We start from the raw sequence: 55,253 nt of genomic DNA on the forward strand, positions 1-55,253 counted from the left end.
ACCTGCTCGACTTGGACGCCGACCCGGTCGGCATCGACGAAGCACTCGGTGTCGGGCCCACGGCGCACGGCGGGCCCCCGAAACGGCCGCCTGAGCAGGCCGCCGAATATCTGCCGGACGCGGGGGCGGGGTCACCGCCGGAGAGCGAAGCGCTGACCGAGATCGACCCGGTCGACGTCGGTCGCCCGTCGTTCACCCCCGGTATCCGTGTGCCCGGGTGCGTCGACGGGGCAGAACTACTGCTGCGCACCATGATCGGGCAGCAGATCTCGGTGGCCGCCGCCGCCACGCACACCGCCCGACTGGTCGAGGCACTCGGAGAACGGGTGGACGGGCCGATCCCGCTGCTGTTCCCGACGCCGGAGGTGATCGCCGAACGCGGCGCCGAGATCTTGACCGGACCCGCGCGGCGCATCCGATCCATCATCGCGGCCGCCGAGGCGCTCGCCTCCGGGGAGCTGGCGCTGCACCAAGGGCGCACCGCCGCCGACCTGCGCCGCGACCTGCTCGCGCTGGACGGTGTCGGGCCGTGGACGGCCGACTACGTGACCATGCGCCTGCTCGCCGATCCGGACGTCCTGCTCGGCACCGACTTGGTCGTCCGCCGCGGCGCGAGCCTGCTCGGCATCGACCTGACGGACACAGCGCGCTGGGTGCCGTGGCGGTCGTACTTGTCCATGCACCTGTGGAAAACGGCACTGACCAGCCGCGCCACACCTTCCGTTGTCCCCGCGCTCGCCACTACGAAAGGCAGTGTCGAATCATGAACGCCAGCTTCGCCGTCCGCACCGACGTCGGCAGCACCCACGCCGTCACAGCGGAGTTCGCCGTCACGGAGACACCGCTCGGCCCGTTCACCACGCTCGTCGACCCCGACGGCGCGGTGCTGGCGTCCGGTTGGACCTCCGATGCGGAAAACCTGCGCGGCCTGATCCATCCCGCCCTGCGGCCCGGCCTGCTGCGGCAGCGGGATTCGCTCGGCGAGGTGACCGGTGCCGTCACCGCCTATCACGAAGGCGATCTCACCGCGATCGACCCGATTCCCGTTCGCCAGCAGTCCGGGGAATTCCTCGTGCACGCCTGGGAAGTGCTCCGCGCCGTCCCGGCCGGCAGCCCACTCACCTACACCGAATTCGCTGCCCGCGCCGGCCGCCCCGACGCCACGCGCGCCGCGGCCAACGCCTGCGCCCGCAACGCCGCCGCCCTCTTCGTGCCCTGTCATCGGATCCTCCGCATCGGCGGCGCACTCGGCGGCTTCCGCTGGGGATTGCCCGTGAAACGGTGGCTGCTCGACCACGAGGGGTGAGGTCTCGCGGCTCGCCGACTCGCCCGCGCAGGGCATCCGCCAGGAACAGGAGGAGACCTACAGCAACGGCGTACGTCACGTCGGCGTGCAGGCCCATGGCGGCAACAGCCTGTCGTTCGGCGAGGCCGGAACGTACTGATCGCCGACCGTCAGTCCTCGACTTACACCCACCTGAAGGGCTCAATCGCCGAGCAGCCGGAGTCCGCGCTCAGGCGATCGTCGCCTGGAGGTGGGAGCCGTCGCGGCCGCGTACGACGTGCAGGCGGCTGGGGATGCGCTGGCGCATCTCGTCCACGTGGCTGACCACGCCTACCACGCGTCCGCCCGCGCGGAGTTCGTCCAGCACGCCCATCACGGCGTCCAGGGTGTCGGCGTCCAGGCCGCCGAATCCCTCATCGATGAACAAAGTGTCCAGCACGAGGCCACCGGATTCGGCGGCGACGGTGTCGGCCAGGCCGAGCGCCAGCGAGAGGGAGGCCATGAAGGTTTCGCCACCGGACAGCGTCTTGGCCGGGCGGATGGCTCCGGTGTAGTCGTCACTGATGTCCAGGCCGAGGCCGCCTCGGCGACCACGCGGCCCGGCCTTGTCCGAGTGAACGAATTCGTAACGGCCGCCGGACATTCTGCGTAGCCGCAGCGATCCCGCCTGGGCGACCTCCTCCAAGCGTGCGGCCAGAACGTAGGAATGCAGGGACATGCGGCGGTTGTTCGCACCGCGCCCGGCGACCAGGTCGGCCAGACCGTCGAGTTCCTCGAACGCCCGTTGTGCCGGGGCGATCCGGTCCACGGCGGCCCAGAGCTGGCCGCCGAGCTCCTCGAGTTGACTCGCTCGCCTGCTCGCCTCGGCATGGGCGGCCACAGCGGCGTTGAGCGCGGTCTGCGCGGCCGTCACCAGTGCGTCGAGCTCGGCGGGGTCGCCGGGCTCCTGCTCCGACGCCGCTCGGATCTCCGGTTCCGCCAGCACCGCTTCCGCCGCGGCACGGGCACGGTCGGCGGCCACAAGTTCCGCTTCGATCTCGGTCAGCCGCCGAGAGTCACGCGACGCGGCGTTGACGACTTTCGCGTAGGCGGTCAAGCGCGCGACATCGTCTCCCATCGTGTCGCGAGCTCGAGTGCCGACCGGCGCCGGTTCCTCGGCGCCGACGGAATCCGAAGCGGCCATCTCGGCGGATTCCGGGAGCTGAGCCGGAACGCCGGACAGAGCCGAGCCTTCAGTAGTGACCGACGCGGAGCCCGGAGCCGACGGCGAACCGCCATACTCGCCTTCCGGCACGAAACCCGCGACGCCGGCGAGGTTTTCGACCCGATCGGCGATCAGGGACACCTGCTCACGCGCCGCCACCGCTTCGGCGCGGGCGTCGCGCAGGGCGGTCGCCTCGGCGACGAGAGCGGCGAGCCGGGCACGGCGGCGGTCGATGGTCAGGTCGGCGCCCGCCGCGCTCCGCAGCCGGTCGGTGAGCTCGCCGAGGCGCTTTTCGGCGGAGGCGACGGTGGCGGCGACCGCGCTGCGGCGCGCCTCGGATGCGCGCAGCTCGTCGTGCAGGCGTGCCTCGTCGCCGCGCAGGCGCGTGAGTTCGGCTTCCAGCCCGTCGGCGTTGGCGGCCAGTTCCGAAGTGTCCTCGTAGCGGTCGGTCGCGGCGCGCAGGGCCGCGGCGAGTTCGACGCGGTCGGTATCGCCGCCGCGAGCGACCAGCGCTTCGATCTCCCGCTCCAGGCCGGTGATGTGAGCCAGCGCGCGATCGCGGACGTCCTCCGCGGCACGCTCGGCCGCCACCGCGGCTTCCTCCTCGTCCTTGGACACCGCGGTGTCGGTCGGCTGGGCGGGTGCGGGATGCTGCGCGGAACCGCAGACCGCGCAGGGGCTTCCGTCGACCAGCTCGCCCGCCAGTTCGGCGGCCATTCCGCTCAGCCTGCGCTCACGCAGATCCAGCACGAGTTCTTTGGCGTCGAGGTGCGTGGCGCGGGCGGCGTCGAACTCGATGCGGGCGTGATCGAGCGCGGTGCGCCGGGCGGCCAGCTCGACCGCGGCCGTGGCGGCCGCCTGCAACCGTTCGGTCTCCGCGGTGATGCCGGGCAGGGCGGCGACCGCTTCGGCGGCCTCGCGCAGCCTGGCCTCGGCCGCGGTGAGCACGGCGGGCAGCTCCTCGCGCCGCGCGGCGAGTTCGGTGACGCGCCGGGCCAGCGTCGCGTCCTCGGTGCGCAGGGCGTCGAGTTCACCGCCGAGCCGGGTGGCCGTGGCGGCGTCGGTTCGCACTTCGTCCAGCGCGCCGATCTGCGCGCTCCAGCGCTGGACCGCCGCGTCGATGTCGGCGTCATCGCGTACCCGATCGCCGTCGACCAGTTCGGCGCCGCCGAGTTCGGCGCTCGCCGGTTCCAGCAGGCGGGCTGCGAGCCGCTCTGCCGCCGTCTGCTTTTCGTCCTCGCGCCTGCGCTGGGATTGCACCGCCGTACGCGCTTCGTCGATGGCGGCGACGACCGGCGCGGCACGGCGAGCGAGGTCGAGCTCGGCTTGCAGTGCGGCGCGCCGATCCGCGCCCGCCACATAGTCGTCCAGTTGCGCGCGTGCCGCGCTCATGCGGCGACGCAGTTCGCGCAGCCGACGCTGCTGTTCGGCCTGCTCCCGGACGCGCGCCGATTCCGCCTGGCAGCGTTCGACTTCTGCCACGGCCGTGGCCAGATCAACGCGCGCGGTGGACAAAAGATCCTGCGACCACCCGACGCATTCGCCCGTACCCACCGAATCCGCTACCCCCGCAGCCATGCCCACCTGCGTGATCAGCCGCTTGATGCCGTCGGTACGAGCATCCAGATCCGCTTCGGCGGCGCGGCGCTTGTCGGCGAGCCACTGCTCGGCGGTGCCGAAACGCTTCGTGTCGAAGAGTTTTTCGAGCAGCTTCTCGCGATCTTCGTTGTCCGCGCGCAGGAAGCGGGCGAAGTCGCCCTGGGGCAGCAGCACCACCTGGAAGAACTGGTCGGCGCTCATGCCGAGCAGGCGCAGCACCTCCTCGCCGATATCCGGTATCCGGGAGAGGTTCTCGCCCCGGCCGTCCAGCCAGGCCAGCGTCGCCTTCGGATTGATCGTGCGCATGCCCGTGCCGTCCCGCTTGGGACGCTGGAACTCGGGGCTTCTGGTCAGACGCAGTCGCCGCCCGCCCAACGTCGCCTCCAGCACCACCTCCGGTGGTGTCTGCTCCGGTGCGTGATCGGAATGCAGACGCTTGCTCTCCCCGCGCGCACCGGGCACCCGGCCGTAGAGCGCGAACGCGATGGCGTCCAGCACCGTGGTCTTGCCCGCGCCGGTCTGGCCGTGCAGCAGGAACAGCCCGTCGGCGCCGAGCGCGTCGAAGTCGACGACCGTGGTGGCGGCGAACGGGCCGAAGGCGGTCATCTCCAGCTTGTGCAGCCTCATGCCGCCGCGCCTACGCCCGGCCTCGGCAGGGCGCTCATGCGGTCAGTTCCTCGGCGGCGGCCACGGTGGCCACCTGCTCCGGTTCGGCGACGGCGGCGGACAGCGCCCGCTCCAGCCACGTCATCTCGCTCGAGCTGGGTGCGCCGCGGACGTCGGTGAGGAAGCTGTGGGCTACTTCGATGTCGCGGCGGCCGTGCACCCGCTCACGGTAGCGCAGGTCCGGGCTGCCCTCGGGCCGTACCCATTCGACGTGCACCGCGTAAGGGAACCGTTCGCGCAGCTTGCGCATGGCGTCGACCGGGCGGGCGACGTCGGTGAGCACCGCGGACACGTAGTGCTGCTCGGCCGTACCGTACTCGGCGCCGCTCAGCAGTTCGTCCAAGGTGCCGGTCAGTTTGCTCAGGCCCCGCACCGTCGGCAGGTCCCTGCGGCGCACCGCTCGCAGGCCGGACGCATCCAAGTCGACGATCCAGACCGCTTTGCGATGCGCGTTCTCACCGAACGAGTAAGGCAGCGGCGAGCCGGAGTAGCGCACCGCCTCCGCGAGCGTCTGCGGTGAATGCAAATGGCCGAGAGCCACGTAGTCGATGCCGTCGAAAGCGGCCAGCGGAACCGTCTCGACGCCGCCGACCGAGATGGAGCGTTCCGATCCGGTGGCTTCCCCGCCGACCACGAAGGCGTGCGCCAGCACGACCGTCCGCGCCCCGGGCCGCCGCGCGATGTCGGCACGTACGCGAGCCATGGCCGCGTCCAGGATCTCCGCGTGCGAGCGCGCCTGCGGCACTGCGAGTTCCGCGCGGGTGATCTCCGGTTCCAAGTACGGGATGCCGTAGAACGCCACCGGCCCGTGCTCGTCTTCCAGCAGCACGGGCCGATCGGCGTCGGCCACGGTTGTGCGCAGATGCAGCCCACCCGCGGCGGCGAAGCTCGCGCCGGCGCCCAGCCGAGCGGGCGAATCGTGGTTCCCCGAAGTGGCTACGATCCGGGCCCCCGCACTGCGGATCGCCTCGAATCCCCGGTTGCACACCGCGATCGCGTCGGCGCTGGGAATCGACCGGTCGTACACGTCACCCGGCAGCACCACCACATCGACCGATTCCTCGGCTACCAGCTCCGCGATGGCGGTCAGTGAACGAGCCTGGTCGGCAAGCAGATCGACCCCGTGGAACGTGCGCCCGATGTGCCAGTCCGAGGTGTGCAGCATCCGCATGCCGCGAAACCGTAGGGCAAGGCACCGACAGACTTCAATCGCCCCGCCCGCCGTGTCGGGTTCGCCCAGCCGGAACCCGGCGTGTCCAGCGGACGTGTCGAGTCGGCGGATCCCGTTCGGCGACGAGCCGAAACCTCACGCACCTCTTGGCCTCCCGAATCCCACGGCGTGGGCGATTCCGGATGCCCGAATCCGAACAGCTATGTGAAATTTTCGGCAACGCGCTGGCCGAGCCGGTTTCCGACGCGATGCCGAGCAGTTGCCAGATGCTCGTTCTTGTCGGTGACGTACGGCACCATCTCCGCTATGACCGCACCGATGCTCGTCGCCCTCGTGCTGGTGTTCGCCGCCGGTCTCGGCCTCGGCTGGCTGGGCCGCGCCGCGCGGGACGGGCATCGCGCGGCGGCGGCCGAGGCGCGGCTCACCGCGGCGGCGGACAACGAACGACTGCTGCGGCAGTCGCTCACCGCGGCCAACGAGGATGCCGCGCGGAGGCATTCGCACGCCGTCGGCGCTCTGGTGGAACCGCTGCGGGCGGCGGTCGGAACGCTGAACGAGCACATCCAGCAGGTCGAGCGACAGCGGCTCACCGCGTATTCGAGCCTGCGCGAACAGGTCGCGAGCATGCAGCGCACGTCGCATCAGCTCACCGGGCAGACCGGCCGGCTGGTCGCGGCGCTGCGCGCGCCGCAAGTACGGGGACGATGGGGCGAGATCCAGCTGGAGCGGGTGGTCGAGCTGGCCGGGATGACCAGGCATTGCGATTTCCGGACCCAGGTGAGCCGCACCGGTCACGGCGAGGACGACCGCACGGTGCGACCCGATCTGGTGGTGCGCCTGGCGGGCGGCAGGCACATCGTGGTGGACGCCAAGGTGCCGTTCGCCGCCTACCTGGACGCATGCGGCACCGACGACCCCGACGTGCGCGCCGAGCTGCTCACCAGGCACGCCAAACATCTGCGCGCGCATGTCGACCAGCTGTCGGACAAGGCGTACTGGGCCGCCTTCGACCCCGCACCCGAATTCGTGGTGCTGTTCGTGCCCGGCGATCCGTTCCTGGACGCCGCCCTGACCACCGACTCCGAGCTGCTGGAGTACGCGTTCGGCCGCAATGTGATCCTCGCTACACCGTCCACCCTGATCGCGTTGCTGCGCACCATCGCCTTCGGCTGGCGGCAGGAGGCGCTCTCCAAGGACATGGCCACCGTGCAGCGGCTCGGCCGTGAGCTGTACCAGCGGCTCGGCATGACGGGGAAACATCTGGACCGGCTGGGGGCGCAACTCGGCAGAGCTGTCGAGGCTTTCAATTACACGGTGGCCTCGGTGGAGTCACGAGTGATGGTCACCGCGCGCAAACTGCACGAGCTCGAGATAGCCGAGCAGGAAGTGCCCGAGATCGGGCGTGTGGATTCCCGGCCTCGCGCGGTGAGCTTCGCCGACGCGGGCGAGTAACCGGGACTATGGCCGTGCCGTCACGCCGCCGAGAGCGGCGGCAACTAGTGTGCATATCGTGGCTGCTTCCGAACGTGTGCGATCCCGGGTGCCCGCGCCGCAACGCTCGATCCTGCCGTCGGTGCCGGGGATCCCGGTCGGCGCGGCGATCCTGATCGCGGTTGCCTGCACGTTTCTGGGATTCCTGATCGATGCCAGCGGCGGCAGTGCCGAGCTGACCGGCACGTTCGCCGCGCTGTACATCGTGGGCTGTGTGGCGGCCGTCGCCGCCGTTCGCTACCGGGGCTTGTTCAGCACGATGGTGCTGCCGCCACTGCTGCTCTTCGTCGCCGTCCCGCTGGCCTATCAGCAGCTCACCGGCCGCGGCTCGACCTCGATGAAGGACATCCTGCTGAACCTGGCGATCCCGCTGGTGAACCGGTTCCCGACCATGATGCTGGCCACGGTGGTGGTCCTGCTGATCGGTGGCGCCCGGATCTACCTGCACCGCCGGGAAGAGGGAGGCGACAAAGCACCACGCCGTGGCGGCAGCTGGGGCAAGTCACCTGCAAAGAAGACCAAGCCCGGCCGTTCCTCTCGTGGCCTGCCGGACTCCGCGCGCCGCAGAACCCGCCGCCCGAAGGACGAGCCCGCCGTGCCGGAGTCGGCCGACGCCGAACAACCCGCTGCTCCCCGGCCGGCCCGCCGACCGGCAGCGCAGGTCGCCGATACCCCGCCGCGCGTCGCCCCTTCCCGTCCGCGCGAAGGGCGGACTCCCGCCCGGGGCCCTGCCCGCCCGACCGGTGCCATGCCGCGGGCCGAAGGCGAACCACCGCGCGGCGCGGGCCGCCGCCGGGAGATGCCGCCGCACCCCCAGCCCAATGTGCGCTATCGCGAACGCGATTCGAACCGCCCGGAACGGCGCAGGCCAGAGAACCTGTAGGCGAGGTCGCTCGGTGCGGGCCCGGCGTCAGCGCCGGGCGTCGCGCAGTTCGCGGGGAAGGGCGAAAACGAGGGTTTCGTTGGCCGTGGTGACCGGCTGGACGTCGCCGTAGCCGTGCTCGGCCAGGCTGTCCAGCACACCACGGACCAGGATCTCGGGCACCGAGGCGCCCGAGGTGATGCCGATCGTGCGGACGCCGTCGAGCCAGGCCGGGTCGATCTCGCGGGCGAAGTCCACCAGATAAGCGGCCTTGGCGCCCGCACCGAGCGCGACCTCGACCAAGCGCACCGAGTTCGACGAGTTGCGCGAGCCGACCACGATCACCAGATCGCATTCCGGAGCCATCGCCTTCACCGCGACCTGGCGGTTCTGGGTGGCGTAGCAGATGTCGTCGCTCGGCGGGTCCTGCAGGGCGGGGAAGCGCTCGCGCAGCCGCTGCACCGTCTCCATCGTCTCGTCCACGCTCAACGTGGTCTGCGAGAGCCAGATCACCTTCGACTCGTCGCGCACGCTGACCTGGTCCACCGCGCCGGGCCCGTCGACCAGCTGCACGTGCTCGGGCGCCTCGCCCGCGGTGCCCTCGACCTCCTCGTGGCCCTCGTGACCGATCAGCAGGATGTCGTAGTCGTCACGGGCGAACCGCTTCGCCTCCTGGTGCACCTTGGTCACCAGCGGGCAGGTGGCATCGATGGTGTGCAGATTGCGCTCGGCGGCCGACGTGTGCACCGCGGGGGACACGCCGTGCGCGGAGAACACGACGACCGCGCCCTCGGGGACCTGGTCGGTCTCGTCGACGAAGATCACGCCGCGGTCGCGCAGCGTCTCCACGACGTGCCGGTTGTGCACGATCTCCTTGCGTACGTAGATGGGCGCACCGTGCTTCTCCAGCGCCTTCTCGACGGTTTCGACCGCCCGGTCCACGCCGGCGCAGTACCCGCGCGGCTCCGCGAGCAGCACGCGTTTTCCGCCGTCGGCGACGGTGCTTGCGGCACCTGCCGAGCGGGCGATTCCGACGTTCAAGGGAATGGCCGAAGACATGCCCACAGGATACGTGCGGCCCGGGATCGCGCCACGTCCGGGAGTTGCCCGTCACATTCCCGCCGCGACCCGCGGATCGGGATCGTAAGCCGGGTCTACGACCGGGTGCGACGATTGTTTCGGACGGCCCGCCGGGTTCCTGCGCGCATTTCCGCGATATGAGTGCGGTCCCGCCGATCGGCTACGACCCGCGAATACGCGAACCGCGCGCCCCTCCTTTGCATAACACACCATTTCCGGCAGGCTAGGACCATGTTTCGACCACCCTTTCTGGCCCGGGTCGCCGCAGGCGCGGCCGTATACGCCCTCGAGGAATCCCGTCGGCTACCCACGGCGGCAATGAATTTCCCGATCACGGCCATAAGTCAGGTGCTGCAGACGACGATGCACGTCCAGCAGTTCGTCACCAGTCTGGCCCTGAAGGGCGACGCGGTTTTCGACCGTTTGTCCAACCGCCCGGTCGAGCAGCCGGAGTGGGCCACCTTCGACGAGGACCTCGCCGACGACCCGAGCCCCAGCACGCTGCGCGCGAGCCGATTCGACCTCTACACCGCCGATGATCCCGACGCGTTCCCCGCGCCCGAATCCTTCGCCACGGACGACACCCGCGCAGGCGCGACCAACGGCCATGTCGCCTCCGTGACGCCGATCGGCGAGCCACCGGCCGAGGAGCCGGACCCGGACACCGATCCCGAGCCCGTCGCGGAAGCGCCCGTCATCGCCGAACCGGCAGTCGCCGGCCGCTACGACTACGCCAACATGACCCTGGCCCAGTTGCGCGCCCGCCTGCGCCTGCTGACTATCGATGACCTCACCGCGCTGCTCGAGTACGAGCAGCACACCCGCGCCAGGGCGCCGTTCGTGACCATGCTCACGAACCGGATCGCCACTGTGCAGGCCCAGTGACCGAACCCCGGACACCCTCGTCGCCGACGGCTGGCCGGGAGACCTCCGGCCAACCCGCCGCCTCTCCGGCCAACTCCGCCGAGCATCCGTGGCCGGTGCGTTCGGTCTCCATCAAGGTCGCCCAGTGGATCGACCGGCTCGGCAGCATCTGGGTGGAGGGCCAGATCACCCAGATCAATCTCCGGCCCGGCACCCGCACCGCGTTCCTGGTGCTGCGCGACCCGTCCGCCGACATGTCGCTGTCGGTGACCTGCGATCCCGACCTGATCCGCAACTCCCCCGTTCCCCTGCAAGAGGGCAGCCGGGTGGTCGTCTACGGCAAGCTCTCCTTCTTCACCGGGCGCGGCACGATCTCGCTGCGCGTGCTGGAGATCCGCCCCGTCGGCATCGGCGAACTACTGGCCCGCATCGAACGGCTGAAGGCGCTGCTGGACGCCGAGGGCCTGTTCGATCCCCGGCTCAAGCGTCCGATCCCGTTCCTTCCCGGAACCATCGGCCTCGTCACCGGCCGCGCGAGCGCCGCGGAGCGCGATGTGCTGAGCGTCGCTCGCAATCGCTGGCCCGCGGTGCGTTTCGAGATCCGCAACACCGCCGTGCAAGGGCCGACCGCGGTATCGCAGATGCTCACGGCGCTGGCGGAGCTCGATCGGCATCCGGACGTCGAGGTGATCGTGCTCGCGCGCGGCGGCGGCAGCGTCGAAGACCTGCTGCCGTTCTCCGACGAGGCGCTGTGCCGCGCCATCGTGGCCGCGACCACGCCGATCGTCAGCGCGATCGGCCACGAACCGGACAACCCGCTCAGTGACTTCGTCGCCGATTTGCGCGCGGCCACGCCGACCGACGCCGCCAAACGGATCGTCCCGGACGCCGCCGCTGAGCTGGCCTGCATTCGTGAACTGCGCGAACGCACCGCCGCGGCGTTGCGGGGTTGGGTCGACCGAGAGACCAAGGCGCTCGCCCAAACGCGTTCGCGACCCGTGCTGGCCGATCCGCTGCGCGAGATCGATCGCCGCCAGGAAGAGATCGAACGTCTGCGCGCGGCCACGCACCGCTGCGCCGAGCACTTCGTCCGCACCGAAACCACGGCCACAAGGCATCTGCGCGAAAAACTCACCGCCGTCGGCCCCGCCGCCACACTCGCCCGTGGCTACGCTGTCGTGCAGCGGGTCACCGGTCGGGAACGCGAGGTGGTGCGTTCGATCGAGGACGCGCCCGCCGGCAGCCAGCTGCGCATCCGGGTCGCCGACGGGGCCATCACGGCCGCCGCGCTCGGCACCCAGGCCCTCGGCGCCAAGAACACCGACACAGGGAGGAACTGACTTGGCCCAGTCCGGCAAGTCCACCGAAGCCGAGGGGACGGGCGCCGACCCGGCCGACGACGCCGCCGAGATCGCCGGTTTCGGCTACGAACGCGCGCGCGACGAACTCGTCAACGTCGTCAAGATCCTCGAACAGGGCGGCCTCGACCTCGATGAATCCCTCGCTCTGTGGGAGCGCGGCGAGGCGCTGGCCAACCGCTGTGAGGAACACCTGGCGGGCGCGCGCAAGCGCGTCGAGGACGCGCTGCACCGCACCGACCTGGAGCGGCAAGAGTGACCATCCGCCGCGCCACGCCCGACATCCGCACCACCGATCTGGCCGCCAGCCGCGACTTCTACCGGCTGCTCGGCTTCCACGAGGCGATGGACCTCGGCTGGGTCGTGACGATGGCCTCGTCGTCCAACCCGACCGCGCAGGTCCTGCTCGTCGGCCCGGACGCCGAACAACTCCAGCCGGACATGAGCGTGGAGGTGGACGACGTCGACGCCGTGCACGCGGCGGTGACCGCAGCGGGCGCCGAGGTCGTCTACCCCTTGCGTGACGAGCCGTGGGGCGTACGCCGCTTCTTCGTCCGCGATCCGAGCGGGACCATCGTCAACGTGGTGAGCCACCGCTGACGACGGCCTCCGCCTCGTCAGCGCGATGCGGCCACGGCGCGGAACCGTGCGACGCCGTCCGCGCTGCTCACCCGCTCGAATCCGGCCTTCTCCAGCACCCGCGCCGACGGCGGATTCGACAGCTCCACCTCGGCGTGCACCGCACGAACGCCGGGTGCGGTGAGCGCGTGCGCCGTGAGGGCGACGGCGGCCTCGGTGGCGTACCCGCGACCGCGCCGCGAGCCGACGATGCCGTACCCGAGCTCGAGGTCACCATCGGCGGGCGGCCAGAACAGCCCGGTCGATCCGACGACGAGCCCGGTCGAGCGCTCGATGACGAGCCGGTGCCCGAACGGCCCGAGCCAGTCCGGGTGCGCCGCGAGCAAGCCCGCGATGACGCGATCGCCGTCGGCAGGGAAATCCGCCGCCCACTCGGCGTGACGGCGGCCATCGAGCACGGCGGCCGCCGCAGCGGCGGTCCACGCCCGCAGAATCAGCCGTTCGGTGCGCAGGTCGGGGGAAAGGGAAACAGACACGTGACGCTCCTGGTCATCGAAGAAAGACCGGTCCGCGTCCACGGAAAAATCAGTGGCGCGCGAACCGGCGGAAGGCATGCGAAAGACGGCTGAGGGCAGCCATATTCATCGACCTCCGAAAACCGGTTCGGCACGTGTCTCGTACCGCGGCAAAGCTAACGAACGCGCGCAGCCGAAGACAAGCGGATTTCAGGGCTTCAGCGGTTGCGCCGCGGTAATCGCCTGGGCGAGCGTGCTGAACGCCGCCTGGTTGCCCGCGCCGGTGATCAGCACGCGGGACTGGCCGAGGTCGGCGATCCATGCGGTCTCCGAGCCCTGCTCGGCGTATACGATCCATTTCTGCGCGCCGACCTGCTCGGTACCACTGGCGTAGCGCGACCCGAGCACGAACCTGGCCAGCGCCTCCTCGGTCGCGTTGCTCTGCGTGAACCGCATGTAGGTGCCCTGCGGCGTGATGTAGCCGACCGTGCTGACCGGCCCGCCGCCGTTGCCGCCGATCGACTCGCGACTGCCGGAGTTCGGCGTCCAGCCCGCGGGCAGGTCCGGGTTGCGGATGGGGAACGGCAGGGAACGAGCGTCGGCAGTGAGCGCGGCGCGCGCGTCGAAATGCGGGATCTGCCCCTGCGTCGGACCGTTCGCGGCGAAACTGCATTGGCTGGCCAGCCCGGCGAACACCAGCGCGATCAGGACCAACGGGATCAACGACCAGAACAGATCCCGGTAGTCGTTCAAGATGCGCGGCTTTTGGTACGACACGCTCCCAGTATCCACTCGTGCGGCGACGCCGCCCCCTGCACCCCGGCACCATGAGCAGGGGTGTACGGCCGTGCCACATCGAATGAGACAATTGACCGGTACGTACCGACGCACAGGAGGCCCCGCAATGACGGCAACTTCCCCTACACCTAGCCGCCGCGAGGCGCCCGACCGCAACCTCGCACTCGAGTTGGTCCGCGTGACCGAGGCAGGGGCGATGGCCGCGGGCCGGTGGGTCGGACGCGGCGACAAGGAGGGGGGCGACGGCGCGGCCGTCGACGCCATGCGGCAGCTGGTCAGCTCGGTGTCCATGCGCGGCATCGTCGTCATCGGCGAGGGCGAGAAGGACGAGGCGCCCATGCTGTACAACGGCGAGGCCGTCGGCGACGGCACCGGCCCGGAAGTGGACTTCGCGGTCGACCCGATCGACGGCACCACGCTGATGTCCAAGGGCGTGCCCGGCGCGATCTCGGTGCTCGCGGTCGCCGAACGCGGCGCCATGTTCGACCCGTCCGCGGTGTTCTACATGCACAAGATCGCCGTAGGCCCCGACGCCGCCCACGTGATCGATATCTCCGCCCCGATCGCGGAGAACATCAGCCGGGTCGCCAAGGCCAAGAATTCCGCGAAGTCCGACCTGACCGTCTGCATCCTGGACCGCCCCCGGCACGCCGAGCTCATCCAGCAGGTGCGTGACGCGGGCGCCCGCATCCGCCTGATCTCCGACGGCGACGTCGCGGGCGCGATCGCCGCGGCCCGCCCGGACTCCGGCACCGACATCCTGGTCGGCATCGGCGGCACCCCGGAGGGCATCATCGCCGCCGCCGCGATGCGCTGTATGGGCGGCGAGCTGCAAGGCATGCTCGCGCCCAAGGACGACGAGGAACGGCAGAAGGCCATCGACGCGGGCCACGACCTCGACCGCGTACTGACCACCGAGGACCTCGTCTCCGGTGAGAACGTGTTCTTCTGCGCCACCGGCGTGACCGACGGCGACCTGCTGCGCGGCGTGCGCTACTACGGCGGCGGCGCGTCCACCCAGTCGATCGTGATGCGCTCGAAGTCCGGCACGGTCCGCATGATCGACGCCTACCACCGCCTGACCAAGCTGCGCGAATACTCCTCGGTCGATTTCATCGGCGACGAACACGCGGTCCCGCCGCTGCCGTAATTTCTTTCCAGCGCCTGCGGCGCTGGGTGTTCGCGGCCCCTTTGTGGCTCGCGTTTGCGCGACCACCGCTGGCGACTTCGTCGCGGACGCGGTGGTCGCGCAAACGCGAGCCGGGCCGCGAACGGCGCATGCTCGGTCTCGCTTCGCTCGGAATCGGGGGCTGAGGTCAGTGGTCCTGCAGGTTGGAAACCGGCGGCACCCGATGCGCGCAGTTCATGGCCCCGGTCAGCTTCCACCCGTAGCGATCAGATAGCGGAGCGGGTAGCCGGGAGTGTCTCCGCAGGCCAGCGGCCATGCGCGACGCTCGCCGATGGTTGGTCCAGCCAGTCGGTCACCGCGGAGGGCAGAGACCACAAGCTGGGAACCGTTCACCGCCCCGATCCAACGGTCATATGCCGCGCTGTTCTCGATGACAGCCATACCGCCGATGTGACGTCGCACCGCGTAAGGGCCGGACCGCTTCGTGCGCCTCTCGCGGACCGCATGCACCCGCATGGTCGGGACGGGGACACGGCTTTGAGCCGTGTGGGGCGGGCAACCGGACAACGGTCCGTATTCCCGAGCGAAGGCCTGCCGAGGTGTGCGAATGACCTCAGGCGTGGCTGCCCCACGGGCCGCTGCCGCGGCATAGGGTCGGGATCATGAGCGAGGAGACGCAGTACCGCATCGAGCACGACACCATGGGCGAAGTCCGGGTTCCGGTGGACGCTTTGTGGCGGGCGCAGACCCAGCGGGCCGTGGAGAACTTCCCGATCAGCGGACGCGGCTTGGAGCGGGCGCAGATTCGCGCGCTCGGCCTGCTGAAGGCCGCGTGTGCCACGGTCAACCGCGACCTGGGGCTGCTCGATCCCGTGAAGGCCGATGCCATCATCGCCGCGGCGAACGAGATCGCGCGTGGCGAACACGACGATCAGTTCCCGATCGACGTCTTCCAAACCGGTTCCGGCACCAGCTCGAACATGAACGCCAACGAGGTGATCGCCTCGCTCGCCAAGGCGAAGGGCGTCACCGTCCACCCGAACGACGACGTGAACATGTCCCAGTCGTCCAACGACACCTTCCCCACCGCAACGCATCTCGCCGCCACCGAAGCGGTCATCACCGATCTGGTTCCCGCGCTGGAGCATCTGCGGCTGGCGCTGCTGGACAAGTCGACGGAATGGCGGACCGTGGTGAAGTCCGGCCGCACGCACCTGATGGACGCCGTCCCGGTGACCCTCGGCCAGGAGTTCGGCGGCTACACCCGGCAGGTCGCCGCGGGCATCGACCGCATCATGGCCACGCTCCCGCGGCTCGGCGAGCTGCCCATCGGCGGCACGGCGGTCGGTACCGGGCTGAACGCGCCCGAGGGCTTCGGCGCGAAGGTCGTCACGGAACTCGTGCGCGCCACCGGCATCGATGCGCTGCGCGAGGCCGAGGACCACTTCGAGGCGCAGGCCGCGCGCGACGGTCTGGTCGAGGCGTCCGGCGCGCTCCGCACGATCGCGGTGAGCCTGACCAAGATCGCCAACGACATTCGCTGGATGGGCTCGGGGCCGCTCACCGGCTTGGCCGAGATCCAGCTGCCGGATCTGCAACCGGGCAGCTCGATCATGCCCGGCAAAGTGAACCCGGTGCTGCCCGAGGCGGTGACCCAGGTGGGCGCGCAGGTGATCGGCAACGATGCCGCGGTGGCGTTCGCGGGCGCGAACGGCGCATTCGAGCTGAACGTGTACATCCCGGTGATGGCGCGCAACCTGCTGGAGTCGATCCGCCTGCTGGCCAACGTCTCCCGGCTGTTCGCCGACAAGTGCGTGCGCGGCCTGGTCGCCAATGTCGAGCACCTGCGCACGCTCGCCGAGTCGTCGCCTTCGATCGTGACGCCCCTGAACTCGGCGATCGGCTACGAGGAGGCGGCGGCGGTCGCGAAGGAAGCGCTGCGGGAGAAGAAGACCATCCGCCAGACGGTCATCGACCGCGGCCTGCTGGACGAGAAGCTGACCGAGGAGGAACTCGACCGCCGCCTCGACGTGCTGGCCATGGCGAAGATGAAGAAGCAGGACTGACCGGCGACGAAACGAACGCCACCTCGGTAGCCGGGAGGCTGCCGAGGTGGCGTTCGCGCACTGCGCCCGGATGCGGATCAGTCGCGCAAGTGCGCGAGCTCCTCGCGCGCCTGCTCCCCCTCCGGACCGAAATCGGTGCGGGTGAAAATGTTCCACCGCTTCAACAGCGGGGCGAACACCAACTCACCCTCCTTGGCGCGGTCGTAGACACCCGCCTCGGCGAGCACCACGTCGCTGTCGCGGCCGTCCGGCAACGTCACCGTCGGGACCTCGAAGCCCGCGACCCGGTCGGCGATGGCCCGCACGGTCTGGTCCGGCACCAGATCGAGCGCGGCGGAGACCAGATCGGCGAAGAACACCGACTGCAGTTCGTCGTCCAGCGCGATGCGCTCGGCGATGGCGGTGACCAGGGGGTTCTCCTCGAGCGCCGCGATGTTTCGGTGCCGGATCGCGCTGGCGGCCTCTTCGAACGCGCAGGTCGCCAGCACGTCGAGCAAGTGCATCGCCGGACGGCGGAAGCCCTTGGTCATGTGCTCCATGCGCAACCGCTCCAGTTCCACCGGGTCGACGGACCTGGTCACCATGAGGTAGTTGCGGATGGTGATCTCGTGGCGGTTCTCCTCGGCCGTCCAGCGGCCGACCCAGCGCCACCACGCGCCGGTGCGCAGGTACTTGCCGATCTCGCGGTGATACGAGGGCAGGTTGTCGGCGATCAGCACCGAAACGGTCAACGCCAGTTTGGCGGTTTCGCCGAGCTCGGACTGCTCCGCCGCCCAGTCGGTACCGCCGAGGAAGGCGAAGTTGCGCCCGTCGTCCCACGGCACGAAGTCGTGCGGCTGCCACCCATCGGCGGCGTCCACGTGCTTACGCAGCAGCAGTTCTACGTCCACCGCGAGCGATTCGAGCAATTCGCGATCGGTCAGGAGAGTTTGCACCGAGATAACCTAGCGGCTTGGCCCGCGGAGCGGGGCGGATGGATGGGATTCACAGGCAACCGAGACCACACCGCGATCCCGGACGCCGAGTATCTGGTTCCTACTTCGGCGTGACGGTGATAGTACCGTTCACCCAGGTGATGGTGCCGCCGGTGAAGTCGCTCTGCTTGCCGCCGGGGATGTCCTTCTCGTCGCTGATCGGGAAACCGAGCGGTCCCTGCGCGCCGCCGTTGTCTTCCCAGGCCTTGCGGATCTCACCCCAGACGACATGCGCTTCGCCCTCCTTGGGTTCGTAGATCGTGCCGCCCGCGAAGTCCTGGTAGTGCCCCCCGTCCGGTGCGTCCTCTTCCGCCTGCAGCGGTGCGCCGAGCGGGCCGGTCGGGCCGCCGAGCTGCACATACTTGTCGTAGATGGCGCCGGAGACGGCGATCTCCCCCGCCGGGGTCGCGATCTTGGTCGTCGCCTCGGCCGCGCCCGTGGTCGTCGGGCTCGCGCCCGTGTGCGTGGTCATCCCGGCGGTGGTGGTGGGGCTCGCGATCGAGGTGACCATACCGGTCATGCTGGCCATACCGGTCTTGGCGCCGTCGCCTTTGTTGTCGTCGCCGCCGCAGCCGGCCAGGACCAGCCCTGCCGCGGCGAGTACTGCGGTGAATCCAGCCGTTCGTCGAGCGAAGTGGTGCATGTCCATCCTCTCGCTGTGGGCTGCCGGCACACCACGGATTCCGTGACGCCGCCGCGCATAGCCTCGGCCGTTGGTCAGACGATGACCCGGTGACCGACGAGCGGCCACCGGGTCATACCGAACTGCTATCGCGGCCGATGATACCCACCGGACATGCGGTGAAACACGCCGTCGAACGGCGTCGCGGGATCAGGCGTTGGGGCCGTACTCCTCCAGCATCTCGGTGACCAGCGCCGCGATCGGCGAGCGCTCGCTACGGGTCAGCGTGATGTGCGCGAAAAGCGGATGGCCCTTGAGCTTCTCGACCACCGCCGCGACCCCGTCGTGCCTGCCGACGCGCAAGTTGTCGCGCTGGGCCACATCGTGGGTGAGCACCACCCGCGAGCCGGTTCCCAGGCGGCTGAGCACCGTGAGCAGCACATTCCGCTCCAACGACTGGGCTTCGTCCACGATCACGAAGGAGTCGTGCAGCGACCGCCCGCGAATGTGGGTCAGCGGCAACACCTCCAGCATGTCGCGGCTGAGCACCTCCTCCATCACCTCGCGGCTGGCCAGCCCGTCGAGCGTGTCGAAGACCGCTTGCGCCCAGGGGCCCATCTTCTCGCTCTCGGTGCCGGGCAGATAGCCCAGGTCCTGGCCGCCCACCGCGTACAGCGGGCGGAAGACCACCACCTTGCGCTGCGCGCGCCGTTCCAGCACCGCCTCCAGGCCCGCCGTCAACGCCAGCGCCGACTTACCGGTCCCGGCCCGGCCACCGAGCGAGACGATGCCGACGCTCTCGTCCAGCAGCAGGTCGAGCGCGATGCGCTGCTCGGCGGAACGCCCGTGCAGCCCGAACGCCTCGCGCTCGCGGACCAATTGCACCCGCTTGTCCGGCGTGACCCGGCCCAGCGCGCTCGAGCTCGCGCCGAGCAGCCGGACGCCGGTGTGGCAGGGCAGTTCTCGCGCTTCATCGAGATCGATCACCGACTCGGCGTAGAGCTGATCGATGCGCGCCGTGCTGACGTCGAGCTCGACCATGCCGGACCAGCCCGAGGTCACCACGTCCTGCGCGTGGTACTCGTCGGCGTGCAAGCCCACCGCACTGGCCTTGACCCGCAGCGGAATGTCCTTGGACACCAACACCACCTCGCGGCCCTCGGCCGCGAGATTGAGCGCACAGGCCAGGATCCGCGAGTCGTTGGTGTCGGTGCGGAAGCCGACCGGAAGGACCGCGGGATCGGTGTGGTTCAGTTCCACCTGCAACGTTCCGCCCTCGGTGCCGATCGGCACCTGCTGATCCAGCCTGCCGTGTTGCAGGCGCAGATCGTCCAGATTGCGCAAAGCTTCTCGCGCGAACCAGCCCAGCTCGTGGTGGTGCCGTTTGGCTTCGAGTTCACCGATGACCACCAGGGGTAACACCACGTCGTGTTCGCCGAACCGCGTGAAGGAACCGGGATCCGAGAGCAGGACGGAGGTGTCGATGACGAAGGTTTTGCCGGGTAATTGCGAGGGGCGGGCCCCCTTCGCGGCGGCTCCGCCTTTCGCGGAGCTGGAGTTCGCCGAGGGAGCGGAAACGGAGCGTGCAGCAGTCACGGTGGGCTCCTCTGTGTTCATGCGGCAGTCGCACGAACGATCTCGCTGGACCGGTCCGTCCTGATGGACCCGACGTTGCCGTCAGATGCCACGAGGGCCGGGCTCCGGCCCCCTCGTACTGAGTAGCTCAGTCACGGTCAGGACCTCCCGTACGAGCCACACCGCCGCGGCCCGCACACCCGACGCTACCTCCGACTCCGGTGTCCGCGCTCGGGGACTGCGAGGCGTGTCCGTGAACTTGTCGTAAACCCGCACGTCGCGAGGGTTCAGCGCAGCACGTCGAGCAACACCGGAACATGGCTGTGCGCCGGATCCTGTACGGCCGTGAGCAATGTCACCGGAGCTTCGGCTGCCAGGGCGCGTAAATCCCGCAAATCTTGCTGAACCTCCGGCGCGGCGAGTTCGACACGGTAGCGGCGGGCGAATTCCGGGCCGCGCGCGTCCCGGTCGGCGTGGAACCAGCGCCGCAATTCGGTGGTCGGGGTGAGCTCCTTGGGCCAGCGATCGACCCGCGCTTGCGCTTTGGTGATGCCCCTCGGCCAGAGCCGGTCGACCAGCACCCGGGTGCCGTCGTCGGGGTCGGGATCGTCGTAGACGCGCTTGATCCGGAAGCCGGGTCGGGGTTGCGGTGTCATAGCGGTTATCGCAGCACGGCGTCCGGGCAGGGACGGGATTCGCCACGCGGTCGCTGTCGCCCGATTCGGCGGATAGAGTCGCTGGTATGTCCGGTAACGAGGATTTGGAGAAGCTGTCGTCGAAGGAGCTGCACGACCGGGCGATGAAGCTCGCCGTGCGGCGGGGGGATGTGAAGTTCCTGTGGCGGCTGCTCACGTCGATCCCGGCCGCGGAGGCCGCCGCGGGCAATGTCGGCGAAAGCGAGGCGGACATCAAGTACGTGCTGCCCATGCTCGACGACTACGTCCACGCCGGTGACGGCGCGGTCGCCGAGGTGCTGCGACCGGTCTATCTGGACTACCTGGCCCAGCACTCCTGAGAACCGGTCAGCGGCGGGTGAGCGCCGCGCGCCAGAGGCCGGCAGCCGTACCGCGCAGGAAGTTCTCCCAACTGAAGTGGTCGTGCCACAAGATGATTCGGCCGTCGTGTAGCCGGAAGGTGCCGGTCACCCAGAACCCGACCCGCACCGGACCGAAGCGCAGGTAGTCGGTGCGGTCGGTGAGCACGACGTCGCCGTCGGCGGCGATGTGGTGTATGTCCACTCCGAAGCCGAGCCAGTCGCGGCGCAGGCCGCGCAGCACGCCGCCGACCCGGCGGCTGCCCTTCACATCGGGCAGCGAGGTGTTCTTCCAGACGATGTCGGGGTGCAACAGGTCGATCGCCTCCTCCGAGGCGCCCATTTCCAGCGCGGCGAAGAACTCCCGCACCGTGGTGGTCGAGTCCTGTTTCAGGTCGGGTTCGTCGGTCATGGTCCGAGCGTAGGCCGCGGCGGTCACCCGCGGCGTGCGATGAGCACGGCCAGTCCGTCGAGAATGCGCTCGATGCCGAACTTCAGCGCGCCGTCCCCGCCCGCGACCGCCCCACCCTCCGCGAACGCGGCGGTCGCGGCCGGATACCGGTCGGCCGCGGCTGCCACCATTTCGGCGAACTGAGCCGCTATCTGCTTCTCGAATTCGTCGGCGTCCGCCACTCGCACCTGCTGCGCCAGGCTGCGGGCATGCCCGGTCAGCAGGACGATCGTGTCCAGCCGTTCGGCGGCGGTGAGCCCGGTCCCGGCGAGCGCGCCGAGCGCGGACTCCATCCACGCGACCTCATTGGGGCCGACCGGCCGCAAACCCACCGACACCTCCATCGACCAGGGGTGGGCGCTGAAGCGCGCGTAGATCGTCTCGCACCACACGCGCAGCAGGTCGCGCCAGTCGTTCTCCGACGCCTCCTCGCCCGCGCTCAGTTCCGGCGGCGCGCCCAGCGCCGTGTCCAGCATCAGCGCGACGAGTTCGGCCTTGCCCGGCACGTAGCGGTACAGCGACATCTTCGTGAAGCCGAGGCGCTCGGCCAGCCGCTGCATGGACAGGTTCGCCAGCCCTTCGGCGTCGGCCAGCGCGATGGCCTCCGCGACGATCCGCTCCAGCGACAGCGCGGGCTTCGGTCCGCGCTTGGGCCGCTGACCGGTACCCCAGAGCAGTTCCAGTGTGGTCGGTGTCGGCATGCCCGAAATCCTTCCGGAGAACGTCTTGACGTGAAACTGTGTCTACCATACGCTAATCAGCGTCCGCCGGATACAGTTTCCGTCGGACGCAAATTCGAGACGAGGAGAAATCCATGCGCAACACCACCGTGCTCATCTCCGGCGCGAGCGTCGCCGGTCCCGCGCTGGCCTACTGGCTGCACCGCTACGGCTTCGCGGTCACCGTCGTCGAGCGCGCTCCGGAGCTGCGCCCTGGCGGTCAGGCGATCGACTTCAAGGGCAGCACCCAACGCACCGTGCTGGAACGGATGGGCGTGCTGGACGACATCGAGCAGCGCAAGACGGGCACGACCGACACCGTCTTCGTGGACGAGCGGGGCGCCGAGCTGGCGCTGATGTCGGGTGATTTCACCGGCGGCGATGTGGAGATCCTGCGCGGCGACCTGGCCGAGATCTTCTACCGGCGCACCGCCGACCGTTGCGAATACCTGTTCGGCGATTCGATCACCGCGCTCACCGAGACCTCCGCCGGCGTGCACGTCGAGTTCGAGCACGCGGCCGCCCGCACCTTCGACCTGGTCTTCGGCGCCGACGGCATCCACTCCCGGGTTCGCAGGCTGGCGTTCGGTCCCGAGCGGGACTTCGTGAAGCACCTGGGCTACTACTACGCCGTCGCGGGCGCCAGCCCGTGGAGCGGCAAGACCACCGGACCGCGCGAGCGGGTGGTCGCCCGCGGCCACAACGCTCCCGGCCGACTCGCGGTCAGCGGCGGACCGAAGGCGCAGCAGATGTACATGTTCGCCGCGCCCGAGCTCGACTACGCCCGCGACGACAGCGCCGCTCAGCAGCGCATCCTCGCCGAGACCTTCGCCGGAGTCGGGTGGGAGGTGCCGCGAATGCTCGCCGAGCTCACCGAATTCGACGACTTCTACATGGACTCGATCAGCCAGGTCCAGATGCCCGACGGTTACACCAAGGGACGTGTCGCGCTGGTCGGCGACTCCGGGTACGGGAACACCCTCGGCGGCTTCGGCACCGGGCTCGCCGTGGTCGGCGCGTACGTCATCGCGGGGGAACTGGCCTTGGCGGCCGGCGACCATACTGTCGCCTTCGCTCGCTACGACGAGCACATGAAGCGCTACGCGAAGATCGCGGGCAACAGCAACGCAGGCCGCTTCCTGGCCCCGAAGACCGCGCGGGGCATCAAGATGCGCAACTGGTTCCTCGGTTCCCGGATGTTCGCGCTGATGGCGAAATTCGGCGACAACGCCGCCAACGACATCGATCTGCAGGACTACCCCGCGCTGGTCGCCGCGGCGAACGCGCGCTGACCGCTCGTCAGCGGCCTTGACAGCGATCGGCCCTGCCACACCCGCCGGTGCCCGGCACAACATCCCAGTTGGGAACCGTCGCGCGGCCGACGACGAGCGGCGCGAGGGGGCGACCCGAGGATTCGGCTGTGTTTCGATGGAACCGGAGCGAGACGGGTTGCGTCTATAAGGTCAGACGGCACTGACGGAAGGGGCGGCGATGGCGGACAGCCCGTTTCCCGGGTACATCGAAGCTGCGAAAACCGGGGCGTTGCGGGTGCGGATGGACCCGCAAGCGTTCGTGGAGATCGACCGGGCCTGCCAGGAGTTGATCGACACGCTCGTCGGTGCCCGCGCGGACGCTCGCGATCTCGGGGAGCAAACGCAATGGGGATTGGGCGAGGGCAATCCCCGCCTTTCGTCGGCGGTGGAGCTGGTCCGACTGTTCCGGGAGAAAGCGTTCGGCGGCCCGAACAATGCCTATGACACGCTGAACGACTACGTCGCCGTCGCCGAGGACATCCGAGCCATGTTCAAAGCGATCAGCGACACCTATCAGCGCACCGACGCCGAATTCGCGTCCAGAATGCGGGAACTCGGCGTATGACCGGCAGCGAGTACACGAGTCGCCGGTCGAAGGCCGGTTTCACCGCGTTGGCGGCGCTGACAGTATTGCTCACCGGATGTGGTGACGAGACAGCGTCATCGCAAACAGCGCCGACCACGACGCAACGGGATCTCCCCGGCGCTGGAACAACCTCAACCGCCGGTCCGCAGACGTCGTTCGATCCCTGCACCGCGCTGACACCCCAGTTCCTGGCCGAACACGAGTGGGACGCGTTGCCGCCCGCGCCGAAACAAACCAGCACCGGCGGCGTCAGCTGGAAGGGCTGCCGGTACGTCGCTCGAGCCGGGTACGGCCTCACGATCCAAACGACCAACGGGACGCTCGATCAGGTGAAGGCGAAGTTTCCTTCGGCCACGAGTATCCCGGTCGGTAGCCGGAACGCGTTGCGGTACGAAGCCAGACCCGACGTTCCCGGTGGCTGCACGGTCAACGTCGAAATGCACGACGGCTCGCTGTACATCCTCGTCGACGATCCGAGTGGCAGACATCCACGCAAAATTTCGCCGTGCGACAACGTCACCGATATCGCCAGAGCAGTCGCACCGCTGCTGCCCGCGGGCAGCTGAACACCGGGGGAAGCGATCATGAGACAGACCGACGGACGCGCGATCACCGATCCGGAGAACGCGCAGAGTTTCTCGCACGCGGAGATCAAACAGGCTGCCGAAGCGATGAATCCGGCCGCGCTCGACGGTGCGTTCGCCGCGTGGTCGGCCATCGCCGCTGCGGTGACGAACGCGGGCCAGCGCTTCGAGGACGCGATCAAGAACGCGGTGGAACAGCACTGGGAGGGGGCGGCGGCCGACAGCGCGGTCCGCGGCGTGCGAGATTACGCGGCGCGGGTGGGCGAACTCGGTGACGCACTCGGCGCACAGAGTCTGCCGCTGTCGTCGGCGGCGGACGCTGCGGCGAAGTTCAAGCTGGCGGTGCCGGATCTGCTGGACACCTCGGGTGGCACGGCCGATCCGGCACAGCGCAATTCGCGGGAGGAGCAGGCCCGCGACGAGATGAACACCCAGTACATCCAGCCGTACGGGGCCACCGCTCCGGCTATCCCGACGCTCCCGCCCCCGGTCGCTCCGGCCGCCGCGGCGCCGATCGGTATCGAAACCGGCACGGGCGTGGAGACGAGCGCGAACGTCGGCTCGCAGGCCGTGGCGGGCGCCAGCTCGGCGGACAACTCCCCGTCCGGCAGCGCGCCCTCCGCCGCGGACACCGCCTCCCCCGCCGGTTCGGCGGACGACGGCGAGCAGGCGGGCCAAGCGCAGCCGGAAGCCGAGAACACGCCGCAAACCGTCACGTCTCAGGCGGTTTCCCAAAGCCAGGACCCTATGACGACCACTCCGGCAGCCACCGCCGCGAGGACACCGACGTCCACATCGGCCACATCGGTCGCGCCTTCCTCCTCGCCGCCGCCGCAAACGACGCCAACCACCGTCGTCCCGACCTCGTTCAACGGCAGACCGAACGGCACGCCGAGCAAGCCTGCCACCCCGGGCGCGACCGGAACCCCGAACGCTTCGGACAACCAAGCGCGACCGGGCACCTCTCGGCCCGCCCAGCCCACCGTGCCCGCCGCGGCGAACGGGCAGCCCACCGCACCGGGGCGCCCGGGAGCGACGGGCGCTTCGGGGTACCCGGGCATGATGCCGCCGGGAATGCGCGGCAGGCGCACGGACGACGACGAACACAAGTCGCCGAAGTACCTGCGCACCGAGGAGCACGCGAAACAGTTGCTCGGCGAGGTGAAACCGACGGTGCCGCCGGTACTCGGTGAGCAATGATGGCGCAGTGGTCACTGTCGGCCGAGCAGTTCGCCGCGGCGTGGTTCGGAACGGGCTTGGACCGCATGCCCTTTCCGTTCCGATTCACCAGCCGCTTCCCCGGTCTCAACGAGTACCAGGCGTATCAGCGACAGTTCCGCGCCGAACTCGGGCGGGACGAACGACTGCCACTGCGCAGCGCGATCAGCACGCTGGCCGTTCCGGACTGGCGTATCGAGCTGTTCGGCTACGACAACACGCGTGCGGGCGTCGAACTGCGCGCCGTCGCCTGCGGCACCCGTTCCGGCTCCGGTGTGCTCGCCGTGCAGTCGCCCGCGCCGGACGGCGGACGAGTCCGGTTGCGCTGGTGCCGGGTCGATCAGCTCGCCACCGAAGTGGTGCGCTTGCTCCCGGACGCCACGGCAGGAACGGTGGGTGAGAAGAGCTTCCTGCTCGATGATCTCAACGACGAGCGCCCCGATGTGTTCGGCAACGCGCCCGCCAGCCAGGCGAAAGAGCGTTACCGGCGGTTCTGGCGGCAGTCGTGCGCCACCCGCGGCACCGCCGTCGTGCTGCTCGGGCCGCGCAACGCCGAACCGCTGCGCACCGGCCGCCTCCGCTGGATCGACACGCCCGACGGCCGCTACTGCGAAGTGCCCGCGAACCGCGCCCTGATGATCCGGCCGGGTACCAGCGCCGATATCGCGCGGTACCTGGACGAGTCGATCGTGCGGGCGAAGGCGCGCATGGACAGGTAGTACCGGATCACCGCGCCGCGAGGTGGGCGGTGACGAGGGTGTCGAGCAGCACGTCGAGATCCGGCCACGGAAAGCTCGGGCGATCCTGGCGCAGCAGCACCAGACCGTGCAGGGCCGCCCACAGGCACGGCCGCGGTAGCGGTGGGATCGGCGCTGCCGGTGGACGCCACCGCATCCATCGGGTGCCGAAACACCGGCAGGCCGGGCAATTGAGCATCGGTCGGCTCCCAGCCCGGTGGCCGTGCGCTATCCGGAACTCGACCTGGCGCTGCTACTGGTCAACGGTTTGCGCATCCGCCCCGCGTTCAACCGGCAGGTCGTCATGGATGCCGCGCAGGCCGCCGAACTCACCCGAGCCCTGCGCCCGCGCCTTGCCGTTCCCATCCACTACGCGTTCGCCAGCGGCCCGATCGGCGACCGCGTGATGACGAAGGCCCAGCGCGACCCCGGGCTATACGTGGACGTGTCGGCCGCTATCGCGCCGGACACGTCCTCGCCCCTGGACAACCGTTGATCGTGTAGCCCTGAGCGCTCGGCGATTCAGCCCAGCAGGCGCCAGTCCTCCAGGCCGTCGTACAGCGGGACGTCCTTGGCCAGCTTGCTCACCCGGGCGCGCAGCGCGTCCAGGTCGGCGCCACCGGCCAACGCGCTCGCGATGATGTCGGCGACCTCGGCGAACTCGGTGTCGCCGAAGCCGCGGGTGGCCAGCGCGGCGGTGCCGATGCGCAGGCCGGAGGTGACCATCGGGGGACGCGGGTCGAACGGAACGGCGTTGCGGTTCACCGTGATACCGATCTCGTGCAGCAGGTCCTCGCCCTGCTGGCCGTCGAGTTCGGAATTGCGCAGGTCGACCAGCACCAAGTGCACGTCGGTGCCGCCGGTGAGCACGCTGATGCCCTTGCCCTTGACGTCGGCGGCGGTGAGCCGCTCGGCCAGGAGCTTCGCGCCGGACAGGGTGCGCTCCTGGCGATCCTTGAACTCCGCGCCCGCGGCGATCTTGAACGCGACGGCCTTGGCGGCGATGGCGTGCATGAGCGGGCCGCCCTGCTGGCCCGGGAACACCGAGCTGTTCAGCTTCTTGGCGTACTCCTGCTTGGCCAGGATCAGGCCGGAACGGGGACCGCCGAGGGTCTTGTGCACGGTCGAGGACACCACGTCGGCGTAGGGCACCGGCGAGGGGTGCAGACCGGCGGCGACCAGACCGGCGAAGTGGGCCATGTCCACCCAGAGGTAGGCGCCGACCTCGTCCGCGATCGAGCGGAACGCCGCGAAGTCCTGGTGGCGCGGGTAGGCCGACCAGCCCGCCACGATCACCTTCGGACGCGCCTGCAAGGCGATGTCGCGCACCTCGTCCATGTCGACGCGGTGGTCCTCCTTGCTCACTCCGTACGAGTGCACCTCGTAGAGCTTGCCGGAGAAGTTCAGGCGCATGCCGTGGGTGAGGTGACCGCCGTGCGCGAGGTCGAGACCGAGCAGCTTGTCGCCCGGGTCCATCAGCGACATCAGCACCGCGGCGTTCGCCTGCGCACCGGAATGCGGCTGCACGTTGGCGAATTCGGCGCCGAACAGCGCCTTGGCGCGGTCGCGCGCCAAGGTCTCCACCACGTCGACGTGCTCGCAGCCGCCGTAGTAGCGCCGCCCCGGGTAGCCCTCGGCGTACTTGTTGGTCAGCACGCTGCCCTGCGCCTGCAGCACCGCGCGCGGCACGAAGTTCTCCGAGGCGATCATCTCGAGCGTGTCGCGTTCGCGGGCGAGCTCGCCTGCCATCGCGGCAGCGAGCTCCGGATCGAGCTCACCGAGAGACTGGGAATTGACAGAGGCGGTCGTCTGCGTCACGTGCCTCAGTCTATGGGCCGTCGGCGTTGTCCTCGAGCAGGGGGTTCACCCCTCTCGGTCGGCACAGGCTCGGCACGCGGTCGGCCGGACCGCGCTCGATCCGGTGGCCAGGCGCTCAGCGGGACGCGCCGCCGTCCGGCAGGTAGTTCTCCAACAGCACCGCGAGATGCCGCTGAGCGTCTTCCAGCGGCCGGGTGGACTTCATCGCCCGCGACTGGACGATGGCCCCCTCCAGCGCGCTGAACACGAAACTGCCGAAGGAACGCGCCTCTTCGGCGGACATGCCCGCATCGGCGAGCGCCGAGCCGAGCCGCTCGTGCCAGTCGGCGAACACTTCGCCCGCCGCGGCCTGCACTCGCGGCTCGGACTCGGCCAGCGCCGCTCCGAGGATCGGGCACCCGGCGCGGTATCCGGTCTGCTCCAGCGTGGTGACCCACCAGCCGAGCAACGAATCGAACCAGCCCCGGGGCGGCGCGGCGGTGATCTTCTCGACCACTCGGGCGATCCGGGCTCCCGCGACCCGGGTGGCAGCCTCGACCAATTCACCTTTGCCTGCGGGAAAGTGCTGGTAGAGCGAGTTGCGCGAGGCGTTGCCGCGTTCGAGTAAGGCGGCCAGTCCGGCGGCGTGCACGCCCTGCTCGCGAACGAGTTCGATGGCGCTTTCGATCAGCCTGGTGCGCGGCCCTGCGGTCATGCGAGTTCCTTGCTCAGTGTTGCGTGAACCGATCGGTCCATGTTGCAATTATGTCAGATGTGGACCGATCGGTTCATCGAAAGGATGCGATTCATGCCCGAAACCACCGTGGACCCGACTCAGCTGTCCGGCCTGGAACTCCTGCGTGTCGCGATGACCAGAACGGATCGCCCGCCGTTCATCGGTGACCTGCTCGGCATGGAGGTCGACGAACTCGAGCACGGCAAGGTGGTCTTCGCGCTGCGCACCCGGCCCGATTTCGCCAACCCGCTCGGCACCACACACGGCGGCATCTGCGCCACCCTGCTCGACTCGGTGATGGGCTGCGCGGTGCACACCACTCTGGAACCGGGCGCCGGCTACACGACGCTGGAACTGAAGATCAACTACACCCGGGCCGTGCCCACCGACGGACAGCGCCTCACCGCCACCGGAACCACGATCCACCTCGGGCGCACCACCGCGACCGCCGAGGGACGCGTGCTCGACGAGCAGGGCCGCCTGGTCGCGCACGCCACCACCACCTGCGCCATCTTCCGCCCACATCGACCCTGAGGAGCACTGTCATGGCGGGACGAACACCGAGCGCCGCGGTACGCAAATTCCGGCGCGAACGCCTCATCGGCCGTTACCTGGTGAACCCGGCCGTCAGCCTGCTCGACCGGCTCGGCATCCGGTCGTCGCTGATCGCCGAACTGGAGACGGTCGGCGCGAGATCCGGTCAGCCGCGGCGGGTGCCGGTCACCGCGTCGATCGACGAGACCGGCGCGTGGCTGATCTCACAACACGGTTATCGGTCCGGCTGGGCCCGCAACATCGCCGCCGACCCGCACGTACGGTTACGCCAGGGCGACCGGTGGCGCACCGGCACGGCCGCCTTCGTGCCGGAGGACGATGTGGTGGCCCGCTCGCGTACGTTCGCCAAGGGCCGCGTCTCCGCCACCGTCGCCGAACGAACGATGAAAGCGCTGGAGAGCGATCCGATCTCGGTGCGCGTCACCTTCGCGGGCGCCTGAAGCGCACCGGGATCAGCGATCGAGGCGCTCACGCCGCCGCGCGCACCGCACCCGGCGTGAGTGGTTCGTCGAGCAGCCTGCGGAAACGGTCGGCCCGGTCCTCGGCGTCGGCCGCGCGATCGAGCCAGCCGCCCAGCAACCGGTATCCCTCGACGTAGGTGGAGATGTAGGCCCGCCACAGCGGCGAGGACAGGAAGCGCAGCGACTGGCGCGCCCGCTCCGGCGTCGTCAGGTTCCAGGTCTGCAAGAACTCCGCCACCTCGTCGTGCGACCGGCCCCGGTCGTGCAGTAGCAGCGCGGCGTCCTGGCGCACGCTCAGCAGGTCTGCCGAGGCGTTCGAAAGGCGTTCGGCACGTTCGCCGTCGAAGCGCAGCCCGAGATCCGCGTAGATCTCCTGCGCCCACTTGCCCCAGCCAGGGCCGACGATCGAGCGCAACGCCAGATCGGCGAGCCCCTCGGCCATCAGGCACTGCGGCGTGTTCACCAGGAACAGCGTCTGCTCGGCCTGACCGGCGGCGACCAGCCCGGCTTCCTTGCGGCAGTGCTCGGTGTGGTGACCCGGGTAGGACTCGTGCGCGATCAGCTGCGGCAGATGCGCCATGTGCTGCTTCAGGTCGGAGTTGATCGCGACCCGGGAGTGGTAGTTGCCCAGGTAGTAGTTGAAGCCGGACCAGGGCTTGTCGCCGACCACCTCGTAGGTGACGTGCTCGTGGTCGGGCAGCGGGTAGCGGACGCGAACCAGCTCGCGCAACGCGCTGGAGAACGCCTCGACGCACACCGCCAACCGCTCCGGCGGGATCTCGTCGGCCTTGCGATAAGCGGCCACCCGCTCGGCCAGCGGACCGTCCCCGGCGAGCACCTCGTCCATCCGCCGGTGCGCGTCGCGGTAGTCGTCCACGTCACCGGGCGCGATGTCGACGTCGAAGTAGGCGCGCACCTCCTCGATGAAGCCGATGTCCTCGCCCGCGAATTTCCGTCCGGAGCACTCCAGCGCGCGCAGGTGCACGTCGAGGAACTCGGCACGCTCGGGCGCCAATCCGGCCTCCGGCACCGCGGCGCGCAACTCGGCGGCGCGGCGGGCCAACTCGCGCGGCTGCGGTGCGGGCGCGTTCTGCACCTCGCGGCGCAGCGCCGGATCACCGGTGTAGGCGTCGACGAATCCTTCCTCCAGCCGGTCGAAGGCGAGGCCGAGCCGCAGGTATTCGGTCACGAGCGGATGCGCTTCCATGCCAGCCGACATTAGCGGCTCACACCTGTGTCATCGAGTCGGTTACCAACCGGTAGAGGTACCCCGCTCGGCCCACGATGCTGACGCAGAGCAGAATTCGCCTATGCGGCGACAGCTAGACCGAATCTCACCGGATCCGCACGGTAACCGTGCGTGTTTGCTGAAACGGAGTGTCGGGTAAATGGCACGAATGAGCGAGCCGAGTCCCTACGTGGAATTCGACCGGAAACAGTGGCGGACCCTGCGTAAATCGACTCCCCTGGTGCTCACCGAGGAAGAACTGATCGGCCTGCGCGGTCTCGGAGAACAGATCGATCTCGAAGAAGTCGCGGAGGTGTATCTCCCGCTCGCTCGTCTCATCCACCTGCAGGTGGCCGCTCGTCAGCGCCTGTTCGCCGCGACCGCGACATTTCTCGGCGAAACCCATCCCGACCAGCAGGTACCGTTCGTGATCGGCGTCGCGGGCAGCGTCGCGGTCGGCAAGTCCACCACCGCGCGCGTACTGCAAGCGCTGCTGGCGCGCTGGGATCACCACCCGCGGGTCGACCTGGTCACCACCGACGGATTTCTCTATCCCACCGCGGAACTCACCCGGCGCGGCCTCATGCACCGCAAGGGTTTCCCGGAGAGTTACGACCGCCGCAAGCTGCTGCGATTCGTCACCGAGGTGAAATCCGGTGCGGCCGAAGTCTGCGCCCCGGTGTATTCGCACATCTCCTACGACATCGTGCCGAGCAAGCTGCACTGCGTACGCCAGCCCGACATTCTGATCGTGGAGGGGTTGAACGTGCTGCAGACCGGTCCGCGCCTGATGGTGTCGGACTTGTTCGACTTCTCGATCTACGTCGACGCGCGCATCGAGGACATCGAGAAGTGGTACGTGCGACGGTTTCTCACCTTGCGCAAGACCGCATTCGCCGATCCGAACGCGCATTTCCACCACTACTCCGGATTCACCGACGAGCAGGCGACCGCCGCCGCGCAGGAGATCTGGAACAACACCAACCGGCCGAATCTGGTGGAGAACATCCTGCCCACCCGCCCGCGCGCGACCCTGGTGCTGCGCAAGGACGCCGACCACAGCATCAATCGGCTGCGGCTACGGAAATTGTGATTCCGATTACAATTTCCACTCCTCAAGTCGCTGCGCGACATCGATATCGCGGACCGCGGCGATGTGCGGTTTACGGATCTCCGCGGAGATATAGCGGGCGACGAAACGCCTGATCTCGTGATCGACGCCGGCGAGGACGCGCAGCAGTTGCCCGCGCCGCGTGGCGGCGGCGACATCGACGCGCACGTCGGCCGGCCGCGGCTCCGCGATATCGATCACCACCCGCAGGGGCGCCGCCGTGCGTACCGTCAGGTGCAGGTGCACGAAGCCCTGTACGTGGAACCGGTGCCGGTCGACCGCCAAGTGCAGCAGCAGGTCGACCTCCAGCGGGATGATCAATTCGAACGCGATGGTCTCGTCGTCGCGGCGGCTCAGCCTGGACGACCCGAGCCTGACCTGGGCGGTCACCTTGGCGAGTCGGCCGGGACCGACCCCGATGGGGCCGAAATCGAAGGCGCCGCCGGTCAATTGGGCGAACGCGCCCGCGATGCGCGCTTCGGAGGCGGCGTACTCCAGGAAGCGTCTGCCGAAGTCCGCATAGCTGATCGAGTCGTCCGGTTCGCCCTGCGCGGGCCGGCGGTCGAACGAGCTCATGAGACCGGACGGTACGCGAGAAGAACGAGACCGGAGCGGGATTCAGCGCACCGACACCGAGTCAGACGCCGAAACGGCGATGACGCGCGGCGAAGTCGCGCAGCGCCCGCAGGAAATCCACCCGGCGGAACTCCGGCCAGTACGCCTCGGTGAACCATATCTCCGAGTATGCGCTCTGCCACAGCAGGAACCCGGACAGCCGCTGCTCGCCGGAGGTGCGAATCACCAGGTCCGGGTCCGGTTGCCCGGACGTGTAGAGGTGCTGGCCGATGGCGTTCACGGTGATCGACTGGACCAGGTCCTCGCCGGTCTCACCCGCGGCGATCTCCTGGCGGACCAGCGAGCGCACGGCGTCGGTGATCTCCTGCCTGCCGCCGTAGCCGACCGCGACATTGACGTGCACGCCGTTGCGGCCGTCGGTGCGCTCGGCCGCAGTGCGCATCCGCTTGGCGATCAGTTCGGGGAAGCCGTCGAGCGAGCCGACGATGCGCACGCTCCAGTTCTGCTCCGGCGCCGACAGCTCCTCGACCACGTCGGTGATGACCTCGAACAGCGTCTCCAACTCGTCGGGATCACGCTGGAGATTCTCGGTGGACAGCAGGTAGACGGTCACCATCTCGATGCCCTCGGCCTCGCACCAGCCGACCAGCTCGGCGATCTTCAGCGCGCCGACCCGATGGCCGTGACTGACGTCGGTGAAACCGTTCTCCCGCGCCCACCGGCGATTGCCGTCACACATCACCGCGACGTGCCGGGGATGCTGCTTGCCGGCCAGCTGCCTGGACAGCCGGGCCTCGTAGATGCGATACGGCAGACCCCGCACCTGACTCGGAAGTTCCACGCGGGCAACCCTACGCCTCGGCGACACGAACGCGGCATCGACCGCGATACGCCGGTACAGTGGCCAGGAGCACGCAAGTTACGGTTGCGTAGGTTACTGACGGGTTCAACTACCTCGTCTGCCCTCGGTCCGGCGTGGGACCGCGGAAAGACTGCTCCGGCTGTTCCTTAGGAGGTACTCGTGTCCGAATCGGTCGGCGCCGCCGATGCGGCAACGGTCACACCGGCCCCCGCCACGGCGGGCGAAGCGCTCGCCGAGGCGCTGGTCAAACCGCGCATGCGGGGCTGGATCCATACCTGGGCCGTCGGCGTCGCGGCGATCGCGGCCGTCGTGCTGATCGCCACCGCGGGCACGGTCTCGGCGACCGCGGGATGGTCGACGCTGATCTACGGGCTCACCGTGTGCGGGCTGTTCGGCGTCAGCGCGGTCTACCACCGGGTGACCTGGCCGACCGCGCGCGCTCGCATCCGGATGAAGCGAGCGGACCACTCGATGATCTTCCTGTTCATCGCGGGCAGCTACACCCCCTTCGCCCTGCTCGGCCTGCCCGGAGGCACCGGGCAGACGCTGCTGGCCGTGGTGTGGGCGGGCGCGCTGGCCGGAGTGGCGCTGAAACTGCTGTGGCCCGCCGCTCCCCGCTGGGTCGGCGTTCCGCTCTATCTGCTGCTGGGCTGGGCCATCGTGCCGGTCGCCGGACAACTGAACGACCAGATCGGCATCGCACCGCTGATCTTGCTGCTGATCGGCGGCCTGTTCTACAGCGGCGGCGCGATCCTCTACGCCACGAAATGGCCGAACCCGTGGCCGGGGGTTTTCGGGCACCACGAGTTCTTCCACGCGGCCACGGTGCTCGCGGCGTTGACCCACTACGCGGCGGTCTGGCTCGTCGTCCTGCGCTGAGCGCATAGAGTCGACGCGGAGGGCGGACGAGAGGGCGGCGCAAGCGATGGAACGGTCATCGAGGTCGCGGCCCCTATGATCGCGAAGCTCGTCGTCTGGGCGCTCAAAGCGCGGGGTGGTTTGGCCGCTCTGGTCACCACGGCGAATCTCAGCGGCCTCGCGGTGATCGTCACCCAGCTGTGGCTGAACGGGTTCCTCGGCAGGCTGGGCACGGATTGGCTACGGGCACTGGCCTTCGTCGGCATCTATCCGGCGGTGGGGTTCCTGGCGGGCATCGTCCTGGCGGTACGCGACCGCAAGGTGTACTTCGGCTGGCTCGACGCCGGGCGCAAGCCCACGGAGGTGGAGGCGCGGCGCTTGCTGCACCTACCCGTCGCGATCAGCATGCGCGCGATCGCGCTGTGGATTCCGGGGGTGATCGTGGCGACCGCCGTCTTCGCGCGGCTGAGCCCGGACAACGACCCCGGCGTGACGGCGTCGCTGTTCACGATCGGCGCCTTCGAGTCGGCCGCGGTCACCTTCCTGATCGTGGACCGGTTGATCCGGCCGACGATCCCGGTGGTCGCCGGGGTGCTCGGCTGGACCATGCACTGGAGTTCCTCGGTGCTGGTGCGGGTCGTGCTGACCTGGGCGGTGGCGGCCGCGCTTCCGCTGCTCATGCTGATCGTCGTGCTGGCCGACCCGGTGGCGGCCGCGCCCGACCGGGTCCGCACCGCCATCTACCTGTCCGCGGTCGGCATCGGAGTGGGTGCGCTGGCCACGGCGTTCCTCGCCCGCGCGGTCGCCGCGCCGATGCGCATCCTGCGTCGCGCGCTGGACCGCATCGCGCAAGGCGATCTCGGCGCCCGGGTGCCGATCGGCAGCACCAGCGAGATCGGCCGGTTGGAGCACTCGGTCAACGAACTGGCGGCGAACCTGCGCGAGCGCGAACGGATGCGGGAGGTGTTCGGCAGGCACGTCGGGGCCGAGGTGGCCGAGCGAGCGCTGGCCCGCGGGGCGGATCTCACCGGCGACGTGCGTGAGGTGTCGGCGCTGTTCGTCGATGTGACCGGGTCGGTGGAGCTGTCCACCGGGTTGCCGCCGCAGGAGTTCGTGGCCAAGCTCAATCGGTTGCTCGCGATCGTCGTCGCGGCGACCGAGGAGAACAACGGACTGGTCAACAAGTTCGAGGGCGACGCGGCGCTGTGCGTCTTCGGAGCGCCGATCGCGTTGGGTGACAACGCGACTCCGGCACTGCGGGCGGCGCGCCGCATCCGGGACGAGGTGCTCGCCACCGGAGAACTCGATATCGGGATCGGCGTCGCGCGCGGCGGGGTCTTCGCGGGCGACGTCGGCTCCGACACCCGGCTCGAATTCACGGTGATCGGCAACGCCGTCAACGAGGCCGCCCGCCTCACCACGGCGGCCAAGGAGGTGCCGCGGCGAATCCTGGTGAGCCAAGCGGTGATCGAAGCCGCTACGGAACACGAGCGCGCCAAGTGGACGTTCTACGACACCATCGTGCTACGCGGCATGAAGGACCCCACGTTCTGCTGGACCGACATCGACACCTCCGGCGCCCGGCCCGAACGCATCGAAACCCGCACCGATCGACTGGATGGCGAAGACCTGCCCGCGGACACCAACCCGGTCATCGAAATCCACACGGCCGCAGAGCCGCCCCGTGGCACGGAGTTGCCGGACGCCGAGTTCGACGCCCCGCCTCGGCGCTAGTCCACTCAGCTGGGTGAACAGCTGAGCACGTCGGCGCGGCGGTTCAGCAGCCGTCTCGGTGGCGACATGATCGAACGCGCATGCCCTCATGCACCGGCCGCATCGCGCCGCACCCGGTTGCGTTCGGCGGCACGAACGTCGTCGTGCGCCCACCTGGCATCGTGTCGCGATGGTCTCGGCCGTCTCGCGGCTGCGTGATCGAGCGCCTCAGCTCCCTGAGGGGCGGACCCCATTTCCTGGTTATGCCCCTCCGTCGACGGGGCGTCCGACTCGAACCGTCTATCGCCAACCGGACGATGGTGGCCGGAGATGCTGTCGTCAGCTTCGCCGAAGTGCCATCAGGAGCTCGTCGGGAGTGGAGACCGGGAGGTCGCAGACGGAGCCGCGGCAGACGTACGCGGCGGCGGCGTCACGGACCAAGGGTCGGTCGGCCAGCAACGGAACGGCATTCGGGGCGGCGGCGAGGACGACGGAGCCGCCCGGGGCGGCCGAACGGGCCGCGACGAGCAACTCGGTCGGTTGCGCGGATTCGGTGGCGATGGCGACTTGCAGCGGGCCGCGCACAGCTGCCTCGGCGACGGTGAGCCACTGACCCGCCGAACGCGGCGCGCGCGCCAGCACGATCGCGCCGCGCTCGAGAGTGCGGTCGGCGAGTTCGCGGTAGCGGACGGCCCGCTCGGGGTCGCTCGTGGCCGCGGCGGTGAGCAGCGCTTCGGCCAGCGCGGAGGCGCCCGCGGGGGTGGCGCCGTCGATCGGGTCGCGCGGGCGCGCGACGAGGGTTTCGGCGTCGTCGGCGGTGTCGAACCAGCCGCCCGGCTGATCGGGATCGGCGAAGTGTTCGATCGCGGTATCCAGCAGGCGTTGGGCGTCCTCCAGCCAGCCGAGGTCGCCGGTGGCCTGGTGCAGCGCTAGCAGGCCGGTGACCAGCCAGGCGTAGTCCTCCAGGATGGCGGGCGCCGCGCCGACGACGCCACCGAGCGAGGCGCGCCGCAGCCGTCCGTCCACCACGTGCTCGGCCAGCAGGAAGCGCGCGCACCGCACGGCGGCGGCGGTCCACTCCGGCTCGTCCAGCGCGCCCGCGGCCTCGGCCAGCGCGGTGATCGCCATGCCGTTCCACGCGGTGACCACTTTGTCGTCGCGGTCGGGCTGTGGGCGGCGGTCACGCGCGGCGATCAACCCGGCGCGGGCGCGTTCCAGGCGCGCGGCGTCCTCCGGCGTGGCGGGCTCGGAGTACCTGGTCAGCACCGAGGTGCACTGTTCGAAGTTTCCGGCGGTGGTGACGCCGAAGAATTCGGCCGCCCACGCTCCGTCGATCGGACCGAGTACACCGGCCAGCTCGGCGGGCGTCCACACGTACGTCGCGCCTTCGACGCCGGGCTTGCCTGGCTCCAAGTGCGTGTCGGCGTCCAAGGCCGAGGCGAAGCCGCCCTGCGGAGTCCCGAGGTCGTCGAGCAGGAAACGCACGGTCTCCCGGGTGACCCGATGCGACAACGATTCCCCGAGCTCCGATGTGCTGCGGCGGGCCAGGTGCGCGTAGGCGCGCAGCAGCTGCGCGTTGTCGTAGAGCATCTTCTCGAAATGCGGCACCACCCAGGCGGAGTCGACCGCATACCGCGCGAACCCGCCGCGCAGCTGGTCGTAGATGCCGCCGCGCGCCATGGCCTCGGCCGTACGGGCCACCACGTCGAACACCGCCGGGTCGCCGGTTCGCTCCCAGTGCCGCAACAGGCCCTCCAACAGCGCCGACGGCGGGAACTTGGGAGCGCCGCCGAACCCGCCGTGCTCGGCGTCCTCGTCGCGCAGCACGGTGGCGACGGCGTGGGCGAGCAATTCCGGTGTGATCGCCAGATCCGCGTCGGGCAGTCCCGATGCCTGGTCCCGCAGCGCCGCCGCCACCTGCGCGGAGGCCTGGTTCACTTCGTCCCGCCGGTTCTGCCAGGTTTCCGTGACCGCGGTGAGCAGCTGGGTGAACGACGGCATGCCGCCGCGCGGAAGCTTCGGGTAGTAGGTGCCGCAGTAGAACGGTTCACCGGCCGGGGTCAGGAAGCAGGTCATCGGCCAGCCGCCTTGCCCCGTCATCGCGACCGTGGCGTTCATGTAGACCGCGTCCAGGTCCGGCCGCTCCTCCCGGTCGACCTTCACGCAGACGAAGTTCTCGTTCATCTGATCGGCGGTGGCCTGGTCCTCGAACGACTCGTGCGCCATCACGTGGCACCAGTGACAGGACGCGTACCCCACCGACAGCAGAACGGGCACGTCCCGCTCCCGCGCTTCGGCCAGTGCCTCCACATCCCACTCCCGCCAGTGCACCGGGTTGTCCGCATGCTGCCGCAGGTACGGGGACGTCGCCTCTCCGAGCCGGTTCATGGCTCCACCGTACGACCCTTCCCGCCGCCGTGCGGGTACGTCGTCCTTGACTCTCCCGTGGCGGGAGACGACACGGTCGAAGCATGAAGATCGATTCGGCCCGAACCGACGACCACTACTACGGAGCGAGCACGCGGCCGGTGGTCCGGACATTCAGCGCATACGACTACGTGACGGTCGAAGGAATCGGGGACCCTGACGGCCCGGTCTACGCGGCGGCGGTGCAAACGCTCTACCGGGCGGCATACGGCGCGAAGAAGGCCGCGAAAGCCGCCGGGCAGGACTTCGTCGTGCCCAAACTCGAGGGCCTGTGGTGGGTCGATTCCGACGCGCCGCCGCTGACGGTGCCACGCGACCGATGGCACTGGAAACTGCTGATTCGCATGCCGGAAGTGGTGACCGCCGACATGGTGACCGGCGCGTCCTTCGAACGACTCACCGAGGGCGAGGCGATCCAGGTCCTGCACCTGGGCCCGTATGCGACCGAGCCCGAGACCCTTGCTCGCATGGACGCCCTCATGGCGGCCGAGGGATGGGCGCACCACGGCCGCCACCACGAGATCTACTTGTCCGACCCGCGCCGGACGCCGAGCGAGAAAACGAAAACCATTCTGCGTCAACCAGTTCGCCGCATCCTCACGTCTCAGTAAGGAGCCGGCGCGCTCGGCTCGGCACGCCACGGCCCCGACGGGCCGGGGCCGAACGTCAGAGCCAGGTCGAGCAGATGCCGGTCCCACGAGCGGACCGCGAGGTCGGCCAAATTCACGGGATCGGTTGCGGGTTCCAGTCCCGTCCGGATCGCTTCGATCCGGTGGCTCAATTGGAAGCGGACAGGCATATCGGCCACTTCCTCGGAAATGTCTTACGGAATGACTCGTCGCATATCTCGGCGGCAGTGCGCACCCGCCGAAAACGGCGGACTACGTGCGGGCCAGTACCTCGCGTCCGACGTACGCCAACAGTCTGCGGTGTGCCGGTTCGTCGTCGGCGACCACCACCTCGGGACCGAAAATGCCGGGTGCGCGGAAGGAATCGATGCCACCCGCGGCCTGCATGGTGGCGAGCAATTCGCCACACAACTCGTCGTCGGCCAGATCCGGCCGATCGATCGCCACCGCGATATCCACCCCGTGCACGAGAATCTCGGTGAGATGCACCAGCGCGGCCGCGGGGCCGGGCAGTTCACCGAGCGAGATGCCCACCGTGCCGTCCAGCGCATCGGGCCGGTGCCAGGCCGCGCGGTCCACCTCGGCCGCCGCGGCGTACGCGGCCTGCGGATCACCGCCGAGCCAGTCGGATTCGTGTTCGGCGCCGGCGTCCATGCCGCTCAGGGCCGCCGCGAAGATGTGCATACCGCCGACCGTGTGGTTGAGAACGGTGCGGACATCCCAGTCCCGGCACGGTGTCGGCGTCGTCAGATCCGCTCCTCCCACGGCGGCGACGATCGCTCCGGTCGCGTCCAGTGCACGGTCGATCTGTCCGATCACGTTGTCCATGAGCTTCCTTCGGTCGAGCGGTTTCGCTGAATTGGTAACACAGGACACCGACAAGCGCGCGGCAATGCGAACTCCACCTTGCGTCGAGATAGTTGCCGACAGTGTGCTTCTCGTGACCACGAAGGAAAATTCGGATGCGCGGGCGAGACGGCCCCGCTACCGTCGGTGGTGCGCCCGGTGCGCAGGCAACGGATACTTCGGGTTCAATTCCTGCCGAAACCATTTCGGTCGCTCGATACGGCGAGCAGCCCGTCGCCGCTTTCCCTCGGACCTTCCGCCCCGAAAATAGGGTGCGGCAATTTCTTTCGTCTCGCTACTGTTTCGGCGCACCCGGCGGACCACCGGGCGCGCCACAACTCCATCACACCTCCCGGTGCGAAGTCCGCGGCTACTTCTCGCCCCTTCGGGAACGCCCAAGACGAATGGAACCTGGCCGGATACCGCTACGGGCACGCCCCCAGCGGCACTCCGCACCGGCACGCCTTCGGCGGCCGGACCGACGCGGCGTTCCGGATGATCCCGCTGCTGGAAGCGGCACGCGACGCCGACCGGCCGTTCCGCTCCGCGACCTACCCGAGCACCGGATAGTTGGCCCGGATGACGCCGCGCGGGTCGCGGGCGCGCTTGATCTCGCGCAGCCGGTTCAGCGTCGCGGCGTCGAAAGCGGCGTCGGCCGTCTCGCCGGGCGTGAGGAAGGTATACGGCTTGTGGCCGCTGATCTGCCCGCTCACCGCGTCGACGATGGCGGCGCGCCGCGCCTCGACCGCATCGCGCAGGTGCGGGAGCCCGAGACCCAGGCAGTAGAGCAGGTACGGCTCCTCGATCGGGCCGCGGGCGCCACCACCGGGCCGGGCTTCGACCAGGGCGCCGCCCAGGTGCCGGATCTGCACATTGGCCAGCGGGGCGACCGCTTCCTCGATCAGGGTTTTGACCACGGCGTCGCCGAGATCGGTGAGCTGCTCCGCACGGGACAACGACGGGCTCGGGTCCGTGGGTTCGGCGGTGACCGCGCCGATGTCGGCGGCCCCGAACACGCCGCGCTTGTCGAGAATGGGATCTCCGATGGCGTCCAGCGCGGTCAGCAGCGTCCGTCCACGATCCGGATCACCCAGATACACCGCGTCCACGCCGACCATCGGCGGTGCGTCCGGGATCTGCAAACGCTGGAACCACACCGACAGTTCGTCCGGAGCCGCCGCGGTGATCTCCTGGAATGCGTCGAACACCTCGCGAATCCGCGTTTGCGGCCACAGCATGCGGCCGCCGAACAGCTCCGGCGCGGGAAACAGGTCGAACTCGAGCGCGGTCACGACGGCGAAGTCGCCGCCACCGCCGCGCAACGCCCAGAACAGGTCCGGATCGTCCTCGGCCGTGACCCGGCGCGCAGCGCCCTCCGCGTCGACGATCTCGAACGCGCGCACCGCGTCGGCGGCCCAGCCGTGCTTGCGGCCGAACCAGCTCATGCCGCCGCCGAGGGTGTAGCCGGTCACGCCGACGACCGGATTGCTGCCCGCGAGACCGGTCAGCCCGTACCCGGCCGCGGCCGCCTGCACCCGACCCCACGGCACTCCGGCGCCGACGCGCGCCACCCGACGCCGGGGATCGATCTCGATGCTGTCCAAATACCCGGTGCGCAGCAGGATCGCCTCGGGCACGCCACCGGACGCGCCGTGTCCGGTCGGTTGGGTGACCACCGGCACGCCCACGCGGCCCGCGTACCGGACCACGGCCGCGACGTCACCGGCGTCTCCGGCACGCACCACGGCGGCCACCGGCTGGGCGACGGTAGTCGTCCAGGGCCGCGCCGCGGTTTCGAAGCCCTCGTCACCGGCCACCAGCACGCGGCCGGGCAGCGTGGCCCGCAGTTCGTCGAATGTCATTGCTCGTCCTGACTCTCAGCGTTCGGAAGCAGACGCGCGCAGGAACCGAGGTGTCGGCCTTCGACGAAAGGCCGTGGTTCGCGCCGCGACTACCTCATTGACGAAAGAGAGCGCGGAAAGGTAACAACGAGCAGGTCAGCGAGGGTTTCGCCGCTCAGCCGGATTCGGCTCGCCCTTCGGGGTCGGCGCCCTTTGATTCCTCGGCACGGCGGGTGATGCCGTGCTCGGTGCCCTCGTCGGCCTCCTGGTCCGGTTCCGGGTGCTCGGGCTCGAAGGTCGCGGGCAGGCCCTTGATGTGCCGGTTCATCGACCGGACCAGCAGGAAGGTGCCCGCGAGCAGAATCAGGATGATGACCAGGCCGAGCGGCGACGCCTTGCCGAACTCGGGGCCGGTCGGCGTTCCGGGTGTCTGGGCGAGCAGGACGAACGTCACGACCGCTCGTCCTCGATGCCTGCGAACAGGTCGGTCTCCGGCAGTTCGGTGCGCACGCGAGTCTTGGCCAGCTCGAACTCCTCGGTCGGCCACAACCGCTGCTGCATCTCCATCGGAATGGCGAAGAACGCGCCGTTCGGATCGATCTGCGTCGCGTGCGCGCGCAAGGCGTCGTCGCGCTGCGGGAAGTACTTGGCGCAGTCGATCTGGGTGGTGATCCTGGCGAACATGTCACCGCGCTCGGCGGCGTACTTACGCATCCGGTCCAGCCACTCCTGCAGCGGGAACGGTTCGCCGACGCGCTCGTACTCCGCGGCGAAGATCTCCATCCGCTTCATGCTGAAGCCGTGGTCGTAGTAGAGCTTGAGCGGCGTCCACGGCTCGCCCGCGCCGGGGAAACGCTCGGGGTCGCCCGCCGCCTCGAACGCCGCCATCGACACCTCGTGGCAGCGGATGTGGTCGGGGTGCGGGTAGCCGCCGGTCTCGTCGTAGGTGGTCATCACGTGCGGCTTGAACTCGCGCACCACGCGCACCAGGGCCTCGGTGGCCTCCTCCAGCGGAACCAGCGCGAAGCTGCCCTCGGGCAGCGGCGGCAGCGGGTCGCCCTCGGGCAGGCCCGAGTCGACGAAACCGAGCCAGTGCTGGCGCACGCCGAGCGCACGGGCCGCGGCGGCCATCTCCTCACGACGGATCTCGTGGATCCGCTCCAGGACGCCGGGCGTGTCCATGGCCGGGTTCAGGATGCTTCCACGCTCTCCGCCGGTCAGCGTCACGACGAGGACGTCGTGTCCTTCGTCGGCGTAACGGGCGGTCGTCGCGGCACCCTTGCTGGATTCGTCGTCTGGGTGGGCGTGCACCGCCATGAGGCGAAGGCCACTCACGTCTCGTTCTCCGTCGCTCTCGGTCGCGGGTGTCGGGGCTTCGTTACCTATAGTTCCATTCGACCCACATTTGTTCCGACGTACCCCCCGGGAGCGACCACCATGAGCCAGCCCGCGCCGGAGAGCGGCGGCGACGCGAAGCCGGCGTCTCCCGGCGGACCCCCGCCCGACCGCTACGGCACCGGGCCACGCAAGCCGCGCCGCTGGATCGTGCCGGTGCTCGGCGTGCTGGTGGTGCTCGCCGGGCTCGGCGTGGCCTACCTGGGCTATCAGAAGTACGGGCCGGAGGACATCGAGGCCGAGCAGCTCGGCTACGTCGTCGTCGACGACTCGACCATGACCATCCACCTCAAGGTCACCCGGGCCGACCCGCAGCAGCCGGTGGTGTGTTTCGTCCGCGCGATGGCTCGCGACGGCTCCGAACTCGGCCGCAGGGAAGTGCTGATCGAGCCGTCGAGCAGCGGGACGGTCGAGTTGACCACCGTCGTGCGCTCGTCCGCGCGTCCCGTGTCGGGCAGCGTGTACGCGTGCAGCGATCGGGTACCCAGCTATCTGCGAGTTGGCTGATTTCCGCGCATAAACCGGCGATTTGCCCGCGAAATTAACTCCGACCTGCACATTTGTGAATCATGCTAAAATGGCGTGATACACGGTTCCGGAGCTCGGAGCCGTGTTTGCTGCATTGGCGGCCAGCGCTGAGGGTTCGGGCTTGCGATTTCGCCCGTGACCGGGGCCTGTCGGGGTTCGATGAACTTCCCAGGATCGCTCTAGCCGTCGACTGGCGCGTGCCCGCTTTCGGGTGGGTACACGCCGGTGCTCAGGGAATCCCGGCCTGCCGGGAACAACTACTAGGGAGTGATCGAGATGACTGAGACGCAAGTGACCTGGCTGACCCCGGAGTCGCACGACAGGCTCAAGAGCGAACTCGACGCGCTCATCGCCAATCGTCCGGTCATCGCCGCCGAGATCAACGAACGCCGGGAAGAGGGCGACCTCAAGGAGAACGGCGGGTACCACGCCGCGCGCGAGGAGCAGGGTCAGCAGGAGGCGCGCATTCGCCAGCTGCAGGAGCTGCTGAACAACGCCAAGGTCGGCGTCGCACCGACCAAGTCCGGCGTGGCGCTTCCCGGGTCGGTCGTCAAGGTCTACTACGACGGCGACGAGACGGACACCGAAACCTTCCTGATCGCCACCCGCGAGGAGGGTCTCCGCGATTCCAAGCTGGAGACGTACTCGCCGAACTCGCCCCTCGGCGGCGCGCTCATCGACGCCAAGGTGGGCGAGACCAGGGAATACACGCTGCCCAATGGGAACACGATGAAGGTCACCCTGCTCAGCGCCGAGCCCTACCACAGCTGACGCTCTCGGTCGCGCCGCAACGGCAGACCGATACCCCCGCGGACACGAGCGGCCGCGCCCGATCATCGGGTGCGGCCGCTTCCTCATGTCCGTGAACCTAGCTCAATGCCTGCTCGATGTCCGCAAGCAGGTCGCTGACATCCTCGATGCCGACCGAAAGCCGCACCAAGTCCGCGGGCACCTCCAGCTCGGAACCTTCGGTGGAGGCGTGCGTCATCGCGGCCGGATGCTCGATCAGCGACTCGACACCGCCCAGGGACTCGGCGAGGGTGAAGACCTCGGTTCGCGCGCAGAACTTCCGCGCGGCTTCGACGTCACCATTGAGGCGCACCGAGATCATCCCGCCGAAGCGCCGCATCTGCTTCGCCGCGACGGCATGGCCCGGGTGCTCCGGCAGGCCGGGGTAGATCACATGCGAGATCGACGGGTGCCCGGTCAAGAACTCCGCTATGGTCTCGGCGTTGTCGCAGTGCCGATCCATCCGCAGGGCGAGGGTCTTGGTGCCGCGCAGCGTGAGGAACGCGTCGAACGGGCCCGGCACCGCGCCCGCACCGTTCTGCAGGAACGCGAACGCCGCGTCGAGTTCCGGATCGTCGGTGATCAGCGCGCCGCCGATGACGTCGGAGTGGCCGCCGAGGTACTTGGTGGTCGAGTGCACCACGATGTCGGCGCCGAGCAGCAGCGGCTGCTGCAGGTAGGGCGTCGCGAAGGTGTTGTCGACGACCAGTTTCGCGCCCGCCGCGTGCGCGACGTCGGCCAGCGCGGGGATGTCGCCGATGCTCAGCAGTGGGTTGGTCGGGGTTTCGATCCACACCAGCTTGGTGTTCGGCCGGATCGCGGCGCGCATCTCGTCCACGTTGAACACGTGCGCGGGCGAGTGCTCGATCCCCCACTGGCTGAAGACCTTGTCGATCAGCCGGAAGGTGCCGCCGTAGGCGTCGTCGGGGATCACGATGTGATCACCCGGCCGCAACGTGGCCCGCAGCGCACAGTCGGTCGCGGCCATGCCGGACGCGAACGCCCGGCCGTAGCGGCCCGATTCCAGCGCGGCGAGGTTCGCTTCCAGTACCGACCGCGTCGGGTTGCCGGTGCGGGCGTATTCGAAACCGCCGCGCAACCCGCCCACGCCGTCCTGGGCGAACGTCGAACTCGCGTAGATGGGCACATTCACCGCGCCGGTCTGCGGATCGGGTTCATACCCGGCGTGCACGGCCCGTGTGGAGAATCCCAGCTCGCTCATGGGGCTCAGCCTAATCGGGGCGATTCCCGGGCAACTTCCCGGTGTAGGCATATCGCCGCTGCGTGCGCAGGCGAAACGGACGAATCCACACAATGGTGTTGGCACAGCGGGATAGCGCCCCTCGATCCGATCGAATTACACCGACGTCACCACCAGCACGGAAATCTTGCACCGAAGCAAGGAGCGTGAGTTCGGTCTCACTATTTCTCCGTCCCTTTAGGCTGAGTCCATGGTCACTGTGGAAGAACTGTTCGCCACCGATACGCTGCTGTCCGACGACGAGCGCGAGATCCGGGACACCGTCGCGAGCTTCGCGACGCAGCGACTGCGCCCGCACGTCGCGGAGTGGTTCGAGGCGGGCACCTTCCCGGCCCGCGAGCTCGCCCCTGAGCTGGGCGCGCTGGGACTGCTCGGCATGCATCTGGAGGGGTACGGCTGCGCGGGCATGTCGGCCACCGCCTACGGTCTGGCCTGCCAGGAGCTGGAGGCGGTGGACTCCGGCATCCGCAGCATGGTCTCGGTCCAGGGGTCGCTGGCGATGACCGCCATCCACAAATTCGGCTCGGAGGAACAGAAGCAGCAGTGGCTGCCGGAGCTGGCCGCGGGCCGCGCGCTCGGCTGTTTCGGGTTGACCGAGCCCGACTTCGGTTCGAATCCGGGCGGCATGCGCACCCGGGCGAAGCGCGACGGCTCCGATTGGGTGCTGAGCGGCTCGAAGATGTGGATCACCAACGGCTCGGTGAGCGACGTCGCGGTGGTCTGGGCGCAGACCGAGGACGAAGGCAGGCAGGTGATCCGCGGATTCCTGGTCCCGGCCGGGACGCCCGGGTTCACGACGCGGGAGATGCACCGCAAGCTGTCGCTGCGCGCGTCGGTCACCGCGGAACTGGACCTGGACGACGTTCGCCTGCCCGCGGACGCGGTGCTGCCGGGGTCGAGGGGACTGGCCGCGCCGCTGGCCTGCCTGAGCGAGGCTCGCTTCGGCATCGTCTTCGGTGCGCTCGGCGCGGCACGCGAGTGCCTGGCGGCCACCATCGAGTACGCCAGGACCCGCGAGGTGTTCGACAAGCCGCTGGCCGCCTACCAGCTCACCCAGGCCAAGCTGGCCGACATGGCGCTGGAGTTCGGCAAGGGCCAGCTGCTCGCGCTGCACATCGGACGGCTGAAGGACCGCGGCGCGGTCACGCCGGAGCAGGTGAGCGCGGGCAAGCTGAACAGCACGCGCGAGGCCATCGCGATCGCTCGCGAGTGCCGAACCATCTTGGGCGCCAATGGCATCACGCTCGACTACCCGGTCTTGCGCCATGCGAACAATCTGGAGTCGGTGCTCACCTACGAGGGCACCGCGGAGGTACACCAGCTCGTGCTGGGCCGGGCGTTGACCGACGCGAACGCGTTCCGCTGAGAGCCGTTCGGCGGCGGAGCCGCGTAGCGACCGCGCGCTCCGCTGATCCGACCAGTCCCGGCACGATGCCGCTCGGCGTGGTGCGGAACGCGGTGAAAAGGGTGCGGATGGATTGCCGGATGCCGTTCGCCGACGGCATCCGGGCGAATCCGCCCTTTCCACGCCGGACCACCGTTCTGTAACCGATCGGACGCCGACTCGGTCGCGACGCGGATCACGATCTCCGAGAACGGATTCGGGTCTGCGTGAGCCGCGCACGGACACTACTGTCGGTGCATGTCGTCGATCCGCGCCGCCGAGATTTTCGCGGCACTGTCGCTGACCACCGACCTCGCCGCCGGGATGCCGTTCGAGAAGGGGCTGGCCACCTGCCTGGTCGCCACCGACTTGGCCGCGCGCATCGGGCTGCCGGAAGCCGATCGCCGCGCGGTGTTCCATGCCGCCCTGCTCGGCGATCTCGGATGTACCGGCCGCGCCTCGGAGAACGCGCAGGCGTATGCCGACGACATCGCCTTCCAGCGCGCCTGCCACGTGCTGGATCCGGGCGATTCCGCCGTCTTCACCGAGCAACTGCGCCGATTCGGCGGCTGGGCGCCCGCCGCCCAATCGGCGCTGCGCAATCGGTTCGTCGCCCGGTTGCGGTCCGGCGCCACGCAGGCGCTGCGCTCGTCGAGCGAGGTCGTCCAGGCGCTCGGATCGCACCTGGGTCTGCCGGATGCGTCGGTCCGCGCCCTGACCGAGGTGGAGGAACGCTGGGACGGACTGGGTGCGCCGAACCGGCTGCGCGGGGAGTCCATTTCGATCGCGGGCCGCGTTGTGCACGTGGCCGAACAGGCGGTGCTCGCGCTCGACGCGGTCGGCGATGAACTCGCGACCGTCTCGGGCCACGGCGACGCGCATCCGGCTGCCCCGCATGACAGCACACGCTCCGCTCTGGGCACCGTGGCGAGACGGCAGGGCGTCGTTCTCGACGAGTTGCGGCGCCGGGCCGGCGGCCATCTCGACCCCGACCTGGTGGCCGTCTGCGATGCCGATGTCATCCGCGCGGTGCTCGACGTTCCCGACCTGCTGGCCGCCGTCCTCGCCGCGGAACCGGGGACGCGGTCTTCGCTTCCGTCCGCCGAACTCGACCGGCCCGGTCTGGCGCTGGCCATGATCGTCGACTTGAAAGGCCGTTATCTGCTAGGGCATTCGGCGCACGTGGCCGGGCTCGCCGATGCCGCGGCCGTCCGGATGGGCGTGCCCGCCGACGAAAGAACGGCACTGCGCGCCGCCGCCCTGCTGCACGATCTCGGCCGGGTCGCGGTGTCCAGCGCGGTCTGGGACCGTCGCGGCCCGCTGGGACCCTGGGACTGGAAACGCGTGCGGCTGCAGAGTCTTCGGACCGAGCGCATCCTGCGCCGCTGCCCCGGGCTGGCGGCGCTGGCCGATCTCGCGGCGGGTCACCACGAACGACTCGACGGCAGCGGTTACCCGCGGGGCAAGCGCGACCTTCCACCCGGGGCTCGATTACTCGCGGCCGCCGATGTTTTCGCGGCCTGCACCGAAGCGCGGCCCTATCGCCCCGCCGCCCGGCCCGAGGAAGCCGCTGCCCAACTGGCGGCCGAGGTCGCCGCGGGCCGACTGGACGGCGATGCCTGTGCCGCCGTCGTCCGTGTCGCCGCGGACGACATCACCACCCCCGCTGTCCACGGCCTGTCCGAGGCCGAGACCGACATCCTCCGGCTGAGCGCCCGCGGCCGCTGCGGCCGCGAGATCGCCGCCGAACTGCTGTTGCCCGAGCGCGCCGTCACCCACCATCTGGCCGAAATCCGCTCCAAGACCGGCCGCCACACCCGGGCGGGCGCGGCCGTCTTCGCGATGACTCACCAGATCCTCCCCGGCTGACTCGCTCGCGCACGGGTACGTCCGCACACCCGCGACGACCTGTGCTGAGGTGCACCGGGCGCGCGAGACCGCACCTCACAGGCGCGTGCGGGCGGAAGCTAGCGCATTGTTACGTCTTGTCATTCAAGTGCCATGTGGGTGTCACCGGTAGGCCAGCGAAAGCGCGCATCCTTTAGAGGGACCCGGCATTGGGGCGATGCCTCCGCCACCACACCATGGGAGGTGCACGATGCACAGATTGTCGATCCACCGCGGCACACGGCGGTCCGTTCCGAATGCACTGGGAGCCGGCCATGTTCGTGCGTGACCATCTGCCACGACGCTCGCACGGCGTCGTACGGCCGCTGCCGGATCAGCGCGAACTGGTCGCCGCCTTCGGCGGGCACCCGAGCGAGTCGGGCGAAGACCACCCCCTGCTCGGCTGGGCCAGGACGCTGGCAGCGCTGCACCGGCAGCGCCACTCCGATCCGCTGGCCGCCGCTGGAATAGATTGCCGCCGCGCCGAACTGGTGGCCACGATCGATGCGTGGGTGGTCGACCGGCTGCCCCGAAGGCGTGCGACCGACCATTTGCGCAGCGAATCCATCGGCGCCACGGTCGACCGCATGGCCGCCGCCCACGTCCACGCCAGCCATCTGCTGCACACCGCCGAGAAAGTGTCCGACACCCGGGTGCACGCAGCCTGGTACCGGCTGGCGCTGCTGGCCGACGAATGGACCGACCTGATCACCGGCGGCGTCCGCGAAACGGTCCGCGGCAGGAGGCCGGCATAGGCGTTCGGCCGGAAGCCGCGTGACTCGGCTTCCGGGTTCGCCGCTCGCAGCGGTCTCGGCTACTTCCCGATGTTGCCCGTGCTGAGGAAACCGAGCAGGTCGTGGCGGGTGATCACGCCGACGGGCTTGCCGTCCTCGACGACCATCAGCGCGTCGGTGTCCGAGAGCGCCTTCGTCGCGGCGGAGATGGGCTCGCCCGAACCGATCAGCGGGAACGAGGGGCTCATGTGCTGGGCCACCGAATCGGTCAGGTTGGCCCGGCCCTCGAAAACCGCCGACAGCAGGTCGCGTTCGGACACGCTGCCCGCGACCTCGCCCGCCATGACCGGCGGCTCGGCGCCGACCACGGGCATCTGGGACACGCCGTACTCGCGCAGGATCTCGATCGCGTCGCGCAGCGTCTCCGACGGGTGGGTGTGCACCAGGTCCGGCAGCTCGCCGGACTTGCCGCGCAAGACGTCGCCCACGAGCGGTTCGGCCGTGCCGTCCAGCCGTTCGCGCAGGAACCCGTAGGAACTCATCCACTCGTCGTTGAAGATCTTCGACAGGTAGCCGCGTCCACCGTCGGGCAGCAGCACCACGACCACCGCGTCCGGGTCGCGCCGCGCCACCTCGACGGCCGCGACGACCGCCATGCCGCAGGAACCGCCGACCAGCAAGCCCTCCTCGCGGGCGAGCCTACGGGTCATCTCGAAGGAATCCGCGTCGGAGACCGCGATGATCTCGTCCGGCACAGCGGGGTCGTAGGCCGACGGCCAGAAATCCTCGCCGACGCCCTCTACCAGGTACGGCCGCCCGGTGCCGCCCGAGTACACCGATCCCTCCGGGTCGGCGCCGATGATCCGCACCTTCCCGCCGGAGACCTCCTTGAGGTAGCGGCCGGTGCCGGTGATGGTGCCGCCGGTGCCGACACCCGCCACGAAGTGGGTGACCTTGCCGTCGGTGTCGCGCCAGATCTCCGGGCCGGTCGTCTCGTAGTGGCTTTCCGGGCCGCCCGGGTTGGAGTACTGGTCGGGCTTCCACGCGCCGTCGATCTCACGAACCAGGCGGTCGGAGACGCTGTAGTAGCTGTTCGGGTGGTCCGGCGGCACGGCGGTCGGGCAGACCACGACGTCGGCGCCGTAGGCCCGCAGCACGTTGCGCTTGTCCTCGCTGACCTTGTCCGGGCAGACGAACACGCACTTGTAGCCGCGCTGCTGCGCGACCAGGGCAAGACCGACGCCGGTGTTGCCGGACGTCGGCTCGACGATGGTGCCCCCGGGCCGCAGCTTCCCGGACCGCTCGGCGGCGTCGATCATCTTCACCGCGATCCGGTCCTTGGAGCTGCCGCCCGGGTTCAAGTATTCGATCTTGGCCGCGACCAGCCCCGCGTTCGGTCCCACGACCGAGTTCAACCGGACCAGCGGCGTGTTGCCGATGAGATCCACGACATGATCCGCGATGCGCATGGACCCCATAGTTGCAGACGCACTAACTGTGAGTTCGCGCACGCCGTGTGCAGCGGCCGCGGACTACCGGCGAACCGGCGCCTGCGGCCTTAGGATCGCTGCCATGAGGCAGCCGAACATCGCCCGCGCCGCAATGCTTCTGGCCGGATCGGCAGTGGCCCTGGTGGCCGGATCCGGCGCTCGAGCGGAGGCGGCCACCGTCGAATTCCCGCAGGTGCCGACGCTCGCGCACGGCGGTCTGTGCTGGACCAGCATCCGCACCTGGGCCGACACCGGTCCGGAATGGCCCGGACGCGCCATCCTCAACGTGCGCGCGCTGCCCGTGAGCGGCATCGGGCCGGGCGCCTACCCGCTGGCGCCGCTGTGCGAGGTCCGCACCACCGTGGCGTGGCGCAACGTCACCACCGGCGCGACGGGCAGCTACGACAACATCGTGGTCACCGGCATCTACGGCAGCATCCAATACGCGCTGTTCCAGGACACCGGCCCCGGCCTGGTCGAGGTCACCATCTCCACCGATGCGGCGAGCATCCCGGCCCGCGGCACGTTCGTGGTCCCGGGCTGACCGATGCCCGTGCTCGGTAGCAGCGTGAGCGCACCTCGGTTTCGCTGGCGCGCGGCCGCGCTGACCGGGGCCGCGGCCGCGCTCGCCGGTTCCGGCGCGGGGACCGCGTGGTGGGCGACCTACCGTCTGCTCATGGCGCAGGCGGGCGTCGCGCGCGGAGTGATCGGACGGGACACCTCGAAGCCGCCGGAAGCCGACGGCATCTACACCGCGGGCTGCGCGGAGCCCGAGCCGTGGCGTGCGGGCAAGCACGCCGACCTCCATCTGATGATCTTCGGCGACTCCACCGCGGCGGGCCTCGGTTGCGCGGTGGCCGAGGAGGTGCCGGGCGTGCGCCTGGCCCGAGGACTCGCCGAGGCGACCGGGCAGCGGATCCGCCTGAGCACCAAGGCGATCTCCGGCGCCACATCCAAGGGCCTGGCCGGGCAGGTGGACGCGATGTTCGTCGCGGGGCCGCCGCCGGATGCCGCGGTCATCCTCGTCGGCGCCAACGACGTCACCAAGAAGCACTCGATCCGCGCCTCCGCGCGCAGGCTCGCCGCCGCGGTCGCCCGGTTGCGCCGCGCCGACGCGGTGGTGGTGGTCGGCACCTGCCCGAATCTCGGCACGGTTGCGGCCATTCCCCAGCCGCTGCGCACCGTCGTGCAGAACTGGAGCGTGCGGCTGGCCAAGGCGCAGCACGTGGCGACGACGGTCGCGGGCGGGCAACCGGTGCGCATGGGTTACCTGCTCGCCCCCGAGTTCCGCGCCGCGCCGGAGCTGCTGTTCGCCGCCGACGGCTTCCACCCGTCAGCGGCCGGCTACGAACTGGCCGCCGCGCAATTGCTCCCGGCGCTGCTGAAGGCACTGGGCGGGACAGGCGCTTCCGGTACTCGGGGACGGGACGTAGATTCGGTACGAACCCGTGAGTAACAACTCCGGTTCGCCAGAACCGTCCGACCCAAGGAGTCCTCATGCCTGAGGCCGTCATCGTTTCGACCGCACGCTCCCCGATCGGCCGGGCCCGCAAGGGTTCGCTGGTCGACCTGCGGCCCGACGATCTGACCACGCAGATTGTGCGGGCAGCGCTCGACAAGGTGCCTGCCCTGGACCCCGCCCAGATCGACGACCTGATCCTGGGCTGCGGCTCGCCTGGCGGTGAGCAGGGCTTCAACATCGCCCGTGTCGTCGCCGTGCAGCTCGGCTACGACTTCGTGCCGGGCACCACGGTGCACCGCTACTGCGCCTCGTCGCTCCAGACCACCCGGATGGCCTTCCACGCGATCAAGGCGGGCGAAGGCGATGTGTTCATCTCCGCGGGTGTGGAGACCGTGTCGCGCTATGTGAACGGTTCCGCCGACAGCTGGCCGAACACGCAGAACCCGCTGTTCGCCGAAGCGCAGGAGCGCACCGCGAAGACCGCGGAGGGCGGCGCGGGCATCTGGCACGACCCGCGCGAGGACGGCCTGATCCCGGACGTCTACATCGCGATGGGCCAGACCGCCGAGAACGTGGCGACCTCCACCGGCATCACCCGCGAGGACCAGGACCGCTGGGGCGTACGGTCGCAGAACCGCGCCGAGGAAGCGATCAAGAACGGCTTCTTCGAGCGCGAGATCACCCCGGTTACGCTGCCGGACGGCACCGTGATCAGCAAGGACGACGGCCCGCGCGCCGGGGTCACCTACGAGGCGGTCTCGGCGCTGAAGCCGGTGTTCCGCCCGGACGGCACCGTCACCGCGGGCAACTGCTGTCCGCTCAACGACGGCGCGGCCGCTTTGGTGATCATGAGCGACACCAAGGCCAAGGAGCTGGGTCTGACGCCGCTGGCGCGGATCGTTTCCACCGGCGTGTCCGGCCTGTCGCCGGAGATCATGGGTCTCGGCCCGATCGAGGCGTGCAAGCGCGCGCTGGCGCTGGCGGGCAAGACCATCGATGACATCGACCTCGTCGAGATCAACGAGGCGTTCGCGGTGCAGGTCCTCGGCTCGGCCCGGGAGCTGAAGATCGATGAGGACAAGCTGAACGTCTCCGGCGGCGCGATCGCGCTGGGCCACCCGTTCGGCATGACCGGCGCCAGGATCACCACCACCCTGCTCAACAACCTGCAGACCTACGACAAGCAGTTCGGTCTGGAGACCATGTGCGTCGGCGGCGGCCAGGGCATGGCCATGGTCATCGAGCGTTTGAGCTGACCCGCAGACGACAAGGGCGGTCGCCGGATATCCGGCGACCGCCCTTTCGTCGTATGGCTAGTCGTTCTGGAAGTAGCTCAGCAGCCGCAGGATCTCCACGTACAGCCACACCAGGGTGACGGTGAGGCCGAGTGCGACGCCCCAGGCCGCCCGCTCCGGAGCCTGCGCGCGGATCAGCTGATCGGCGGCGTCGAAGTCGAGCAGGAAGCTGAACGCGGCGATGGCGATGACCACCAGGCTGAACACGATCGCCAGCGGACCGCCGTCGCGCAGGCCGAGGCCGCCATCGATGAAGAAGCTGGCGACGAGGTTGCCCAGCATCAGGACCAGGATGCCGATCATGGCGCCGACGATGATCCTGGTGAATCGCGGCGTCACGCGGATGGCGCCGGTCTTGTAGACCACGAGCATGCCGGCGAAGACACCGAAGGTGCCCAGCACCGCCTGACCGATCAGCGCGCTACCGCCGACCCCGCCGAACTCGATATTGGTGAACATGAACGACAGGGCGCCGAGGAAAAGGCCCTCCGCGACGGCGTAGGACAACACGATCGCCGGGTTGTCCATCTTGTTCGCGAAGGTCGCGATCAGCACGAGCACCAGGCCGACCAGGCCGCCGCCGATCACGAACAGCGGCGCGAGCGAGGTGTTGGCGTTGGTGAGGCCGTAGGAGACGATCGCGGACAGCGCGAGCACCGCGAGGGTGATGCCCGTCTTCGTCACCACGTCGTCGATGGTCATCGAGCGCGTGGTGGGGGGAGCCTGCTGGTACTGGCCGTGCTGCTGCGGGTATTGGCCGTACTGGTTGCCGAACTGGCCGGCGGAGCTCACGCCGGAACCGAAGCTGGCGTATCCACCGCCCTCCTGCCTTGGCAGGTTCCTGAAAACCGGATTGCTCGTGGTACGCATGTGAACGGCGTCCCTTTCTGGAGTCGTTGCCGCTGTTCA

At 69.5% G+C, this 55,253-nt stretch carries 57 protein-coding genes (1 of these 57 cut by a window edge); 31 read left to right on the forward strand and 26 right to left on the reverse strand.

Going from position 1 to position 55,253, the window contains the following annotated elements:
- Together ACWEH3_RS04880 and ACWEH3_RS04885 are read left to right on the forward strand one after the other, a co-directional pair.
- Positions 1-767: the end of a DNA-3-methyladenine glycosylase 2 family protein gene (locus ACWEH3_RS04880; RefSeq protein ID WP_450015808.1), read on the forward strand. 856 nt of this gene lie to the left of the window's left edge; only the last 767 of its 1,623 coding nucleotides appear in the window; its start codon lies beyond the left edge, outside the window; it ends in the stop codon at positions 765-767.
- Positions 764-1,306 (forward strand): methylated-DNA--[protein]-cysteine S-methyltransferase, encoded by a 543-nt coding sequence (locus ACWEH3_RS04885; RefSeq protein WP_450015806.1) that lies wholly within the window; start codon positions 764-766, stop codon positions 1,304-1,306. The genes ACWEH3_RS04880 and ACWEH3_RS04885 overlap by 4 nt, the downstream gene beginning before the upstream one ends.
- Positions 1,307-1,514: 208 nt before the next feature.
- On the opposite strand, the gene ACWEH3_RS04890 is transcribed toward ACWEH3_RS04885, so the two are convergent.
- Both ACWEH3_RS04890 and ACWEH3_RS04895 read right to left on the reverse strand, forming a co-directional pair.
- Positions 1,515-4,715, reverse strand: a complete 3,201-nt coding sequence (locus tag ACWEH3_RS04890; RefSeq protein WP_450015804.1) for an AAA family ATPase — start codon at positions 4,713-4,715, stop codon at positions 1,515-1,517.
- Positions 4,716-4,749: 34 nt separating this feature from the next.
- Complete coding sequence (locus ACWEH3_RS04895; protein WP_450015802.1) at positions 4,750-5,925, reverse strand: exonuclease SbcCD subunit D; 1,176 nt, start codon at positions 5,923-5,925, stop codon at positions 4,750-4,752.
- Between the two features lie 306 nt (positions 5,926-6,231).
- Here ACWEH3_RS04895 and ACWEH3_RS04900 point away from each other — a divergent pair, with 306 nt between their 5' ends.
- Positions 6,232-7,377 carry a DNA recombination protein RmuC gene (locus ACWEH3_RS04900; RefSeq protein WP_450015800.1) on the forward strand — a complete coding sequence of 382 codons (1,146 nt, stop codon included), beginning with the start codon at positions 6,232-6,234 and terminating at the stop codon, positions 7,375-7,377.
- A 58-nt stretch (positions 7,378-7,435) separates the two neighbouring features.
- The gene (locus ACWEH3_RS04905; RefSeq protein WP_450015798.1) at positions 7,436-8,299 is read left to right on the forward strand and encodes a DUF6542 domain-containing protein; all 864 of its coding nucleotides are present in this window, start codon (positions 7,436-7,438) and stop codon (positions 8,297-8,299) included.
- 27 nt (positions 8,300-8,326) lie between these two features.
- Here ACWEH3_RS04905 and ACWEH3_RS04910 read toward each other — a convergent pair whose 3' ends face one another.
- The gene (locus tag ACWEH3_RS04910; RefSeq protein WP_450015796.1) at positions 8,327-9,337 is read right to left on the reverse strand and encodes a 4-hydroxy-3-methylbut-2-enyl diphosphate reductase; all 1,011 of its coding nucleotides are present in this window, start codon (positions 9,335-9,337) and stop codon (positions 8,327-8,329) included.
- 252 nt (positions 9,338-9,589) lie between these two features.
- Between ACWEH3_RS04910 and ACWEH3_RS04915 the strand changes: the two genes are divergently transcribed.
- The 4 genes from ACWEH3_RS04915 to ACWEH3_RS04930 are packed head-to-tail and all read left to right on the forward strand — an operon-like array spanning position 9,590 to position 12,180.
- Entirely contained in the window at positions 9,590-10,243 is a 654-nt protein-coding gene (locus ACWEH3_RS04915; RefSeq protein ID WP_450015794.1) for a lipid droplet-associated protein, read from the forward strand.
- On the forward strand, positions 10,240-11,562 hold the full coding sequence (xseA, locus tag ACWEH3_RS04920; protein WP_450015792.1) for an exodeoxyribonuclease VII large subunit: 1,323 nt from the start codon (positions 10,240-10,242) through the stop codon (positions 11,560-11,562). Before ACWEH3_RS04915 ends, xseA begins: the two co-directional genes overlap by 4 nt.
- A 1-nt stretch (position 11,563) precedes the next feature.
- Positions 11,564-11,839, forward strand: coding sequence for an exodeoxyribonuclease VII small subunit (locus tag ACWEH3_RS04925; RefSeq protein ID WP_450015790.1), 276 nt, complete (start codon positions 11,564-11,566; stop codon positions 11,837-11,839).
- Positions 11,836-12,180 carry a VOC family protein gene (locus ACWEH3_RS04930; protein ID WP_450015788.1) on the forward strand — a complete coding sequence of 115 codons (345 nt, stop codon included), beginning with the start codon at positions 11,836-11,838 and terminating at the stop codon, positions 12,178-12,180. The genes ACWEH3_RS04925 and ACWEH3_RS04930 overlap by 4 nt, the downstream gene beginning before the upstream one ends.
- A gap of 17 nt (positions 12,181-12,197) precedes the next feature.
- Here ACWEH3_RS04930 and ACWEH3_RS04935 read toward each other — a convergent pair whose 3' ends face one another.
- Positions 12,198-12,695, reverse strand: coding sequence for a GNAT family N-acetyltransferase (locus tag ACWEH3_RS04935; RefSeq protein WP_450015786.1), 498 nt, complete (start codon positions 12,693-12,695; stop codon positions 12,198-12,200).
- A 189-nt stretch (positions 12,696-12,884) separates the two neighbouring features.
- The gene (locus tag ACWEH3_RS04940) at positions 12,885-13,451 is read right to left on the reverse strand and encodes a DUF4245 domain-containing protein (RefSeq protein WP_450015784.1); all 567 of its coding nucleotides are present in this window, start codon (positions 13,449-13,451) and stop codon (positions 12,885-12,887) included.
- A 127-nt stretch (positions 13,452-13,578) separates the two neighbouring features.
- On the opposite strand from ACWEH3_RS04940, the gene glpX reads away from it, so the two are divergent.
- Together glpX and ACWEH3_RS04950 are read left to right on the forward strand one after the other, a co-directional pair.
- Positions 13,579-14,622, forward strand: coding sequence for a class II fructose-bisphosphatase (gene glpX, locus ACWEH3_RS04945; RefSeq protein ID WP_356966745.1), 1,044 nt, complete (start codon positions 13,579-13,581; stop codon positions 14,620-14,622).
- A 641-nt stretch (positions 14,623-15,263) separates the two neighbouring features.
- Positions 15,264-16,667, forward strand: coding sequence for a class II fumarate hydratase (locus ACWEH3_RS04950; RefSeq protein WP_450025205.1), 1,404 nt, complete (start codon positions 15,264-15,266; stop codon positions 16,665-16,667).
- Positions 16,668-16,744: 77 nt separating this feature from the next.
- On the opposite strand, the gene ACWEH3_RS04955 is transcribed toward ACWEH3_RS04950, so the two are convergent.
- The 4 genes from ACWEH3_RS04955 to ACWEH3_RS04970 form a co-directional block, all read right to left on the reverse strand.
- Entirely contained in the window at positions 16,745-17,602 is an 858-nt protein-coding gene (locus ACWEH3_RS04955) for an acyl-ACP desaturase (RefSeq protein ID WP_450025207.1), read from the reverse strand.
- 100 nt (positions 17,603-17,702) lie between these two features.
- The gene (locus tag ACWEH3_RS04960; RefSeq protein WP_450025209.1) at positions 17,703-18,284 is read right to left on the reverse strand and encodes an LGFP repeat-containing protein; all 582 of its coding nucleotides are present in this window, start codon (positions 18,282-18,284) and stop codon (positions 17,703-17,705) included.
- A 189-nt stretch (positions 18,285-18,473) separates the two neighbouring features.
- Complete coding sequence (locus ACWEH3_RS04965) at positions 18,474-19,859, reverse strand: PhoH family protein (RefSeq protein ID WP_450025211.1); 1,386 nt, start codon at positions 19,857-19,859, stop codon at positions 18,474-18,476.
- Positions 19,860-20,125: 266 nt separating this feature from the next.
- Positions 20,126-20,494: a DUF488 domain-containing protein gene (locus tag ACWEH3_RS04970; RefSeq protein ID WP_450025213.1), complete on the reverse strand. Its 369-nt coding sequence runs from the start codon at positions 20,492-20,494 to the stop codon at positions 20,126-20,128.
- 86 nt (positions 20,495-20,580) lie between these two features.
- Between ACWEH3_RS04970 and ACWEH3_RS04975 the strand changes: the two genes are divergently transcribed.
- Positions 20,581-20,853, forward strand: coding sequence for a hypothetical protein (locus ACWEH3_RS04975; RefSeq protein ID WP_039800723.1), 273 nt, complete (start codon positions 20,581-20,583; stop codon positions 20,851-20,853).
- A 7-nt stretch (positions 20,854-20,860) separates the two neighbouring features.
- On the opposite strand, the gene ACWEH3_RS04980 is transcribed toward ACWEH3_RS04975, so the two are convergent.
- Together ACWEH3_RS04980 and ACWEH3_RS04985 are read right to left on the reverse strand one after the other, a co-directional pair.
- Positions 20,861-21,283 (reverse strand): limonene-1,2-epoxide hydrolase family protein, encoded by a 423-nt coding sequence (locus tag ACWEH3_RS04980; protein WP_450025215.1) that lies wholly within the window; start codon positions 21,281-21,283, stop codon positions 20,861-20,863.
- 23 nt (positions 21,284-21,306) lie between these two features.
- The gene (locus ACWEH3_RS04985; RefSeq protein ID WP_450025217.1) at positions 21,307-22,023 is read right to left on the reverse strand and encodes a TetR/AcrR family transcriptional regulator; all 717 of its coding nucleotides are present in this window, start codon (positions 22,021-22,023) and stop codon (positions 21,307-21,309) included.
- A gap of 113 nt (positions 22,024-22,136) precedes the next feature.
- Here ACWEH3_RS04985 and ACWEH3_RS04990 point away from each other — a divergent pair, with 113 nt between their 5' ends.
- The 5 genes from ACWEH3_RS04990 (at position 22,137) to ACWEH3_RS05010 (ending at position 26,461) form a co-directional block, all read left to right on the forward strand.
- Positions 22,137-23,333, forward strand: a complete 1,197-nt coding sequence (locus ACWEH3_RS04990) for an FAD-dependent monooxygenase (protein WP_450025219.1) — start codon at positions 22,137-22,139, stop codon at positions 23,331-23,333.
- A 199-nt stretch (positions 23,334-23,532) separates the two neighbouring features.
- Positions 23,533-23,919 (forward strand): hypothetical protein, encoded by a 387-nt coding sequence (locus ACWEH3_RS04995; protein WP_450025221.1) that lies wholly within the window; start codon positions 23,533-23,535, stop codon positions 23,917-23,919.
- Complete coding sequence (locus tag ACWEH3_RS05000) at positions 23,916-24,506, forward strand: DUF3558 domain-containing protein (protein ID WP_450025223.1); 591 nt, start codon at positions 23,916-23,918, stop codon at positions 24,504-24,506. The genes ACWEH3_RS04995 and ACWEH3_RS05000 overlap by 4 nt, the downstream gene beginning before the upstream one ends.
- A gap of 18 nt (positions 24,507-24,524) precedes the next feature.
- Complete coding sequence (locus ACWEH3_RS05005; protein WP_450025225.1) at positions 24,525-25,724, forward strand: hypothetical protein; 1,200 nt, start codon at positions 24,525-24,527, stop codon at positions 25,722-25,724.
- Positions 25,724-26,461, forward strand: a complete 738-nt coding sequence (locus ACWEH3_RS05010) for an ESX secretion-associated protein EspG (protein ID WP_452358265.1) — start codon at positions 25,724-25,726, stop codon at positions 26,459-26,461. Before ACWEH3_RS05005 ends, ACWEH3_RS05010 begins: the two co-directional genes overlap by 1 nt.
- A 7-nt stretch (positions 26,462-26,468) precedes the next feature.
- On the opposite strand, the gene ACWEH3_RS05015 is transcribed toward ACWEH3_RS05010, so the two are convergent.
- Positions 26,469-26,678: a hypothetical protein gene (locus ACWEH3_RS05015; RefSeq protein WP_450025229.1), complete on the reverse strand. Its 210-nt coding sequence runs from the start codon at positions 26,676-26,678 to the stop codon at positions 26,469-26,471.
- Positions 26,679-26,696: 18 nt separating this feature from the next.
- On the opposite strand from ACWEH3_RS05015, the gene ACWEH3_RS05020 reads away from it, so the two are divergent.
- Positions 26,697-26,975, forward strand: coding sequence for a hypothetical protein (locus tag ACWEH3_RS05020; RefSeq protein ID WP_450025231.1), 279 nt, complete (start codon positions 26,697-26,699; stop codon positions 26,973-26,975).
- Between the two features lie 26 nt (positions 26,976-27,001).
- On the opposite strand, the gene glyA is transcribed toward ACWEH3_RS05020, so the two are convergent.
- On the reverse strand, positions 27,002-28,297 hold the full coding sequence (gene glyA, locus ACWEH3_RS05025) for a serine hydroxymethyltransferase (RefSeq protein ID WP_355078595.1): 1,296 nt from the start codon (positions 28,295-28,297) through the stop codon (positions 27,002-27,004).
- A gap of 115 nt (positions 28,298-28,412) precedes the next feature.
- Positions 28,413-28,991: a TetR/AcrR family transcriptional regulator gene (locus tag ACWEH3_RS05030; RefSeq protein WP_450025234.1), complete on the reverse strand. Its 579-nt coding sequence runs from the start codon at positions 28,989-28,991 to the stop codon at positions 28,413-28,415.
- A 93-nt stretch (positions 28,992-29,084) separates the two neighbouring features.
- Between ACWEH3_RS05030 and ACWEH3_RS05035 the strand changes: the two genes are divergently transcribed.
- Positions 29,085-29,546 (forward strand): PaaI family thioesterase, encoded by a 462-nt coding sequence (locus tag ACWEH3_RS05035; RefSeq protein WP_450025236.1) that lies wholly within the window; start codon positions 29,085-29,087, stop codon positions 29,544-29,546.
- Positions 29,547-29,557: 11 nt separating this feature from the next.
- The gene (locus ACWEH3_RS05040; protein WP_450025238.1) at positions 29,558-30,007 is read left to right on the forward strand and encodes a nitroreductase family deazaflavin-dependent oxidoreductase; all 450 of its coding nucleotides are present in this window, start codon (positions 29,558-29,560) and stop codon (positions 30,005-30,007) included.
- 28 nt (positions 30,008-30,035) lie between these two features.
- Here the strand turns inward: ACWEH3_RS05040 and ACWEH3_RS05045 are convergent, their stop codons facing one another.
- Complete coding sequence (locus tag ACWEH3_RS05045; protein WP_450025240.1) at positions 30,036-31,235, reverse strand: DUF885 domain-containing protein; 1,200 nt, start codon at positions 31,233-31,235, stop codon at positions 30,036-30,038.
- Positions 31,236-31,416: 181 nt separating this feature from the next.
- Between ACWEH3_RS05045 and coaA the strand changes: the two genes are divergently transcribed.
- Positions 31,417-32,349 carry a type I pantothenate kinase gene (coaA, locus tag ACWEH3_RS05050; RefSeq protein WP_450025242.1) on the forward strand — a complete coding sequence of 311 codons (933 nt, stop codon included), beginning with the start codon at positions 31,417-31,419 and terminating at the stop codon, positions 32,347-32,349.
- 6 nt (positions 32,350-32,355) lie between these two features.
- Here coaA and ACWEH3_RS05055 read toward each other — a convergent pair whose 3' ends face one another.
- Both ACWEH3_RS05055 and ACWEH3_RS05060 read right to left on the reverse strand, forming a co-directional pair.
- Entirely contained in the window at positions 32,356-32,943 is a 588-nt protein-coding gene (locus tag ACWEH3_RS05055; RefSeq protein WP_450025244.1) for a hypothetical protein, read from the reverse strand.
- Positions 32,944-33,004: 61 nt separating this feature from the next.
- Positions 33,005-33,784 carry an isoprenyl transferase gene (locus tag ACWEH3_RS05060; protein ID WP_357890375.1) on the reverse strand — a complete coding sequence of 260 codons (780 nt, stop codon included), beginning with the start codon at positions 33,782-33,784 and terminating at the stop codon, positions 33,005-33,007.
- 261 nt (positions 33,785-34,045) lie between these two features.
- On the opposite strand from ACWEH3_RS05060, the gene trhA reads away from it, so the two are divergent.
- Positions 34,046-34,684, forward strand: coding sequence for a PAQR family membrane homeostasis protein TrhA (trhA, locus tag ACWEH3_RS05065; protein ID WP_450025248.1), 639 nt, complete (start codon positions 34,046-34,048; stop codon positions 34,682-34,684).
- Positions 34,685-34,759: 75 nt separating this feature from the next.
- Complete coding sequence (locus ACWEH3_RS05070; protein WP_450025246.1) at positions 34,760-36,397, forward strand: adenylate/guanylate cyclase domain-containing protein; 1,638 nt, start codon at positions 34,760-34,762, stop codon at positions 36,395-36,397.
- Positions 36,398-36,715: 318 nt separating this feature from the next.
- Here ACWEH3_RS05070 and ACWEH3_RS05075 read toward each other — a convergent pair whose 3' ends face one another.
- Entirely contained in the window at positions 36,716-38,764 is a 2,049-nt protein-coding gene (locus ACWEH3_RS05075; RefSeq protein ID WP_452358266.1) for a thioredoxin domain-containing protein, read from the reverse strand.
- A gap of 83 nt (positions 38,765-38,847) precedes the next feature.
- On the opposite strand from ACWEH3_RS05075, the gene ACWEH3_RS05080 reads away from it, so the two are divergent.
- Positions 38,848-39,414 carry a GyrI-like domain-containing protein gene (locus ACWEH3_RS05080; RefSeq protein ID WP_450020746.1) on the forward strand — a complete coding sequence of 189 codons (567 nt, stop codon included), beginning with the start codon at positions 38,848-38,850 and terminating at the stop codon, positions 39,412-39,414.
- Here ACWEH3_RS05080 and ACWEH3_RS05085 read toward each other — a convergent pair.
- The 5 genes from ACWEH3_RS05085 to mca form a co-directional block, all read right to left on the reverse strand.
- A complete protein-coding gene (locus ACWEH3_RS05085) occupies positions 39,408-39,602 on the reverse strand; it encodes a hypothetical protein (RefSeq protein ID WP_450020744.1) in 195 nt (64 codons plus the stop codon). The genes ACWEH3_RS05080 and ACWEH3_RS05085 overlap by 7 nt on opposite strands.
- An 82-nt stretch (positions 39,603-39,684) precedes the next feature.
- The gene (locus ACWEH3_RS05090) at positions 39,685-40,260 is read right to left on the reverse strand and encodes a TIGR03086 family metal-binding protein (protein WP_450020742.1); all 576 of its coding nucleotides are present in this window, start codon (positions 40,258-40,260) and stop codon (positions 39,685-39,687) included.
- Between the two features lie 569 nt (positions 40,261-40,829).
- On the reverse strand, positions 40,830-42,140 hold the full coding sequence (locus tag ACWEH3_RS05095) for an FAD-binding oxidoreductase (protein ID WP_450020740.1): 1,311 nt from the start codon (positions 42,138-42,140) through the stop codon (positions 40,830-40,832).
- 154 nt (positions 42,141-42,294) lie between these two features.
- Entirely contained in the window at positions 42,295-42,573 is a 279-nt protein-coding gene (locus ACWEH3_RS05100; RefSeq protein ID WP_356966784.1) for a hypothetical protein, read from the reverse strand.
- On the reverse strand, positions 42,570-43,454 hold the full coding sequence (gene mca, locus ACWEH3_RS05105; RefSeq protein ID WP_379255316.1) for a mycothiol conjugate amidase Mca: 885 nt from the start codon (positions 43,452-43,454) through the stop codon (positions 42,570-42,572). The genes ACWEH3_RS05100 and mca overlap by 4 nt, the downstream gene beginning before the upstream one ends.
- Positions 43,455-43,556: 102 nt before the next feature.
- On the opposite strand from mca, the gene ACWEH3_RS05110 reads away from it, so the two are divergent.
- Entirely contained in the window at positions 43,557-44,021 is a 465-nt protein-coding gene (locus tag ACWEH3_RS05110) for a DUF4307 domain-containing protein (RefSeq protein WP_450020737.1), read from the forward strand.
- 297 nt (positions 44,022-44,318) lie between these two features.
- Entirely contained in the window at positions 44,319-44,813 is a 495-nt protein-coding gene (greA, locus tag ACWEH3_RS05115; RefSeq protein WP_028477722.1) for a transcription elongation factor GreA, read from the forward strand.
- A 97-nt stretch (positions 44,814-44,910) separates the two neighbouring features.
- Here greA and ACWEH3_RS05120 read toward each other — a convergent pair whose 3' ends face one another.
- Positions 44,911-46,053 (reverse strand): cystathionine gamma-synthase, encoded by a 1,143-nt coding sequence (locus tag ACWEH3_RS05120; protein WP_450020735.1) that lies wholly within the window; start codon positions 46,051-46,053, stop codon positions 44,911-44,913.
- A 229-nt stretch (positions 46,054-46,282) separates the two neighbouring features.
- Here ACWEH3_RS05120 and ACWEH3_RS05125 point away from each other — a divergent pair, with 229 nt between their 5' ends.
- From ACWEH3_RS05125 to ACWEH3_RS05135, 3 genes are all read left to right on the forward strand, one after another.
- Complete coding sequence (locus ACWEH3_RS05125; protein WP_450020733.1) at positions 46,283-47,458, forward strand: acyl-CoA dehydrogenase family protein; 1,176 nt, start codon at positions 46,283-46,285, stop codon at positions 47,456-47,458.
- Positions 47,459-47,734: 276 nt separating this feature from the next.
- Positions 47,735-49,345: an HD domain-containing phosphohydrolase gene (locus ACWEH3_RS05130; protein ID WP_450020731.1), complete on the forward strand. Its 1,611-nt coding sequence runs from the start codon at positions 47,735-47,737 to the stop codon at positions 49,343-49,345.
- A gap of 293 nt (positions 49,346-49,638) precedes the next feature.
- Positions 49,639-50,118 (forward strand): DUF4254 domain-containing protein, encoded by a 480-nt coding sequence (locus tag ACWEH3_RS05135; protein WP_450020729.1) that lies wholly within the window; start codon positions 49,639-49,641, stop codon positions 50,116-50,118.
- Between the two features lie 59 nt (positions 50,119-50,177).
- Here the strand turns inward: ACWEH3_RS05135 and ACWEH3_RS05140 are convergent, their stop codons facing one another.
- Entirely contained in the window at positions 50,178-51,566 is a 1,389-nt protein-coding gene (locus ACWEH3_RS05140; protein WP_195082524.1) for a cystathionine beta-synthase, read from the reverse strand.
- Positions 51,567-51,669: 103 nt separating this feature from the next.
- On the opposite strand from ACWEH3_RS05140, the gene ACWEH3_RS05145 reads away from it, so the two are divergent.
- The 3 genes from ACWEH3_RS05145 to ACWEH3_RS05155 are packed head-to-tail and all read left to right on the forward strand — an operon-like array spanning position 51,670 to position 54,305.
- A complete protein-coding gene (locus ACWEH3_RS05145) occupies positions 51,670-52,131 on the forward strand; it encodes a hypothetical protein (protein WP_450020727.1) in 462 nt (153 codons plus the stop codon).
- 3 nt (positions 52,132-52,134) lie between these two features.
- Positions 52,135-53,043 (forward strand): SGNH/GDSL hydrolase family protein, encoded by a 909-nt coding sequence (locus ACWEH3_RS05150; protein WP_452358267.1) that lies wholly within the window; start codon positions 52,135-52,137, stop codon positions 53,041-53,043.
- A gap of 41 nt (positions 53,044-53,084) precedes the next feature.
- Positions 53,085-54,305 (forward strand): acetyl-CoA C-acetyltransferase, encoded by a 1,221-nt coding sequence (locus ACWEH3_RS05155; protein ID WP_450020723.1) that lies wholly within the window; start codon positions 53,085-53,087, stop codon positions 54,303-54,305.
- Positions 54,306-54,362: 57 nt separating this feature from the next.
- Here the strand turns inward: ACWEH3_RS05155 and ACWEH3_RS05160 are convergent, their stop codons facing one another.
- Positions 54,363-55,214: a Bax inhibitor-1/YccA family protein gene (locus ACWEH3_RS05160; protein ID WP_450020721.1), complete on the reverse strand. Its 852-nt coding sequence runs from the start codon at positions 55,212-55,214 to the stop codon at positions 54,363-54,365.
- Positions 55,215-55,253 lie beyond the last annotated feature (39 nt).

This window comes from Nocardia sp. NPDC004718, assembly GCF_053601535.1.

Bases quoted from the DNA above. Each gene is read 5' to 3' on its own strand.
- ACWEH3_RS04885 (WP_450015806.1), top strand. From the start codon at position 764: ATGAACGCCAGCTTCGCCGTCCGCACCGACGTCGGCAGCACCCACGCC.
- ACWEH3_RS04890 (WP_450015804.1), bottom strand. From the start codon at position 4,715: ATGAGGCTGCACAAGCTGGAGATGACCGCCTTCGGCCCGTTCGCCGCC.
- ACWEH3_RS04895 (WP_450015802.1), bottom strand. From the start codon at position 5,925: ATGCGGATGCTGCACACCTCGGACTGGCACATCGGGCGCACGTTCCAC.
- ACWEH3_RS04900 (WP_450015800.1), top strand. From the start codon at position 6,232: ATGACCGCACCGATGCTCGTCGCCCTCGTGCTGGTGTTCGCCGCCGGT.
- ACWEH3_RS04910 (WP_450015796.1), bottom strand. From the start codon at position 9,337: ATGTCTTCGGCCATTCCCTTGAACGTCGGAATCGCCCGCTCGGCAGGT.
- ACWEH3_RS04915 (WP_450015794.1), top strand. From the start codon at position 9,590: ATGTTTCGACCACCCTTTCTGGCCCGGGTCGCCGCAGGCGCGGCCGTA.
- glpX (WP_356966745.1), top strand. From the start codon at position 13,579: ATGACGGCAACTTCCCCTACACCTAGCCGCCGCGAGGCGCCCGACCGC.
- ACWEH3_RS04950 (WP_450025205.1), top strand. From the start codon at position 15,264: ATGAGCGAGGAGACGCAGTACCGCATCGAGCACGACACCATGGGCGAA.
- ACWEH3_RS04960 (WP_450025209.1), bottom strand. From the start codon at position 18,284: ATGCACCACTTCGCTCGACGAACGGCTGGATTCACCGCAGTACTCGCC.
- ACWEH3_RS04970 (WP_450025213.1), bottom strand. From the start codon at position 20,494: ATGACACCGCAACCCCGACCCGGCTTCCGGATCAAGCGCGTCTACGAC.
- ACWEH3_RS04975 (WP_039800723.1), top strand. From the start codon at position 20,581: ATGTCCGGTAACGAGGATTTGGAGAAGCTGTCGTCGAAGGAGCTGCAC.
- ACWEH3_RS04980 (WP_450025215.1), bottom strand. From the start codon at position 21,283: ATGACCGACGAACCCGACCTGAAACAGGACTCGACCACCACGGTGCGG.
- ACWEH3_RS04985 (WP_450025217.1), bottom strand. From the start codon at position 22,023: ATGCCGACACCGACCACACTGGAACTGCTCTGGGGTACCGGTCAGCGG.
- ACWEH3_RS04990 (WP_450025219.1), top strand. From the start codon at position 22,137: ATGCGCAACACCACCGTGCTCATCTCCGGCGCGAGCGTCGCCGGTCCC.
- ACWEH3_RS04995 (WP_450025221.1), top strand. From the start codon at position 23,533: ATGGCGGACAGCCCGTTTCCCGGGTACATCGAAGCTGCGAAAACCGGG.
- ACWEH3_RS05000 (WP_450025223.1), top strand. From the start codon at position 23,916: ATGACCGGCAGCGAGTACACGAGTCGCCGGTCGAAGGCCGGTTTCACC.
- ACWEH3_RS05005 (WP_450025225.1), top strand. From the start codon at position 24,525: ATGAGACAGACCGACGGACGCGCGATCACCGATCCGGAGAACGCGCAG.
- ACWEH3_RS05010 (WP_452358265.1), top strand. From the start codon at position 25,724: ATGGCGCAGTGGTCACTGTCGGCCGAGCAGTTCGCCGCGGCGTGGTTC.
- ACWEH3_RS05015 (WP_450025229.1), bottom strand. From the start codon at position 26,678: ATGCTCAATTGCCCGGCCTGCCGGTGTTTCGGCACCCGATGGATGCGG.
- ACWEH3_RS05030 (WP_450025234.1), bottom strand. From the start codon at position 28,991: ATGACCGCAGGGCCGCGCACCAGGCTGATCGAAAGCGCCATCGAACTC.
- ACWEH3_RS05035 (WP_450025236.1), top strand. From the start codon at position 29,085: ATGCCCGAAACCACCGTGGACCCGACTCAGCTGTCCGGCCTGGAACTC.
- ACWEH3_RS05040 (WP_450025238.1), top strand. From the start codon at position 29,558: ATGGCGGGACGAACACCGAGCGCCGCGGTACGCAAATTCCGGCGCGAA.
- ACWEH3_RS05045 (WP_450025240.1), bottom strand. From the start codon at position 31,235: ATGGAAGCGCATCCGCTCGTGACCGAATACCTGCGGCTCGGCCTCGCC.
- coaA (WP_450025242.1), top strand. From the start codon at position 31,417: ATGGCACGAATGAGCGAGCCGAGTCCCTACGTGGAATTCGACCGGAAA.
- ACWEH3_RS05055 (WP_450025244.1), bottom strand. From the start codon at position 32,943: ATGAGCTCGTTCGACCGCCGGCCCGCGCAGGGCGAACCGGACGACTCG.
- ACWEH3_RS05070 (WP_450025246.1), top strand. From the start codon at position 34,760: ATGATCGCGAAGCTCGTCGTCTGGGCGCTCAAAGCGCGGGGTGGTTTG.
- ACWEH3_RS05075 (WP_452358266.1), bottom strand. From the start codon at position 38,764: ATGAACCGGCTCGGAGAGGCGACGTCCCCGTACCTGCGGCAGCATGCG.
- ACWEH3_RS05080 (WP_450020746.1), top strand. From the start codon at position 38,848: ATGAAGATCGATTCGGCCCGAACCGACGACCACTACTACGGAGCGAGC.
- ACWEH3_RS05085 (WP_450020744.1), bottom strand. From the start codon at position 39,602: ATGCCTGTCCGCTTCCAATTGAGCCACCGGATCGAAGCGATCCGGACG.
- ACWEH3_RS05090 (WP_450020742.1), bottom strand. From the start codon at position 40,260: ATGGACAACGTGATCGGACAGATCGACCGTGCACTGGACGCGACCGGA.
- ACWEH3_RS05095 (WP_450020740.1), bottom strand. From the start codon at position 42,140: ATGACATTCGACGAACTGCGGGCCACGCTGCCCGGCCGCGTGCTGGTG.
- ACWEH3_RS05110 (WP_450020737.1), top strand. From the start codon at position 43,557: ATGAGCCAGCCCGCGCCGGAGAGCGGCGGCGACGCGAAGCCGGCGTCT.
- greA (WP_028477722.1), top strand. From the start codon at position 44,319: ATGACTGAGACGCAAGTGACCTGGCTGACCCCGGAGTCGCACGACAGG.
- ACWEH3_RS05120 (WP_450020735.1), bottom strand. From the start codon at position 46,053: ATGAGCGAGCTGGGATTCTCCACACGGGCCGTGCACGCCGGGTATGAA.
- ACWEH3_RS05125 (WP_450020733.1), top strand. From the start codon at position 46,283: ATGGTCACTGTGGAAGAACTGTTCGCCACCGATACGCTGCTGTCCGAC.
- ACWEH3_RS05130 (WP_450020731.1), top strand. From the start codon at position 47,735: ATGTCGTCGATCCGCGCCGCCGAGATTTTCGCGGCACTGTCGCTGACC.
- ACWEH3_RS05135 (WP_450020729.1), top strand. From the start codon at position 49,639: ATGTTCGTGCGTGACCATCTGCCACGACGCTCGCACGGCGTCGTACGG.
- ACWEH3_RS05140 (WP_195082524.1), bottom strand. From the start codon at position 51,566: ATGCGCATCGCGGATCATGTCGTGGATCTCATCGGCAACACGCCGCTG.
- ACWEH3_RS05145 (WP_450020727.1), top strand. From the start codon at position 51,670: ATGAGGCAGCCGAACATCGCCCGCGCCGCAATGCTTCTGGCCGGATCG.
- ACWEH3_RS05150 (WP_452358267.1), top strand. From the start codon at position 52,135: ATGCCCGTGCTCGGTAGCAGCGTGAGCGCACCTCGGTTTCGCTGGCGC.
- ACWEH3_RS05155 (WP_450020723.1), top strand. From the start codon at position 53,085: ATGCCTGAGGCCGTCATCGTTTCGACCGCACGCTCCCCGATCGGCCGG.
- ACWEH3_RS05160 (WP_450020721.1), bottom strand. From the start codon at position 55,214: ATGCGTACCACGAGCAATCCGGTTTTCAGGAACCTGCCAAGGCAGGAG.